This is a genomic window from Shewanella sp. 38A_GOM-205m (assembly GCF_000518445.1).
Classification (GTDB): Bacteria; Pseudomonadota; Gammaproteobacteria; order Enterobacterales; family Shewanellaceae; genus Shewanella; species Shewanella algae.
Map to the genome: position 1 here is coordinate 1 of NZ_JADP01000030.1, position 57,671 is coordinate 57,671.

At 50.9% G+C, this 57,671-nt stretch carries 57 protein-coding genes (1 of these 57 running past the window's edge); 36 read left to right on the forward strand and 21 right to left on the reverse strand.

Annotated elements, in window-relative coordinates; genetic code table 11:
- Positions 1-432 precede the first annotated feature (432 nt).
- Positions 433-984, forward strand: coding sequence for a gamma carbonic anhydrase family protein (locus N512_RS0115485; RefSeq protein ID WP_028780915.1), 552 nt, complete (start codon positions 433-435; stop codon positions 982-984).
- Here N512_RS0115485 and N512_RS0115490 read toward each other — a convergent pair.
- Positions 981-1,244: a DUF1488 domain-containing protein gene (locus N512_RS0115490; RefSeq protein ID WP_028780916.1), complete on the reverse strand. Its 264-nt coding sequence runs from the start codon at positions 1,242-1,244 to the stop codon at positions 981-983. The genes N512_RS0115485 and N512_RS0115490 overlap by 4 nt on opposite strands.
- Positions 1,241-2,062, reverse strand: coding sequence for a shikimate dehydrogenase (aroE, locus tag N512_RS0115495; RefSeq protein ID WP_028780917.1), 822 nt, complete (start codon positions 2,060-2,062; stop codon positions 1,241-1,243). Before aroE ends, N512_RS0115490 begins: the two co-directional genes overlap by 4 nt.
- Before the next feature lie 125 nt (positions 2,063-2,187).
- Between aroE and N512_RS0115500 the strand changes: the two genes are divergently transcribed.
- A complete protein-coding gene (locus tag N512_RS0115500; RefSeq protein ID WP_025011814.1) occupies positions 2,188-2,619 on the forward strand; it encodes a group II truncated hemoglobin in 432 nt (143 codons plus the stop codon).
- 33 nt (positions 2,620-2,652) lie between these two features.
- On the opposite strand, the gene hemF is transcribed toward N512_RS0115500, so the two are convergent.
- The 3 genes from hemF to N512_RS0115515 form a co-directional block, all read right to left on the reverse strand.
- Positions 2,653-3,567, reverse strand: coding sequence for an oxygen-dependent coproporphyrinogen oxidase (gene hemF / locus N512_RS0115505; RefSeq protein ID WP_028780918.1), 915 nt, complete (start codon positions 3,565-3,567; stop codon positions 2,653-2,655).
- 25 nt (positions 3,568-3,592) lie between these two features.
- Complete coding sequence (locus N512_RS0115510) at positions 3,593-4,156, reverse strand: L-threonylcarbamoyladenylate synthase (protein ID WP_028780919.1); 564 nt, start codon at positions 4,154-4,156, stop codon at positions 3,593-3,595.
- A gap of 82 nt (positions 4,157-4,238) precedes the next feature.
- On the reverse strand, positions 4,239-4,802 hold the full coding sequence (locus N512_RS0115515; protein WP_025889805.1) for a DNA topoisomerase family protein: 564 nt from the start codon (positions 4,800-4,802) through the stop codon (positions 4,239-4,241).
- 162 nt (positions 4,803-4,964) lie between these two features.
- Here N512_RS0115515 and N512_RS0115520 point away from each other — a divergent pair, with 162 nt between their 5' ends.
- Positions 4,965-6,722 (forward strand): collagenase, encoded by a 1,758-nt coding sequence (locus N512_RS0115520; RefSeq protein ID WP_028780920.1) that lies wholly within the window; start codon positions 4,965-4,967, stop codon positions 6,720-6,722.
- 205 nt (positions 6,723-6,927) lie between these two features.
- Here the strand turns inward: N512_RS0115520 and N512_RS0115525 are convergent, their stop codons facing one another.
- From N512_RS0115525 to N512_RS0115535, 3 genes are all read right to left on the reverse strand, one after another.
- Complete coding sequence (locus N512_RS0115525) at positions 6,928-7,404, reverse strand: DUF494 family protein (RefSeq protein WP_025889803.1); 477 nt, start codon at positions 7,402-7,404, stop codon at positions 6,928-6,930.
- A gap of 2 nt (positions 7,405-7,406) precedes the next feature.
- Entirely contained in the window at positions 7,407-8,423 is a 1,017-nt protein-coding gene (gene dprA / locus N512_RS0115530) for a DNA-processing protein DprA (RefSeq protein ID WP_028780921.1), read from the reverse strand.
- An 83-nt stretch (positions 8,424-8,506) separates the two neighbouring features.
- On the reverse strand, positions 8,507-9,607 hold the full coding sequence (locus N512_RS0115535; protein WP_025889800.1) for a LysM peptidoglycan-binding domain-containing protein: 1,101 nt from the start codon (positions 9,605-9,607) through the stop codon (positions 8,507-8,509).
- 126 nt (positions 9,608-9,733) lie between these two features.
- Here N512_RS0115535 and def point away from each other — a divergent pair, with 126 nt between their 5' ends.
- The 5 genes from def to N512_RS0115560 are packed head-to-tail and all read left to right on the forward strand — an operon-like array spanning position 9,734 to position 15,391.
- A complete protein-coding gene (gene def, locus N512_RS0115540; protein ID WP_025011820.1) occupies positions 9,734-10,243 on the forward strand; it encodes a peptide deformylase in 510 nt (169 codons plus the stop codon).
- Between the two features lie 27 nt (positions 10,244-10,270).
- Complete coding sequence (fmt, locus tag N512_RS0115545) at positions 10,271-11,224, forward strand: methionyl-tRNA formyltransferase (RefSeq protein ID WP_028780922.1); 954 nt, start codon at positions 10,271-10,273, stop codon at positions 11,222-11,224.
- Positions 11,221-12,519 (forward strand): 16S rRNA (cytosine(967)-C(5))-methyltransferase RsmB, encoded by a 1,299-nt coding sequence (rsmB, locus tag N512_RS0115550; protein ID WP_037475262.1) that lies wholly within the window; start codon positions 11,221-11,223, stop codon positions 12,517-12,519. Before fmt ends, rsmB begins: the two co-directional genes overlap by 4 nt.
- 9 nt (positions 12,520-12,528) lie before the next feature.
- A complete protein-coding gene (gene trkA / locus N512_RS0115555) occupies positions 12,529-13,938 on the forward strand; it encodes a Trk system potassium transporter TrkA (RefSeq protein WP_025011823.1) in 1,410 nt (469 codons plus the stop codon).
- Positions 13,939-13,948: 10 nt separating this feature from the next.
- Positions 13,949-15,391, forward strand: coding sequence for a TrkH family potassium uptake protein (locus N512_RS0115560; RefSeq protein WP_028780924.1), 1,443 nt, complete (start codon positions 13,949-13,951; stop codon positions 15,389-15,391).
- Positions 15,392-15,397: 6 nt separating this feature from the next.
- Here the strand turns inward: N512_RS0115560 and speG are convergent, their stop codons facing one another.
- Both speG and hemG (N512_RS0115570) read right to left on the reverse strand, forming a co-directional pair.
- The gene (gene speG, locus N512_RS0115565; protein WP_025889793.1) at positions 15,398-15,931 is read right to left on the reverse strand and encodes a spermidine N1-acetyltransferase; all 534 of its coding nucleotides are present in this window, start codon (positions 15,929-15,931) and stop codon (positions 15,398-15,400) included.
- Positions 15,932-16,079: 148 nt separating this feature from the next.
- On the reverse strand, positions 16,080-16,619 hold the full coding sequence (gene hemG, locus N512_RS0115570; protein WP_028780926.1) for a menaquinone-dependent protoporphyrinogen IX dehydrogenase: 540 nt from the start codon (positions 16,617-16,619) through the stop codon (positions 16,080-16,082).
- 228 nt (positions 16,620-16,847) lie between these two features.
- Between hemG (N512_RS0115570) and N512_RS0115575 the strand changes: the two genes are divergently transcribed.
- Positions 16,848-17,153 (forward strand): ArsR/SmtB family transcription factor, encoded by a 306-nt coding sequence (locus N512_RS0115575; RefSeq protein ID WP_025011827.1) that lies wholly within the window; start codon positions 16,848-16,850, stop codon positions 17,151-17,153.
- Positions 17,154-17,434: 281 nt separating this feature from the next.
- Here the strand turns inward: N512_RS0115575 and hemG (N512_RS0115580) are convergent, their stop codons facing one another.
- The 4 genes from hemG (N512_RS0115580) to pepQ form a co-directional block, all read right to left on the reverse strand.
- Entirely contained in the window at positions 17,435-17,962 is a 528-nt protein-coding gene (gene hemG / locus N512_RS0115580; RefSeq protein ID WP_028780927.1) for a menaquinone-dependent protoporphyrinogen IX dehydrogenase, read from the reverse strand.
- Positions 17,962-19,419 (reverse strand): TrkH family potassium uptake protein, encoded by a 1,458-nt coding sequence (locus N512_RS0115585; RefSeq protein WP_025011829.1) that lies wholly within the window; start codon positions 19,417-19,419, stop codon positions 17,962-17,964. Before N512_RS0115585 ends, hemG (N512_RS0115580) begins: the two co-directional genes overlap by 1 nt.
- 64 nt (positions 19,420-19,483) lie before the next feature.
- The gene (locus N512_RS0115590; protein ID WP_028780928.1) at positions 19,484-20,098 is read right to left on the reverse strand and encodes a YigZ family protein; all 615 of its coding nucleotides are present in this window, start codon (positions 20,096-20,098) and stop codon (positions 19,484-19,486) included.
- Positions 20,091-21,413 (reverse strand): Xaa-Pro dipeptidase, encoded by a 1,323-nt coding sequence (gene pepQ / locus N512_RS0115595; RefSeq protein WP_028780929.1) that lies wholly within the window; start codon positions 21,411-21,413, stop codon positions 20,091-20,093. Before pepQ ends, N512_RS0115590 begins: the two co-directional genes overlap by 8 nt.
- Before the next feature lie 236 nt (positions 21,414-21,649).
- Between pepQ and fadB the strand changes: the two genes are divergently transcribed.
- The 6 genes from fadB (at position 21,650) to N512_RS0115625 (ending at position 30,455) form a co-directional block, all read left to right on the forward strand.
- Positions 21,650-23,800 carry a fatty acid oxidation complex subunit alpha FadB gene (gene fadB / locus N512_RS0115600; RefSeq protein WP_028780930.1) on the forward strand — a complete coding sequence of 717 codons (2,151 nt, stop codon included), beginning with the start codon at positions 21,650-21,652 and terminating at the stop codon, positions 23,798-23,800.
- 21 nt (positions 23,801-23,821) lie between these two features.
- Positions 23,822-24,985 carry an acetyl-CoA C-acyltransferase FadA gene (gene fadA, locus N512_RS0115605; protein ID WP_028780931.1) on the forward strand — a complete coding sequence of 388 codons (1,164 nt, stop codon included), beginning with the start codon at positions 23,822-23,824 and terminating at the stop codon, positions 24,983-24,985.
- A 199-nt stretch (positions 24,986-25,184) separates the two neighbouring features.
- Positions 25,185-26,312, forward strand: coding sequence for a diguanylate cyclase domain-containing protein (locus tag N512_RS0115610; protein WP_028780932.1), 1,128 nt, complete (start codon positions 25,185-25,187; stop codon positions 26,310-26,312).
- 122 nt (positions 26,313-26,434) lie between these two features.
- The gene (gene tusA, locus N512_RS0115615) at positions 26,435-26,680 is read left to right on the forward strand and encodes a sulfurtransferase TusA (RefSeq protein WP_025011832.1); all 246 of its coding nucleotides are present in this window, start codon (positions 26,435-26,437) and stop codon (positions 26,678-26,680) included.
- A gap of 27 nt (positions 26,681-26,707) precedes the next feature.
- Positions 26,708-27,178 (forward strand): MOSC domain-containing protein, encoded by a 471-nt coding sequence (locus N512_RS0115620; protein WP_025011833.1) that lies wholly within the window; start codon positions 26,708-26,710, stop codon positions 27,176-27,178.
- Between the two features lie 100 nt (positions 27,179-27,278).
- Positions 27,279-30,455 carry an amidohydrolase family protein gene (locus N512_RS0115625; RefSeq protein WP_028780933.1) on the forward strand — a complete coding sequence of 1,059 codons (3,177 nt, stop codon included), beginning with the start codon at positions 27,279-27,281 and terminating at the stop codon, positions 30,453-30,455.
- A gap of 402 nt (positions 30,456-30,857) precedes the next feature.
- Here the strand turns inward: N512_RS0115625 and N512_RS0115635 are convergent, their stop codons facing one another.
- Entirely contained in the window at positions 30,858-31,421 is a 564-nt protein-coding gene (locus N512_RS0115635) for a DNA-3-methyladenine glycosylase I (protein WP_028780935.1), read from the reverse strand.
- Positions 31,422-31,530: 109 nt separating this feature from the next.
- On the opposite strand from N512_RS0115635, the gene glyQ reads away from it, so the two are divergent.
- Both glyQ and glyS read left to right on the forward strand, forming a co-directional pair.
- The gene (gene glyQ / locus N512_RS0115640; protein ID WP_028780936.1) at positions 31,531-32,436 is read left to right on the forward strand and encodes a glycine--tRNA ligase subunit alpha; all 906 of its coding nucleotides are present in this window, start codon (positions 31,531-31,533) and stop codon (positions 32,434-32,436) included.
- Positions 32,437-32,447: 11 nt separating this feature from the next.
- The gene (gene glyS / locus N512_RS0115645; protein WP_028780937.1) at positions 32,448-34,517 is read left to right on the forward strand and encodes a glycine--tRNA ligase subunit beta; all 2,070 of its coding nucleotides are present in this window, start codon (positions 32,448-32,450) and stop codon (positions 34,515-34,517) included.
- Positions 34,518-34,571: 54 nt separating this feature from the next.
- On the opposite strand, the gene N512_RS0115650 is transcribed toward glyS, so the two are convergent.
- From N512_RS0115650 to dnaA, 5 genes are all read right to left on the reverse strand, one after another.
- The gene (locus tag N512_RS0115650; protein WP_037475266.1) at positions 34,572-35,618 is read right to left on the reverse strand and encodes an HDOD domain-containing protein; all 1,047 of its coding nucleotides are present in this window, start codon (positions 35,616-35,618) and stop codon (positions 34,572-34,574) included.
- A gap of 130 nt (positions 35,619-35,748) precedes the next feature.
- A complete protein-coding gene (gyrB, locus tag N512_RS0115655; protein ID WP_028780939.1) occupies positions 35,749-38,166 on the reverse strand; it encodes a DNA topoisomerase (ATP-hydrolyzing) subunit B in 2,418 nt (805 codons plus the stop codon).
- 16 nt (positions 38,167-38,182) lie between these two features.
- Positions 38,183-39,265 (reverse strand): DNA replication/repair protein RecF, encoded by a 1,083-nt coding sequence (gene recF, locus N512_RS0115660; protein WP_028780940.1) that lies wholly within the window; start codon positions 39,263-39,265, stop codon positions 38,183-38,185.
- 19 nt (positions 39,266-39,284) lie between these two features.
- Positions 39,285-40,385 carry a DNA polymerase III subunit beta gene (gene dnaN, locus N512_RS0115665; protein ID WP_028780941.1) on the reverse strand — a complete coding sequence of 367 codons (1,101 nt, stop codon included), beginning with the start codon at positions 40,383-40,385 and terminating at the stop codon, positions 39,285-39,287.
- Between the two features lie 15 nt (positions 40,386-40,400).
- Positions 40,401-41,789, reverse strand: coding sequence for a chromosomal replication initiator protein DnaA (dnaA, locus tag N512_RS0115670; protein ID WP_028780942.1), 1,389 nt, complete (start codon positions 41,787-41,789; stop codon positions 40,401-40,403).
- Between the two features lie 440 nt (positions 41,790-42,229).
- Here dnaA and rpmH point away from each other — a divergent pair, with 440 nt between their 5' ends.
- The 9 genes from rpmH to N512_RS23830 all read left to right on the forward strand — a co-directional run bounded on the left by rpmH (position 42,230) and on the right by N512_RS23830 (position 48,825).
- The gene (rpmH, locus tag N512_RS24145) at positions 42,230-42,367 is read left to right on the forward strand and encodes a 50S ribosomal protein L34 (protein ID WP_011758135.1); all 138 of its coding nucleotides are present in this window, start codon (positions 42,230-42,232) and stop codon (positions 42,365-42,367) included.
- An 18-nt stretch (positions 42,368-42,385) separates the two neighbouring features.
- A complete protein-coding gene (rnpA, locus tag N512_RS0115675; RefSeq protein WP_025889662.1) occupies positions 42,386-42,742 on the forward strand; it encodes a ribonuclease P protein component in 357 nt (118 codons plus the stop codon).
- Entirely contained in the window at positions 42,709-42,963 is a 255-nt protein-coding gene (gene yidD / locus N512_RS24150) for a membrane protein insertion efficiency factor YidD (protein ID WP_081737191.1), read from the forward strand. The genes rnpA and yidD overlap by 34 nt, the downstream gene beginning before the upstream one ends.
- A gap of 3 nt (positions 42,964-42,966) precedes the next feature.
- The gene (gene yidC / locus N512_RS0115680; protein ID WP_028780943.1) at positions 42,967-44,592 is read left to right on the forward strand and encodes a membrane protein insertase YidC; all 1,626 of its coding nucleotides are present in this window, start codon (positions 42,967-42,969) and stop codon (positions 44,590-44,592) included.
- 59 nt (positions 44,593-44,651) lie between these two features.
- Positions 44,652-46,034, forward strand: a complete 1,383-nt coding sequence (mnmE, locus tag N512_RS0115685; RefSeq protein ID WP_231473603.1) for a tRNA uridine-5-carboxymethylaminomethyl(34) synthesis GTPase MnmE — start codon at positions 44,652-44,654, stop codon at positions 46,032-46,034.
- A gap of 326 nt (positions 46,035-46,360) precedes the next feature.
- The gene (locus N512_RS24845) at positions 46,361-46,426 is read left to right on the forward strand and encodes a hypothetical protein (protein ID WP_371873404.1); all 66 of its coding nucleotides are present in this window, start codon (positions 46,361-46,363) and stop codon (positions 46,424-46,426) included.
- 475 nt (positions 46,427-46,901) lie between these two features.
- A complete protein-coding gene (locus N512_RS0115690) occupies positions 46,902-47,402 on the forward strand; it encodes a hypothetical protein (protein WP_197021463.1) in 501 nt (166 codons plus the stop codon).
- Positions 47,403-47,484: 82 nt separating this feature from the next.
- Positions 47,485-48,228 (forward strand): zeta toxin family protein, encoded by a 744-nt coding sequence (locus tag N512_RS23825; protein WP_028780946.1) that lies wholly within the window; start codon positions 47,485-47,487, stop codon positions 48,226-48,228.
- Positions 48,229-48,261: 33 nt separating this feature from the next.
- Positions 48,262-48,825 (forward strand): ATP-binding cassette domain-containing protein, encoded by a 564-nt coding sequence (locus N512_RS23830; protein ID WP_197021464.1) that lies wholly within the window; start codon positions 48,262-48,264, stop codon positions 48,823-48,825.
- A gap of 171 nt (positions 48,826-48,996) precedes the next feature.
- On the opposite strand, the gene N512_RS0115705 is transcribed toward N512_RS23830, so the two are convergent.
- Complete coding sequence (locus tag N512_RS0115705; protein ID WP_037475269.1) at positions 48,997-49,848, reverse strand: endonuclease/exonuclease/phosphatase family protein; 852 nt, start codon at positions 49,846-49,848, stop codon at positions 48,997-48,999.
- Positions 49,849-49,996: 148 nt separating this feature from the next.
- On the opposite strand from N512_RS0115705, the gene mioC reads away from it, so the two are divergent.
- The 10 genes from mioC to atpH all read left to right on the forward strand — a co-directional run.
- Positions 49,997-50,437 carry an FMN-binding protein MioC gene (gene mioC / locus N512_RS0115710; RefSeq protein ID WP_028780948.1) on the forward strand — a complete coding sequence of 147 codons (441 nt, stop codon included), beginning with the start codon at positions 49,997-49,999 and terminating at the stop codon, positions 50,435-50,437.
- A gap of 450 nt (positions 50,438-50,887) precedes the next feature.
- Positions 50,888-52,777: a tRNA uridine-5-carboxymethylaminomethyl(34) synthesis enzyme MnmG gene (mnmG, locus tag N512_RS0115715; protein WP_028780949.1), complete on the forward strand. Its 1,890-nt coding sequence runs from the start codon at positions 50,888-50,890 to the stop codon at positions 52,775-52,777.
- Between the two features lie 100 nt (positions 52,778-52,877).
- Complete coding sequence (gene rsmG, locus N512_RS0115720) at positions 52,878-53,501, forward strand: 16S rRNA (guanine(527)-N(7))-methyltransferase RsmG (RefSeq protein WP_028780950.1); 624 nt, start codon at positions 52,878-52,880, stop codon at positions 53,499-53,501.
- Positions 53,502-53,587: 86 nt separating this feature from the next.
- Positions 53,588-54,376 (forward strand): ParA family protein, encoded by a 789-nt coding sequence (locus N512_RS0115725; protein ID WP_025889676.1) that lies wholly within the window; start codon positions 53,588-53,590, stop codon positions 54,374-54,376.
- 10 nt (positions 54,377-54,386) lie between these two features.
- The gene (locus N512_RS0115730; RefSeq protein WP_025889677.1) at positions 54,387-55,268 is read left to right on the forward strand and encodes a ParB/RepB/Spo0J family partition protein; all 882 of its coding nucleotides are present in this window, start codon (positions 54,387-54,389) and stop codon (positions 55,266-55,268) included.
- Between the two features lie 225 nt (positions 55,269-55,493).
- The gene (locus N512_RS0115735; protein ID WP_028780951.1) at positions 55,494-55,877 is read left to right on the forward strand and encodes an ATP synthase subunit I; all 384 of its coding nucleotides are present in this window, start codon (positions 55,494-55,496) and stop codon (positions 55,875-55,877) included.
- Positions 55,878-55,889: 12 nt separating this feature from the next.
- A complete protein-coding gene (atpB, locus tag N512_RS0115740; RefSeq protein WP_025011728.1) occupies positions 55,890-56,684 on the forward strand; it encodes a F0F1 ATP synthase subunit A in 795 nt (264 codons plus the stop codon).
- Positions 56,685-56,749: 65 nt separating this feature from the next.
- Positions 56,750-57,001: a F0F1 ATP synthase subunit C gene (atpE, locus tag N512_RS0115745; RefSeq protein WP_025011729.1), complete on the forward strand. Its 252-nt coding sequence runs from the start codon at positions 56,750-56,752 to the stop codon at positions 56,999-57,001.
- Between the two features lie 37 nt (positions 57,002-57,038).
- Entirely contained in the window at positions 57,039-57,509 is a 471-nt protein-coding gene (gene atpF, locus N512_RS0115750; RefSeq protein ID WP_028780952.1) for a F0F1 ATP synthase subunit B, read from the forward strand.
- A gap of 15 nt (positions 57,510-57,524) precedes the next feature.
- Positions 57,525-57,671: the beginning of a F0F1 ATP synthase subunit delta gene (gene atpH / locus N512_RS0115755; protein WP_025011730.1), read on the forward strand. 387 nt of this gene lie beyond the right edge of the window; 147 of the gene's 534 nt are visible here — the first part of the coding sequence; it begins with the start codon at positions 57,525-57,527; its stop codon lies beyond the right edge, outside the window.

The window sequence follows — 57,671 nt, forward strand, 5'->3', positions numbered from 1 at the left end:
GGTTCTGCTCAATGAATTCTGTTCGTATGAACACTCTTCATCGAGTTAAATCGTTTTGTCGATTTCTCAATGCCTGTGAGTGTCCACACAGATTTGCTTGTTTATCTTGTTAAAGAGCAATCCCTTAGGCGCTGTGGCCATCGGGTCAGGGCTGCGTATTCTACGCTTTCCTGCTGCGGCGTCAAGAGGTATTTACCATCTTTTTTCGCCTGTCGTTGAAAGGACTCAAAAGCCTCTTTTCTTCGACCCTGTCACGTCTTTCGCGTTGCCGCTGTGCCGTGTCAGTGGGAGCGCATTATAGGGAGCCAAATCTTTTGTGCAAGGGCTTTTTATAAGAAAACTGCTGTTTTTGGCTCATTTGCCGAGAATTTGTCCTGACCTGCCACTTTTTAATCTTTATAATGGCGAAAACCATTCATATAAGGACTTTTTATGGCCAATTCTCTCAGATCTTACCAAGGTACCAAGCCAAAGTTGGCCGAAGGCGTCTATGTTGATGAAGCTGCGGTTCTGGTAGGTGACATCTTTTTGGATGAGGACGCCAGCGTTTGGCCTATGGTGGCTGCCCGGGGTGACGTCAATCATATTCACATAGGCAAACGCAGTAGTGTTCAGGATGGCACTGTCCTGCATGTTACCCGTAAGTCGGTGGCCAATCCCGAGGGACACCCGCTGCTCATCGGCGATGATGTCACCATAGGGCACAAAGCTATGCTTCATGGTTGCAAGGTAGGTAATCGTGTATTGGTTGGCATGGGAGCCATTATTTTAGATGGCGTCATCATCGAAGACGATGTGATTTTGGGTGCTGGTTCGTTGGTGCCTCCCGGCAAGGTGCTAAAGAGTGGCTTTCTCTATATAGGCAGCCCGGCCAAGCAGGCTCGCCCCTTGACCGAAGCCGAACGCCAATTTCTGCCACAATCGGCAGACAACTATGTCCGCCTTAAAGATGAGTACCTGGCAGAGAAAAGTAGTACTGACTAAGGTAACTCTATCTCACCGGCCCCATTGAAGCACTCCTGCTCAATCAGCGCCTCGGCTTCATCTTCGAAGTCGAAGCGCCACTGTTCAAACAGGCTCAGGATCTCTTGTTCTTCGAGAAAAACCTTGCCACTTAGTTGCTGCATACGTTGTAAACCAACATAGCAAGGAATACTGACCCCTTGCTGCTGGGCCATAAACATGAGCCTGTTTGATTCGGCTTGCCACTGACACAAGTCGCTGAAGATGATCCCCTGATTCATGAGGCCTCTCCTTTCAATTCTTGCCGCAGACTCTCGAGTACAGGCTCAACTTTGGGCATGACACCTCGCCATAAATAGAAACTTCTAGCCGCCTGCCCCACCAACATTCCTAAGCCATCCAGGGTTTTTGCCGCCCCTTGCTCGGCAGCCCAGCGATTGAACGCGGTTGTATGTGCCGAATACATCATGTCGTAGCAATAGCTATGATTGGCAACCACGGTTACGGGAATATCCGGCAGCTCACCATGCAAACTGGCTGAGGTGGAATTGATAATGAGATCATAACCCTCATAGAGTTCATTTCGCTTCAACGCCTGCAATTGCTGTGGCGCAATAGCCGCCAACACTTCGGCCTTACTGTATGTTCTGTTGTAGATATCAATATGGCCGACACCGGCCGCCAGCAGAGAAAGCAGACAACCTCTGGCAGCCCCACCAGCGCCGAGCAGCAAGACCTTTTTATCTTGCAGCGTCAGGTAACGACTGAGATCGGCCACCAAGCCGTAGCCATCGGTATTGTCGCCCCGAATTCTGCCATCATCCAGTTTAATCAGGGTATTCACTGCGGCGGCGGTTTCGGCTTCCTGGCTCAACTCATCACAGAGTTGAAAGGCTTGTTCCTTGAAAGGCACAGTGACATTGGCGCCCATCCCCCCTGCAGCAAAAAAAGCCGTGACACTGCCGCTGAAGTCATCAATTGGTGCCAAAATCGCTTGATAGCTTAGGGGTTGCCCGGTCTGAGCGGCAAAAGCTGCATGGATAGCCGGTGATTTACTGTGATGAATGGGATTGCCAAAGACGGCATAGCTGTCGGTCATCTGTGCTCCAGAGCAATGGAAGATATATCAGTCTACTCAGCGGCCCAAGGCCAGGCAAGACTCCCGACCTATGGGGCTTTCAGTGTATACTGACGCCAAAATCGACAACAAGATTCAACACGAAAATGAACTGGCTAAAGAAAATTATCAATCGCAAACCCGAGGCCGAGCGGGACCCCACCCAGTCCAACGCCTATGATCTGATTGGTGGCGATGAGACGATACGCGCCATAGCCAAGAGCTTTTATCAGCAAATGCAAACGCGGCCGGATACTCAGGAACTCCTGTCCATACATCAGGCTCCGCTGGCACAATCGGAACAGAAACTATATGAATTTCTCAGCGGTTGGTTGGGAGGGCCTCAGCTGTATCAAGCCAAATATGGCCACCCGGCGCTGAGAGCCAGACACATGCCGTTTGCCGTTGATGAAAGAATGCGCGATCAGTGGCTGTTATGCATGAGGGCCTCGCTGGAGGCCAATCTGAAGGATCCTGAACACAGGAAGGTGATTTTCAATGCTATCGCTCAGTTAGCTGACCATATGCGTAACCAATAAGCCAAAGAAAGGCTTATTGGTTACGCTCACTAACTATTCGGTGAGCCAATCCCTGGGGTGCAAAAAGTCACTGTATAGCTTGGCTTCGGCAGAGCGGGCTTCAGGTTCATAGGCGTATTGCCAGCGAACCAAGGGCGGCATCGACATGAGTATTGACTCGGTTCGGCCGCCGGTTTGCAGCCCAAACAGCGTTCCTCTGTCATAGACCAGGTTGAACTCTACATAGCGACCTCGGCGATACAGTTGGAACTCGCGCTCACGCTCGCCATATTCGGTATCCTTACGCCGCTCAACAATGGGGGCATAGGCGGGTAAGAAGCCTTTCCCGACAGCTTGCATGAAAGCAAAGCAGTGCTCAAAGCCACCTTCATTGAGGTCATCGAAGAAAAGGCCGCCGACACCGCGGGTTTCGTTTCTGTGTGGCAGGAAGAAATACTCATCGCACCATTTTTTGTACTCGGGATAAACCGCTTCGCCGAAGGGCTCACAAATCGCTTTGGCTTGCTGATGCCATTCGCGCACATCCTCGAGGAAAGGGTAATAGGGGGTCAGGTCGAAGCCACCACCAAACCACCAGACGGGATCGGCACCTTCTTTACGGGCGATAAAGAAGCGCACATTGGCATGGGTGGTTGGGATATAGGGATTAAGCGGGTGGATAACCAGTGAAACCCCCATAGCTTCAAAGCTTCGTCCGGCCAGCTCAGGCCTGTGTGCCGTAGCCGAGGCCGGCATGGCTGCGCCTTCTACATGGGAGAAGTTCACCCCGGCCTGTTCAAACACACCTCCGCCGTTAAGTACCTTACTGATCCCGCCACCGCCCTCGGCCCGTTTCCAGGAATCGGTAGCAAACTCAGCTTTGCCGTCCAGTCGTTCCAGTCTTTCACAAATCTGTTGTTGCAGTTGCATCAAGAATGCTTTTACCTGGTGGGAATCAGGTGCCGTCATGCTCGCTCCTTCTTGCTTGGAATTATTAGCCATTACGCAGGATCTGGCCGCTGCGAATATCTATGATGGTGGAAGGCTGGCGCTGCTGCCCCAACTCCCCTTCGATAAGGGCATCTATCTGCCCGGCAAAAGTTGTTTCAATATCATTCACAGTCAGTGCCGGCGGCTCACCCGCCAAATTGGCACTGGTGGATACCAGCGGCTTACCCAAGGTATCACACAACTCCCTGACAACCGGATGGGCCGACACCCTGACAGCTATAGAGTCAAAATGGCCACAAAGCAGTTGGCTCATTCCCTGACGCACCGGCATGACAAAGGTAAAAGGTCCGGGCCATTTGGCAAAAGCCTGCTGCAGTTGCTCATCACTCAGTTGAGACTCGTCCAGATAGGGTTGCAACTGCCGATAGTCACTGGCGACCATGATAAGCCCCTTGTGCCAGGGGCGCAGTTTGATGTCGAGAATTCGGGAAACGGCGGCTTCATTATCGGGATCGCATCCCAAACCATAAACAGCTTCGGTGGGATACGCTATGACCCCTCCATCCAGAAGCAGTTGCTTACTCCTGGCGGCGAGCAAGTGCAGCATTGAGAGTACCTTTTATAGAGACAAAGACGGCTGAGCGCCCTCGGCGACAGCGGAGGTGATTATAGTCACATATTGAGCCGGATCACAGAGTTCGCTTGTACTTACATTCCTTACGGGGACATTCCAGTCTGTCGCCTGCAGCGCCCTTACGTTCTACCAGAATACCGAAACCGCATTCAGGACAAGCCTCTGCCCGAGGAGGAAAATTCACCAGAAACTTGCACTTGGGGTAGTTGCTGCAAGCATAGAAGCTCTTGCCGAACTTGCTGGTCCTATGCTCAAGCACTCCGCTATTACACTGAGGACAAGGCACTTTTTCAGCCTCTTCCTGTTGATCGTGTCGCTCGATATGAGTGCATTGTGGATACTGGGTACAACCAATAAAAATACCAAAGCGCCCCGACTTGACCGCTAACTCGTGGCCACACTGGGGACACTCGGAGCCTGGAATAGGCTGAGAGTCGATGGATTCGTGCTGCACCAAAGGCCGGGTGTAATCGCACGCTGGATAATTATTACAGCCAATGAAGCCACCATGCTTACTGTGGCGCACGGAGAGCTCACTGCCGCACTTGGGACAAAGTTCATATTCTTTTTCGAGCGCGTGCGCCCGAGCATTGAACAACTGCTGGTCTATCTTGGCCACGACACATCTCGCTGTTAAAAGAGTTAGGCGAACATTTTACCAGCGCCACACGGATAAAGGGAGCCTGCAACTGGAGTCATCAAACAGCAAAGACAAATGGGGCTGGGATCTCAGCGCGGATAAAGATATATTGTATCCAAAATAACAAAAAGGACGTTCTCTATGCCTCTGCTCACAACTCCAGGAAAATCTCTCGCTTCCATACTGATGACGCTAATGATCAGCGCCTGCGCCGGCCACACACAGACCACAAATCTGTCCCCCGCCATAGCGACAGCTTCCCATGAACAATTACTGCAACACTCGGATGCCCTCTATAACCCAGTGCAATTGCAGCATGTGCTCGCGTCACTACAAAACACAACTGATATGACGCAGTGGCAGCAAGGGCTGTTCTATTTGAGGGGATACAGTTATTTCGGTCCCTTCGATAAATTGACCGACACAGATTTTCAGGCCATAGCCGACGCGTTGGCAAGGTTGCCGCAACAGGCAAACTTTTCTATGGATGAGCAGTTTGCCGTAACCCTCTATCTCTATTTCACCAGCGACGAGCAAGCCGGAAAACTTGCACCACTACTGCCGAGGCTCGCCCGCCAGCTGTCTCGATTGGGTAAACAAACTGCCAGTGAAGCCAGAGACTATGCATTATGGGAGACAATTCGAGCCTATGGATTTCTACTTAATCAGAGCCGACAGCGGCTAAATGGCCAGTTGAATAAGCTGCTGTTGCAACAGCGCCTCGACGCAGATCTTTTGGGTTTTGTAGCTGGCGACAGATCACCATGGGAGCGGGAAAACGCATATTGGGCCCTGGCCATGTATCGCCTGGCACTGACCCCCAGCAAAGGCAAACAAGCTGACGATGCCCCGACTCCAGAACAACTGGCTCTGGATACACAGCTCGAAGTCCTGGCACTCAAAGATATTGCCATCAGAGGTGATGCGGGTAAAGACAGCTACACCTTGGGATACCATGTAAACCACTTTGGTGGTCAACTGAGTTGCCAAGAGAAGACTCAGCTTTGCCGCATACCGGACTTACTCTCTGTACTACCGCAAAGACATGAATGTTCAGAGTCTCTATTTATCGTCGCCCAGGATCTCAGCACCGCTGAATTTACCGAGAGCTGCCAGCGACTAACGTCCCAGGAAAGCCATTTCCACTCTTTGCTCAAAACAGAGCAACAACCTACAACCAACGATCACAACCAGGCGCTGCAAGTTGTAGCTTTCAAAAACTGGAGCCAGTACAACGCCTATGGGCAGTTGCTGTTTGATATAGGTACAGACAACGGCGGCATGTATATAGAAGGTACACCACAGCAACCTGGCAACCAAGCCAGCTTCTTTGCCTTTCGCCAATTCTGGATCGCTCCCGAGTTCGCCATTTGGAACCTGAACCATGAGTACGTCCACTATCTGGACGGACGTTTCGTCAAATATGGTGGCTTTGGCCATTTTCCAGGCAAAATGGTGTGGTGGGCCGAAGGCTTGGCGGAATATATCTCCAAGGGAGAAACTAATCCTAAGGCTATTGATTTGGCCACTGAAACCCTGGAACAGAAAAAGGCTTTGGACTTGGCGAGTATTTTTGCCACCGAGTACCAGGACGGCCAAGATCGTACTTACCGCTGGAGCTACTTGGCTATCCGCTTCCTGGCAGAGCAAGAACCTCAGGCGCTCGTTCGCCTGAGCCAAGCCCTGAAAATGGATTATTTTGCCGGTTATGAGCAGGAATTGACGGCCTTAACATCAAAGGAGCCAGCTTTCCAGCAATGGCTGCAACAACTGGCCCAAACAGCCAAAAACAATGACGCGGATACTGCCCCATCAATACGCAAGCTCAATAGGTACAGCTATCGTGACTACCTGCAGCCGGCACACTTGAGCAGCAGCGGCCGTCATCAACACTACTGACAATGTCGTAATCGGATGCTTGATTCAGATAAGAAAGAGTTTGGGAAGGTGCCGGCAAGTCTGGCGCCTGTATTGCCAAAACATAAGAATATGAACAAAAACCGGCTTAGTTGCGGAATGGTAGAAATAAAAAGGGTCGCTTAATGAAAGCCAAACCGGGCAGCTAAATCCGGAAATTAAGCTGCTGCGGCATAGCTAAAACAGATCAGGAGTGTAATCGACCTTCTTCGGGTTGCTCGAAGATAAGATCTTCCATCTGCTCATAGGCAGACTCATTACCGGGAGCATTGAACAATACCATCAGAATCACCCACTTGAGGTCTTCCAACACCATGGCTGGCTCGTCCAATTCCATCACCCTATCGATAACCATCTCCCGGGTTTGCACATTCAGCACCCGAATCTGCTCCAGGAACAACAGGAAACCACGGCACTCGACGTCCAGTTTCTCCATTTCATCTTTGGTGTAGATGCGGAAGGAATGTTGAGTATGCCCTCTAAGGTAGGGAGTATCACTCTCCTGCAGTTCGGCCAACCGCTCAAGCCAGGAAAGCGCCTTGATGATTTCGGACTGATGGAAACCGGCACGGGTGAGTTCTTTGGTCAACTCATCTTCGTCGACCAACATTTCAACTTCACTATGAACATAGTTTTCAAACAGATACATGAGGATATCAAACATGGCTATTTCCTCTTAAGTCTAACGTAACCACCGGGTACTGCGGCAACCCAACCTTGCAACTCAAGTTCAAGCAATTGTTCCAACACCAGATCCAACGTTATTCCACTATGCTCAACCACAACATCCAAAGGTGTGGTCTCATAATCTACACTAGCTAACAGCGTTTTAAATGGCAACTCAGAGTTATCACTTGGTTTTATATGGTGACTCTTGTGCAAGTCTTCAAGGTGGCAGCTACATAAAGGCGCCAACTCTTCCACTATATCGGCCACAGACTCCACAAGTTTTGCCCCATTGCGAATTAAATCGTGGCATCCCTGGTGTTCATCGCCCATAACGGAACCCGGAACCGCAAAGACTTCTCTGCCTTGTTCTGCCGCCAAACGAGCGCTGATCAGTGAACCACTGCGCCGACGAGCTTCTACCACCAAGGTTCCCATTGCAAGGCCGCTGATTATACGGTTTCGTTTGGGGAAATTCCCGGAAAATACACCGACAGAAGGCCAAAGTTCACTAATAACAGCGCCATGTACTTGAATATCATCATAAAGGGCTCTATGCCTTCGAGGGTAAATTTCGTCAATTCCGGTTCCCAGTACTGCGATAGTCTTGCCGGTTGACGATAAGGCTCCCCGGTGAGCAGCGCCATCTATGCCGGCAGCCATACCACTGCATACGCTGATGTTCAAGGCATCCAGTTCGGCGCCCCACTGCCAGGCGAGCGACAAACCGGCGCGGCTGGCATCGCGGCTGCCGACCATGGCCAGCGCGGGTTGCAGCAGGGTTTCAACCTGTCCTTTGACGAACAAAATCGGAGGAAAATCTGGGATATGTTTCAACAATGGCGGGTAAAAGGGATCGTCGGGGCAGATTAGATATCTGCCCTCTGCACCCTGCTGCCATTGCAAGGCTTGGTCAACTTTTTCAGGAGCCAACTCCAAGCGTTGGAGCTGTGTCTGGTTTATTGGCAAAGACTGGGGTTCATGTTCCAGCCTCTGTCTCAACTCAGTCACATCCATGTGCAAGAGCAATTGTCTTATCCGGAGGGGTCCCAGTCCAGATACCGCAGCGACAACCAGCCAATCAACCAGACTATTATGCGTCATTCACCTTTCAGTAATATGTCAGGCTTGACCAAAAGGTCATCAACCCTGACAGGGCTCTCGTTCACCATGATGAGCCCGAGAGCTGTCTTGTCGAATACCTTGAACACCATTACCTGACCGCGATAGAGGTCGGGCAGTTTGACGGCATTGTCTGAGCCCATCTTGGCCATCAGGTTGTCGTAAGCAGAGCGTTCGGTCGGCGGCACCGGGATACCATCGCCGTTGATCACCACTTCGGCACCGTCTTTGTAGATAGAGAACACATCGCCGGGCTCTACGCCTTCACGGCTGCCCCGATCCAGATAAAACACATCCAGTTTCCCCATGGCGCGAATTTTACGTTCAGATGCCAACACCTTGGCGCCCTCGGTATCGCTGGCCTTGGGAATAAAGTAGGCAGACAACAAGGAGTCGTCTTCTATCGCCAACACTCTGAAACCGGCTTTGGTTTCGCGGAAATTATTGAGCAGCTTCACCTTGGAAACCTCACCCGACTCCACCACTCGGCCGCTGGCACTGAGGATCACTTCCTGCCCCAGCAACTCACCGGTTTCCTTATTGGTAAATTCGCGCCCGGGCTGATACATCCCGACCTTATCGCCTTGTGGCAGATTGGCCTGGATATAGATGATGTCGTCCATCACATGGTGACGGGAATCTCTTTCTCCCCCCAGCACCATAGGTTGTTCCTTGAACCACTCTGGGTCGACCACCCGGTTCTGCACCAGGTAGGGTTGAATCAAGGCCAAATCGACCGCGGGAATGGCACCGCCTTTGGGTTGAACCCTTCCGGCCGGGCTCTTGCGAACATGAGGTTTATTGACCAGCCTGGGTTCACCGTCGATAAACACCAGTGTTAATCGATCACCGGGATAAATAAGGTGTGGATTGGCTATCTGGGGATTGGCGCCCCAGAGTTTGGGCCAACGCCATGGGTCTTTGAGGAACAATGCCGATATATCCCAAAGGGTATCGCCTTTCTTGACCACATAAGTATCAGGATGACCGGGTTTTAATGTCAGGGTATCAGCTGCAACGAAGGCGCAATTAAATGTCAGTAACGCGAGTAAAATTAACCGTTTCATGGGGGCTTCCATGTTGTCTGGCTCATTAGTGAGAGCTTTTGCTGTTATTGATAGCCGCTAAGGATTAAAATTAACGCAATAGCACAAGTCAGTATAACCAACTGGCACGGATTTGACAGACTTGTTAAGAGTTTATCTATGGCCCTGTTAAAAGTATTACGATTCCCAGACGAGAGATTACGCACGATTGCCCAGCCCGTGACAGAATTTGATTCTGCACTGCAGACGCAAATCGATAATATGTTCGAGACCATGTACGAAGAAAAGGGTATTGGTCTGGCTGCAACTCAAGTCGATTTTCATAAACAATTGATTGTGATGGACTTGCAGGACGATGTCGAACGTCCAAAAGTCTTTATCAACCCCCAAATTATCAGCGCAAGTGGCGACTTCTGTAATGAAGAGGGTTGTCTGTCTGTACCCGGTATTTATGCCAAGGTGGATAGAGCCGAATTTATTACCGTGACGGCGCTCGACCGTGATGGCAATGAATTTACTATTGAAGCAGACGGTTTATTTGCCATCTGTATTCAGCACGAGATGGATCATCTAAAGGGCAAGCTTTTCGTTGATTATCTGTCACCACTGAAACGTCAGCGGATCAGACAAAAGCTGGAAAAAGCGGCACGTCAAGAAGCTAAAGCCTGAATTAATCCCGAATAATTAGGATCTATTTTGAAACCACTGAAGATCATTTTTGCCGGTACTCCGGACTTTGCAGCGCGCCACCTGCAGGCGCTGCTGGACTCAGAGCATCAAGTCATTGCCGTCTATACCCGAGTGGACAAGCCCGCCGGACGAGGCCACAAGCTAACCCCAAGCCCTGTCAAGGCGCTGGCGTTGGAACACGATATTCCCGTCTATCAACCCAAGTCGCTGCGCCACGAAGAAACCCAGCAGGAGCTGGCAGCTCTTGGAGCCGATATCATGGTGGTGGTCGCCTATGGCCTGATCCTGCCATTGGCAGTGTTGCAGGCTCCCCGCCTGGGATGCATCAATGTTCACGGCTCTATTCTGCCGCGCTGGCGCGGTGCGGCGCCTATCCAAAGAGCATTGTGGGCCGGGGACAAAGAAACCGGGGTCACCATAATGCAGATGGATGTCGGTTTGGATACCGGAGACATGCTGCTCAAGACCTCGCTGCCGATAGCCGATGACGACACTTCAGCAACCCTGTATGAAAAACTGGCCCAACAGGGACCTGTGGCACTAATCCAAGCTCTGCAAGGTCTGGCCGAAGGCAAACTCACCGCCGAGCCGCAGGATGAATCACTGGCCAACTACGCCGAAAAGCTCAGTAAAGAGGAAGCCCGTATCGACTGGCATAAGGCTGCCCGTAATCTGTGGCAGGAGATCCGCGCCTTTAACCCATGGCCGGTGAGCCACTTTGAATGCCAGGGACAAAATATCAAGGTCTGGCAGGCCGAAGTGGAAGAGTCAGCCGAGCAGTTTGAGCCGGGCACAGTGGTGCGCGCCGACAAGCGAGGATTAGCCATTGCCACTGCCGATGGCTTACTAGTGTTGAAAAAGGCGCAACTGCCAGGGAAAAAACCGCTGGATATCGCCGATATTCTCAACGCCAGGGGCGAATGGTTCCAGCCCGGTAAGAATTTGGCTCAAGCATCATGAGGCAGAATCTCAGAGCCCTTGCCGCCAAGGCCATCTTTCAGGTACTGGAACGGGGCATGTCCCTCTCGGTTGCCCTGCCCGAACAACAGCAGCAGCTTCACAGCGGCAAAGACAAGGCGCTTTTGGCCGAACTTTGCTACGGCGTAATGCGCACCCTGCCACAACTGGACAAGAGAGTCAGCGACTGCCTCAGTAAACAGTTCAAAGGGAAACAGCGTATCGTCCACCAGCTGCTTCTTGTGGGTTGTTACCAATTGTATTTCACCCGGATACCGGCCCATGCAGCCATTTCGGAAACTGCCGAAGCCTGTCGTCAGCTGAAGTTTGAAAACCTGGTCAAGGTAGTCAACGGCGTTTTACGCAATATCCAGCGAGACAATAGTCCACTGGCCACAGATAACCCTGTGCTGGAACACAATACGCCCAACTGGATCCTCAAGGCGCTCGGTGCTGCCTATCCGGAAAACTGGCAGCAGGTGGTGCAGCAGAGTCACCAGCGACCGCCCCTGTGGCTGCGCAACAACCGTTTATCCCAAAGTCGTGAGCAATATCTGCAACTCTTGACTGACGCCGAAATTGTCGCCACTCCAGGTCAGGGGGAAGACAGTATATTGCTCGAGCAAGCCTGCGATGTCACCACTCTGCCCGGCTTTAGCGAAGGCTCAGTGTCTGTGCAGGATGGTGCTGCTCAATGGGCCGCCGCCCTGCTGGCACCTCAAGCGGGCGAAACCATTCTCGATGCCTGCGCCGCTCCGGGAGGCAAGAGTTGCCATCTGCTGGAGCTGTGTCCGGACATAGAACTGGTGGCGGTCGACAACGACAACAAACGGCTGCAGAGAGTTGCCGAGAACCTGCAAAGGTTGCAACTGAATGCCAAGTTGGTGCACGGCGATGCCGCAAATATTGCTTCGTGGTGGCAGGGTGGCAAGTTTGATCGCATATTACTGGATGCCCCCTGCTCGGCTACCGGCGTTATTCGGCGCCATCCGGATATCATGTGGCTGCGTAAGCCACAGGATATTGAGGAGTTGGCCAAGGTGCAGCAACAGATATTGGATCACTGCTGGCAGTGGTTGAAGCCAGGCGGTGTACTGTTATACGCCACCTGCTCTATCCTGCCACAGGAAAACCGCGATCAAGTTGTCGCCTTCCTGGAGCGTACGCCGGATGCCCGGCTGGAAGCTATCACTCAGGCAGACCAGCCAGATGCGATAGGCTGGCAAATCTTGCCCGGACAGGACAATATGGACGGGTTTTATTACGCGCGAATCGTTAAGTCGAAACTTCAGGGATAAGACGAGGCCATGAAAATAATCATCTTGGGCGCAGGTCAGGTCGGTGGCACCCTTGCAGAAAACCTGGTGGGTGAAAACAACGATATCACCATAGTCGACAGTGACAGAAATCGCCTTAGGGCACTGCAAGACAAATATGACTTGCGGGTGGTTGTCGGTCACGGAGCCCACCCCGGCGTCTTGAAAGAAGCCGGCGCCGAAGATGCCGATATGCTGATCGCTGTAACCAACAGCGACGAATGCAACATGGCCGCCTGTCAAATTGCCTATACCCTGTTTGGCACACCAACCAAGATAGCCCGTATTCGCTCAGAGCAGTACTTGGGGATGCAGGATAAGCTGTTTATCGACAGTGAAACCAAGAGTAATGAGCCTCGAACACGGGGTGGTTTCATCATAGATGAGCTGATTGCCCCCGAGCAGTTAGTAACCGCTTACATACAACGCCTGGTAGATTATCCAGGGGCTTTACAGGTTCTGGAGTTCGCTGAAGGAAAGCTGAGCCTGGTGGCTGTTCGCGCCTATTATGGCGGCCCATTGGTGGGCAACGCGCTGGCTGCGTTGCGCGAACACATGCCGAATATTGATACCCGGGTAGCGGCAATTTTCCGTCAGGGACGGCCGATTATGCCCAGGGGAACCACTATCATAGAAGCCGATGATGAAGTGTTCTTTGTCGCCGACAGTCGCCATGTGCGGGCAGTAATGAGTGAGATGCAGAAGCTGGATAACAGTTACCGCAATATCATGATCGCCGGTGGCGGTAACATAGGTTTGGGACTGGCCAAGAAGCTACAGCGTAATCACTCGGTCAAGTTGATAGAACATCGTCAGGACAGAGCCGAGGCGCTGTCGGAAAAGCTGGAAAATACTACGGTATTCTGCGGTGATGCTTCCGATCAGGAACTCCTGATGGAAGAGCACATAGATCAAACCGATGTGTTTATCGCCGTCACCAACGACGACGAGGCCAATATCATGTCGGCACTGTTGGCCAAACGTATGGGTGCCAAGAAAGTGATGGTGCTTATTCAGCGTGAAGCCTATGTCGATATTGTTCAGGAAGCCAATATAGATATCGCCATTTCGCCGCAGCAAGCCACCATCTCGGCCTTGCTGACCCATATCCGCCAGGGGGATATCTGCAACGTATATTCACTGCGCCGAGGCGCTGCCGAGGCGATTGAAGCCATCGCCCACGGTGATTCCAGTACCAGCAAAGTCGTGGGTAAACAGATAGGCGAGATCAAGCTGCCACCAGGCACCACCATAGGCGCCATAGTCCGCGACGATGAAGTCTTGATGGCCCACGATAAGACAGTTATCGAACAGGGAGACCATGTCATTCTCTTCCTGGTGAACAAGAAGTTTATCGGCGAAGTGGAAAAACTGTTCCAGCCGAGTGCTTTCTTCTTCTAAGGCTCTGGCCATGCTGAATTTTCGCCCGCTACTATTCATCCTAGGCCTGTTTTTGTCCATGCTGACGGCCTTTATGTTTATTCCACTCTTCTTCGCCCTGTTTTACGGCGAAGAAACAGTGGCAGCCTTCATGGCATCGGCGCTGGTCACAGGTACTGTCTCCAGTATCTGTATGCACAGGGGCCAAGGGCAGCAGCTTAATCTGAATATCCGCGACATGTTCCTGCTGACCAGTCTCACCTGGTTTATTGTCAGCTTGTTCGCCGCCATGCCCTTTACCCTGTATCACGGTATTGGCTATACCGATGCCTTCTTTGAAACCATGTCGGGGATCACCACCACAGGCTCCACTGTACTATCCGGGCTGGACAGCATGGATCACAGCATTCTTGTCTGGCGTTCGCTGTTACAGTGGCTCGGTGGCATAGGCTTTATTGTGATGGCAGTGGCCATTCTGCCGTTTCTCAACGTAGGGGGGATGCGGCTGTTCAGAACCGAATCCTCAGATTGGTCCGAAAAGGCCATCCCCCGCACCCAGAGCCTGGCCAAATACCTGTTTCTGGTGTATCTGGGGCTGACAGTATGCTGCGGTTTGGCTTATCACTTGGCGGGGATGAACTGGTTTCAAGCGCTCAACCATGCCATGACCACACTCTCCACTGGGGGCTACTCGACTTCGGACAGTTCTATGGCAGCCTTTCCCAAGGCGGCGCACTGGGTCGGCGTGGTATTTATGGCGGCCGGTGGCCTGCCGCTGCTGATGTTTGTTCAGAGTCTGCAGCAACGTAGTATCAAGGTCTGGAATGATGCACAAGTGAAAGGCTTTATTCTTTTTCTGCTGCTGGTGTCTTTCTCTCTGGCTTATTGGCTCTACAGTTCGCGTGAAATAGCCTTTATTGACGCCCTGCGGCTCTCGAGTTTCAACGTGGTTTCCGTGGTCACTACCACAGGCTATGGCCTGACCGACTATGGCAGTTGGGGGGCGCTGGCAAATATCGCTTTTCTGTTCCTGATGTTTGTCGGCAGCTGTTCAGGTTCAACCTCCGGCGGCATCAAGATATTCCGCTTCCAGATCGCCGGCGCCATCATGCGCGAACAGTTGAAGCAGCAGTTTCATCCCAACGGCATTTTCCGCGAACGCTACAACAACCGACCTATCAATGAAGAGATTGTGCGCTCCTTGGTGACCTTCGCACTGCTGTTTATGTTGGTTATCGTGATGCTGACGCTGGTGTTGGTGCTTTGTGGTCTTGACCCTGTCACCAGCCTGTCCGGCGCAGTCACGGCAGTGACCAACGTCGGCCCAGGGCTTGGCCCTGTTATCGGCCCAGCAGGCAACTTTTCCAGCCTGCCGGACTTGGCCAAATGGGCACTGTCGATAGGCATGTTACTGGGCCGCTTGGAGATCCTGACTGTCGCCGTCTTGTTCCATCCCAGCTTCTGGAAATACTGATATTATCTATGGGTGAATTTTATTCAGCTGTAGATAATCGGCCTGCAGGACATACATGCGTTTGACATCCGAGTATTGGCCGTTGATAAAGATCTCCTGCACCAGATGGCCTTCCTCTTTAAAGCCGCACTTCTGATAGAGTTGTAACGCCTTGTCATTCTCCAAGGCCACATGCAGATAAACCTTGTATAGGTTCAGTATGGTAAAGGCATAGTTTAGCGCCTTGTTAACCATGGCCCTGGCGTAGCCTCGCCCCTGAAACTCAGGCGCTATGATTATCTGAAACTCGGCATTGCGATGAATGTCATTGATCTCCACCAGCTCAACCAGACCTATGGTCTGCTGCTGAGCATTTTCTGCGATAAAGCGCCGCTCTGTCTTATCGTGGATATGCTTGTTGTAGAGCTCTTCAAGCTCATCGAACGATTCATAGGGCTCTTCAAACCAGTAAGCCATAATGATGCGGTTGTTATTCAGCTGATGAATAAACCTCAGGTCTGTTCTTTCCAGCGCCCGTAGGCGAATCTCACCGTCATTCATGACACCTCCTAAAATCGTGCCAATAAAGCCAGCCATATTAAGCGGACAACAGGCACACAGATAGTGAAAGTTAATTTACCTTGCCGCCCTTTTCCACGCACACAAAAAAGCGCAGTACCTGGACTGCGCTTTGAAAACATTGCCTCTATCAGGAAGCCAAGTCACTCAGGTACTCGGCATAGTGCTTTACGTCTTCCCAGTCCGTGTAGTCGATAACCGTCTTGGGATCGGTTGGCCCCCCCGTCATCTTCATGATCAGCCGGATCATAAAGCTGTCCAGCCAGCCCCAAGAGGGGTAATCCACCTTACCGGCGATAATCTTCACATCCTTGGGCTTCCAATCCGACAGGGTTATGAACTTCTGCAGATACTTGTTGTTTTCCGGGATCCGTTTCTCCGGCTTGCGAGCCACCACATTGACGGAAAAGAAACTGAGTCCTTTCGCTGTCAGCACCCGTTGGTGTTTGCTGCAAAAAGCGAACACACTCTTGTCGTAGGTACCATAAAGCACACAAGCACCGAGGACCACGGCATCATATTTTTGCCAGTCGATGTTTTCCGCCTCAGCCGCAGCCAAATCCATGCTGTCACACTCATGGCCCAACTGCTGTAGCCTTTCGGCAATACAGCGACTGATCTTGGCAGTGTGGCCACCACGGGAGAAGTAGAGCACAAGAATGGATTTCATAAGTTCGCCTATTGAGTGTCTGTAACTTAAATTGTGTGGCTTATCGCCCGGATTGAACAAGTTGAAAGATCACATAATCGGCTTCAACCCGTGAGAATATTGCCGCAAATTGCGCTGTATCGGTATTTTTCAGGCTAGAATTGCGATCCAGATAAAAGACTGATGATTGTGCTCATCTCCCCATTCAATTAGAATAACCTAATCAAAAGGCGAAGAGGTTCCAAGCTGATGCAAAAAGATATTGATGTCGCAGCCATGCTTTCCAATGCGGAAAACGCTGCCAAATGGCTCAAGGCCATCGCCAACCCTTACCGCCTGATGATCCTCTGCCTTCTGCTGGATCAAGAGTTGAGCGTCACTCAGCTGAATGAAACCGTGCCCCTGAGCCAGTCCGCTCTGTCACAACATCTGGCGGTACTGCGCGCCGAAGATCTGGTGGCGACCCGCAAGAGTTCGCAGGTTGTTTACTACTCGCTCAAGAACCAGCAGGTCACAGAGGTCATCTCTATCCTGCACCGCAAGTACTGCGCTTAGGGAAGGTGCGAACAAGTCCCATGTGTGCTCTGCGTCGGCTTACGGGCCTGGATGCAAGGCGTGGTTCGCAGCAAATGGCCCTAGTCCTTTGCAAGAAGCACAACACAGCAGGCAGGCCTGTAAGCCACGCCCTTAGGGGCTTTCACAGCAACCGGCTTTCTGCGTTATCCAACCTCGACAGGCCCCGGCATGCCTTCAGTCAGATACCTCGAACGCCAATTGCTGTGCAAGCCACTCTCTACAAAAGAGAAGACCACGAGGACTTATTCGCACCTTCCTTATTAAAGCTCGGCAAACTCGGCAGCAAATGCCTTCACCCGCTGCCAATCGGTGAATTCATAAGTACCGCTGGTATCTGTTGGCCCCTTGGTTATCCACATAATCAGCCGAATCATGCTACGGTCAAATAAACCGTAGTTGGGATAAGCTATCTTGCCGGCAAACACGCCTTGCAACTGCGGCTGCCACAGGGATAACTGCAAGAACTTCTGCATATAAGGGTTGGTTTCCGGCGTATTCTTTTCCGGCTTGCGGGCCACAACATTCACGGTAAAGAAGGCGTTCTTCTTGGCGTTCAGCAGCGCATGATGGTTATTGACGAAACGATACAGCTCAGGCCTATGCTTACCATAACGTATGCTGGCACCCACCAAGATTTTATCGAATGTCGGTAACGTATCAGTTTCCACCTCAGCCAGCGATACCATAGAGACTATCTCACCCGCTTGGCTCAATTCATCGGCCATGGTCTGGCATATTGCCTTGGTCTGGCCATCAACGGTCGAGTAAATAATCAGAGTCTTGCTCATCAGTTCTTCCAGAAAGTCGGGGTAAACAATACCAATAAGGTAAAGATTTCCAAGCGCCCAAACAACATGGCAACCACAAGCACGTATTTGGCACCGTCACCTATGCTGGCGTAGTTGCTGGCAACTTCGCCAAGGCCTGGCCCCAGGTTGTTGAGGCAAGCTGCGGTGGCGCTGAAGGCCGTAATCGCATCCATCCCCATGGCCATCAGAACCAGCATACAGATGACAAACACCAGAGCATAGGCGGAGAAGAAGCCCCAAACAGCGTCTATCACCCTATCCGGCAACGCCTTGGAACCGATACGAATGGAGAACATGGCCCTGGGATGAATTAGACGCTTAAGCTCGCGCGAGCCCTGCAGTAACAGTAGCACCACGCGGATAACCTTGATCCCGCCGGCAGTAGAACCACCGCTGCCGCCGATAAAGCTGGAAAACATCAACAAAATAGGCAGAAACAGCGGCCAAACATGGAAGCTCTCGGTACCAAAACCGGCAGTGGTGGAAATGGATACCGCCTGAAACAGCGCATGATCCAGAGTTTGTTCCGGTGAGTCGTAGATACCCGAATGATACAAGGTGGCGAAACAGATAGCGGTCAGCAGTAACTGAATACCGATAAGCGCCTTGAATTCGGCATCACGAAAGTAAACCTTGAAGTTGATCCCCCGGCGGGAAAACGCCGCAAAGTGCAGGCTGAAGTTCACGGCCGCAATCAGTAGAAATACCACACAAATTAAATTGATGGTCGGGCTTTGAAAGTAGCCCATGCTGGCATCATGGGTGGAGAAGCCGCCGATGGCGATAGTAGAAAATGAATGGCTGATGGCATCGAAGGCACTCATACCGGCGAGCCAGTAAGCGCCGGCACAGGCCAGGGTCAACATCAGATAGATATACCAGAGCGTCTTGGCCGTTTCGGCAATCCTGGGGGTCATCTTGGAATCTTTTACGGGCCCGGGGATCTCGGCCCGGTAAAGCTGCATCCCCCCAATCCCCAACACAGGCAGAATAGCTACCGCCAACACAATGATCCCCATGCCACCAAGCCATTGCAGCAAGTGACGATAAAAGAGTATCGCCTTTGGCAGGTTATCCAGGCCGACAATCACAGTGGCCCCTGTGGTTGTCAGTGCCGAAAAAGATTCAAAAATACTGTCGGCCAGCGACAAGTCCGGCTGTTTCGATAGCAAAAAGGGCAAGGTACCTATGGCACCAAGTACGGTCCAGAACAGCACAACAATCAAAAAACCCTCTCGGGTCTTGAGTTCTGCCTTATGGTGGCGATTGGGATACCAGAGCCAGAAACCGATAAATAGACTGATAAAGAAGGCCTTGATAAAGGCTGTACCACCGCCGTCTTCATAGATAAGGGCCACCAATGCCGGAGGCAGCATAGTGATGGAGAAGAGCCCTATCAGTAACCCGGTAATACGGGTAATTGTTCGGTAATGCATGCCGTTTTTCAATCAGTCCATTGGCCAATAAAACCCAGCATTGTCGCACAAGTTATCAGAGTGTTCACTGTGAAAAATCTATCTTTAACTGGCCTTGGCTCATGGGAGCCAGCTCCTTATTGATGCTTCCGGTAACAGATAAGGGCACGGCCAGTGTCAGCCGAATCTGCTCTGAAAACTCCCGCCCCTCTATCAACACATCGAGCCTTTGCAACAGATGTTCGACATCGGCCAATTGGTCGTAACGGCAAACCAGACTGCCTTTTTCCCTGAGCATTTTGGTCTTGGTCGCCAGCCTGGGCAACATCTGCTTGAGCCCACTACTGTAGGCACGAACCAGCCCACCCACACCCAACTTGGTACCGCCATAGTAACGCACGACAACCGCGCCAATCTCGCCTATGCCAGCCCCCTGCAATACCGCCAACATGGGGCGACCGGCACTACCGCCTGGCTCGCCATCATCACTCGAACCCATGGCCGACTGCCCCATGGGTGCACCACAAATAAATGCCTGGCAATAATGACTGGCACCAGGATAACGCTGCTTTATCTGTTGTAGTTGCTGTTTAAACTCTTCCGGCGAATGACAGGGAAATACCAGAGAGATAAAGCGGCTGTGCTTTATCTCCTCTTCATATTCCTGTTCTTCGGCCGCAATGGGATAACTTTCAATCAATGAGACCAGACTCTCGAGTCATGTTTTCGTTGCCATGGGCGTGGATTATGACATTGTCTTCGATACGGATCCCACCAAACGGGCGCAAACTGGCGACCAGGTCCCAATCCACCAACGCCTTGCGGCCATCTTGTTTGAGTGGCGCCAACAGGCTGTCGATGAAGTAGAGCCCGGGTTCTATGGTTACTACATGCCCGGGCGCCATAGTCCTGGTGCAGCGCAGAAACGGGTGCTCTTCAGGAGGGGCCACATGTGTGCCGCGTTCGTCATTGAAGAAACCACCTACATCATGCACCTGCAATCCCAACATATGCCCCAGCCCATGAGGGAAGAACGCCCGGGTAATGCCCTGCTCCAGCAGCGTCTCTTGTGAGCCTTTGGCCAGACCGACTTCAAGTAACAGAGTCGCCAGCTGTTGATGAGCCAGCAGATGCAGCTCGGTATAACGTTTGCCGGGTCGCAAGTGCTCAATCAGTTGAAGCTGCAGTAGATTCATCGCCTGGATAAGCTCATGGAACCTATTTTTTTCAAAAGCATAGGTACGGCTGATATCGGCGGCATAGCCGTGGAAAGAAGCACCTGCATCGATCAGAAAAGACAACCTCTGCTGTGGGCTTTCATGCTCCAACGCAGTGTAATGCAAAATAGCCGCATTTTGGTTGAGGGCTATGATGTTGCCATAAGGAACCTGATTCTCCCCTTGTGCTATGGCACTTAGATATTGCTGCTGGATTTCAAACTCACTGGCACCACTGTAGAAGGCGTTCTTGGCCGCGCGATGGCCCTTGACCGCAATGCGGTTAGCCTGACGCATACATTCCAACTCGTAATCTGTCTTACAGGCACGATAAAAGTGCATGTAACTCATTACGGCTTCGGGATTACAGTTGTTAAACCCGAGCACAGAAGCCACTTCCAAGTGTTCACCTATATAGGCCCAGCGACCTTCGGCCACAGGCAGAAGGTCCGCCACCTTATCGGCCTTGGTCAAAATACGGATATCGAAGCTGTCACACCAGAAGCTTTGCGGCAGATCTGTCACCTTATGCCAGAAGTCTTCGGGACGGTAGAAGATCAGTACAGGCTTGTCACGACCATTGACCAGCAGCCAACAGTGAGGTGTTTCCAGTAAAGGCACCCAGGCCTTGAAATGGGGATTCACCTTGAAGGGGTAATCGATATCGTCCAGAAACTGCCTGTGGGGTTGACCCGAATGAATTGCCAATCCAGACAGTCCCTCACGGGCACAAATCTCGGCAACCCTTTGATTAAGAGTGTTTATATGTGATTGATAATGCTGAGCCAGTTGCATAATAAGCCGTTCCTGTTATCTGAAATCAAGGTTCCCCTTGCTATTGGAAGCTGTTCACAGTTACAACAAAAGCCAATGTGCAGTGTATCACAAAGCTGAAATTTGCAGCTAACCGGCAAGCAATTAAACGATCGTTTAAATTGGGTGTTGTATTTTTCCTTTTTTCGAAGCACACTGAGCAACAACTGGTCAAATGATGGCCTGAGCTGCCCTACTCCTAAGCAATAAGGATGCAAGCAATGATCTACCAAAATTCGATGATTCAGGTTGAGTTACTCGAGAATAATATCGCCCGCCTTTGCTTCAATGCCGAAGGATCGGTAAACAAATTCGACCGCGCCACCCTGACTTCTCTGGATGAGGCACTGGACGCCATCAAAGCAGAATCCAGCGTTAAGGCACTTCTGCTGACATCGGCCAAAGATGCCTTTATTGTCGGTGCCGACATCACTGAGTTCCTTGGGTTGTTCGCCCAGGAAGATGAAGTACTCTTGTCATGGTTGCAGCAAGCCAATGCGGTATTCAACAAGCTGGAAGACATGCCTTTCCCAACTGCTTCTGCTATCAATGGTTTTGCCCTGGGCGGTGGTTGCGAAACCATTTTGGCCACAGACTTCCGCATTGCCGACACCAGTGCCCGAATCGGCCTGCCGGAAACCAAGCTGGGGATCATCCCGGGATTCGGTGGCACAGTGCGCCTACCCAGAGTGATAGGTGCAGACAATGCACTGGAGTGGATCACCACAGGCAAAGACCAACGCCCGGAAGACGCTCTCAAAGTCGGCGCTGTAGACGCAGTAGTGGCTCCAGAGCAGCTCCAGGCCGCAGCACTACAGATGCTACAGGACTCGCTGGCTGGCAAACTTGACTGGCAGAGCCGCCGTCAACGTAAACAGTCGCCACTGACACTGCCCAAGCTGGAAGCCATGATGTCGTTCACCACAGCCAAGGGCATGGTGTTTTCCGTTGCCGGCAAGCACTATCCGGCACCAATGGCGGCGGTTAACGTTGTGGAAAAGGCAGCCGGTCTGGGGCGCGAAGAAGCCTTATTGGTAGAACATCAAGCCTTTATTCAACTGGCCAAAACAGATGTGGCCAAGGCGCTGATCGGCATCTTCCTCAATGACCAACTGGTCAAAGGCAAAGCCAAGAAGGCCGCCAAACAAGCCAAGAACATTGAACAAGCCGCGGTATTAGGCGCAGGCATTATGGGCGGCGGTATCGCCTACCAAAGTGCCAGCAAGGGTACGCCGATTGTGATGAAGGACATAGCGCAGAAGGCGCTGGATCTCGGCCTTAACGAAGCGGCCAAGCTACTGACGGCCCAGGTAGAGCGTGGTCGCTCCACCCCGGCCAAGATGGCCAAAGTGCTCAACAACATCACCCCATCGCTCGACTACAACGCCGTCAAAGACGCCAATATAGTAGTAGAAGCGGTAGTAGAACATCCCAAGGTTAAGGCGACTGTGCTGGCCGAAGTCGAGCAGCAGCTAGCTGCCGATGCCATCATAGCGTCCAACACCTCAACCATCTCGATTAACCTGCTTGCCAAGAGTCTGAAAGACCCTTCCCGCTTCTGCGGTATGCACTTCTTCAACCCCGTGCACAAGATGCCACTGGTGGAAGTGATCCGTGGCGAACACAGCTCGGAAGAAACCATCTCCTCTGTAGTGGCCTATGCCAGCAAGATGGGTAAGACGCCTATAGTGGTCAACGACTGCCCCGGCTTCTTCGTTAACCGGGTACTCTTCCCCTATTTCGCCGGTTTTAACGGCCTGCTGGCCGATGGTGCAGACTTTATCGCCGTCGACAAGGTGATGGAGAAACAGTTTGGTTGGCCTATGGGCCCGGCTTATCTGCTGGATGTAGTCGGTTTGGATACAGGCCATCACGCCCAGGCCGTCATGGCCGAAGGCTTCCCGGACCGTATGGGCAAAACAGGCAAAGACGCCATAGATATCATGTTTGGCCATGAACGCCTGGGGCAGAAAAACGGTAAAGGTTTCTACCAGTATTCTGTGGATAAGCGTGGTAAGCCGAAGAAAGACAAGGATCCTGTCAGCTACGAATTACTGCAGGCCGAATTCGGTGAACTCAAAGAGTTCAGTAGCGATGAAATCATCGCCCGCACCATGATCCCCATGATTATAGAAACCGTACGTTGCCTGGAAGAAGGCATAGTCGCCACCCCGGCCGAAGCCGACATGGGTCTGGTATATGGTCTTGGCTTCCCACCATTCAGAGGCGGTGTGTTCCGCTATCTGGATACCATGGGCGTTGCCAACTTTGTCGCCCTGGCTGACAAATACGCCCACTTGGGGGGACTCTACCAGGTGACCGATGGCATGCGTGAACTGGCAGCCAACAACGGTTCTTACTATCAGGCCTAATTTGCGGAAAGGATTTTAACCATGAAACAAGCAGTTATCGTAGATTGCATTCGTACACCCATGGGCCGTTCCAAGGCCGGTGTTTTTAGAAATGTTCGTGCAGAGACACTCTCTGCCGAGTTGATGAAAGCCCTGCTGGTACGTAATCCCCAGTTGGATCCCGGCACCATAGAAGACGTTATCTGGGGCTGTGTGCAGCAGACTCTGGAGCAAGGTTTCAATATCGCCCGTAATGCCTCTCTGCTCGCGGGTATCCCCAAGCAGGTTGGCGCAGTTACCGTAAACCGTCTCTGTGGCTCCTCCATGGAAGCTATTCACCAGGCTGCAAGGGCCATCATGACTGGCATGGGTGATACCTTCATCATTGGTGGTGTTGAACATATGGGTCATGTTCCCATGAGTCATGGGGTCGACTTCCACCCTGGCCTGGCAACCCGGGTTGCCAAAGCAGCCGGTATGATGGGACTGACGGCGGAAATGCTCGGTCGCATGCACGGTATCAGCCGTGAAATGCAGGATGAGTTTGCCGTTCGCTCGCACAAACGTGCGCATGCAGCCACAGTTGAAGGCCGTTTTGCCAGAGAGATCCAGGCTATCGAAGGCCATGATGCCAATGGTGCCTTGATCAAAATTGATTATGACGAAGTGATCCGCCCTGAAACCAGTATGGAATCACTGGCGGGCCTGCGTCCCGTGTTTGACCCAGCCAACGGCACTGTTACCGCTGGTACCTCTTCGGCCCTGTCCGATGGCGCATCTGCCATGCTGGTGATGGAAGAAGAGAAAGCCAAGGCGCTGGGACTGCCTATCAGAGCTCGTATCAAGTCGATGGCGGTTGCCGGTTGTGACCCATCAATCATGGGCTATGGCCCGGTTCCAGCTACACAAAAAGCACTGACTCGCGCAGGTCTCAGCATAGCGGATATCGATCTGGTTGAGCTGAATGAAGCCTTTGCCGCGCAGTCTCTGCCTTGCGTGAAAGATCTAGGTCTTATGGAGTTGGTCGATGAAAAGGTTAACCTCAATGGTGGTGCCATCGCTTTGGGTCACCCTCTGGGTTGCTCGGGAACCCGTATCTCCACCACTTTGATCAATCTGATGGAGAGTAAAGACGCGACTTTGGGTCTGGCAACCATGTGTATTGGTCTCGGCCAAGGTATTGCCACTGTATTTGAGCGTGTCTGAGTAAATATCGCCAAGGCTGAGGGCGTATAAAAACAGCCCCTTTCAAGCGAACTCAAACGAAAACCGCTGTCTGGTCAGTTAAAGCCAAGCAGCGGTTTTTTATTGCCGTCAAATACTCAAGATTCCCCCTCCTGATAGTTTGCTCTTAGTCCATTCTTCATCTTTACTTTCAGTAACTAATAACGGTGAAGAGAACATCATGCTCCAGACTGAACAGACACTGTTCGAGCAGATGCGGATCACTGAGCTGGAAATTGACTTCCGCAAATCCCTTTTTAATCTCGGCAGTCAGGACATCAAGGCTCTGCTTTCCTGCAAACCCATTATCGAACACAACATAGACAGGGTCGTAGACAGCTTTTATCAGTTACAGACCAGTGTTTCCGAAATAGCCCTTCTAATTGGCGACTCAGACACTCTCGCTCGGTTGCGTACGGCACAAAGAAGGTATGTTATTGATTTATTTAGTGGTGTTTATGACCTTGAGTATGTTAACAACCGTCTGCGTATCGGTTTGGTACATAAACGTATCGGTGTGGAACCCAAACTCTACTTGTCGGCGGTTCATACTCTAAAGTCGCTGCTCTACGAAGTATTGGCTACATCCATGACTAAGGAGCAAGAGTTTCAGGAAGTGAGAGTCGCCCTGGACAAGTTAATGTTGTTTGATGTGACCCTGGTATTCGATACCTACATTCGCAGCCTGGTTTCCGAAATAGAGAATGCCAAGTACAAGGCGGAGCAATACGCCCTCAGCATGGAGACCAAGGTAAAGCAGAGAACACAACAGTTGGAAGAGCTTTCGCGAACCGATCCCCTAACGGGGCTACTGAACGTGCGCCATCTGCAAGAAATAGCCACCAGAATCCTCCGAGCGGCACAAAGGAGAGCCGAGCCAGTCTCCGCCATCTATATGGATATAGATGATTTCAAGAACTTCAATGACACCCAAGGCCATAGACTAGGGGATGAAGTTCTCTGCACTGTCGCCAATGCGATAAAAAATACAGCCAGATTGGAGGACTGCTGCTTCCGTTATGGCGGAGATGAGTTCTGTATCATACTGCCCAACTGCCGCGAAGATCAGGCCAGAGAAATATTTATCGACCGACTCAGGCAGTATCTACAACAATCAATCAAAGAGGTTTCTCTTAGTGTCGGCATTGCCGAAACCGGTCCCTATGAATATATGGAGCCCATGGCATTAATCCATCTGGCCGACGAGCGCATGTATGCCTATAAGCGTTCCCGCAAGCAGAATTCTACTGCAGAAACCGGCGGGGATCCGGAGGCCGAAGATACAGTTAAGAGCGCAGAGTTGGATTAAGCACAAAACTATGTTCCACGTGGAACAATGCGGTAGAGCACAAAAAATAGCTGCCAACTTGGTTTGACCGCTGCCTTGGAGTAATATTAGCCACTTCTGTTGTTCTCGTTGTAAGAGGTTATATGAGTCAGGTCTTCGCCAGTGCCCAACATCAACTGGATGCTTTAGGTTTGAGGTGTCCGGAACCTGTCATGATGGTTCGTAAAAAAGTCCGTCATATGGCCGAAGGAGAAACGCTACTCATCATCGCCGATGATCCGGCTACCACCAGAGATATTCCCAGCTTTTGCCAGTTTATGGACCACACCTTGGTGGCCAGTCAAACGGATAACCTGCCTTATCAATATTTGATTAAGAAGGGCCTCTAATTAACTCACTCCATCAGGAAGGAACCTATGATTACCCTGCTCGCTATCGCCCATAAAAAGCAAAGAAACGCCCCGATGGATTTATTGCCTTATGCCGAAGTCAGTTTGGCTCAAGGTGTAGAGGGCGACGTTTTCGGTAAACCGGGAAAGCGTCAGGTGACGCTGTTGTCTCAACAACAGTGGCAACAAGCCTGTGCTCAATTGCAGACAGAGCTTCCCTGGACGAGCCGCAGAGCCAACTTGCTGCTGGATGGTCTGGAGTTTGCACCTGAGTTGGTGGGTAAATACCTGAAGATTGGTGAGCAACTGGTACTTGAACTTACCGGAGAAACTGACCCCTGCGGCAAAATGGAGCGAGCATACCCAGGGTTGGAAGCAGCATTAACTCCTGCTTGGCGTGGTGGCTGTACCGCCAAAGTGATCAATCCGGGGAAAATCAGGCCTCAGGACCCGGTTCAGTTACTCGATAGCTGGCCAAATCGCAACTTAGACTTATAAAACATGGAAAACCAATTGATACAGTATTGAGGTTTTACTGTTAACAAATTTGTGAGATAACAGACAGTCGGTAACCGATAACTAAAATAAGGCCGCTGTCATGTTGAGACCTAAACTAACCCCTCTGTACACAACTGTTTCATTGCTCTTTTCAGCTTCGGCATTCAGTGACGATCAAGCCCCCAAGTGGGACGTCAATGCCCCGCTGAATGCTCCTCTTGAACAAGCCAAAATTCAGGTATCTGAAGGTACCTGGATGAATCTGAGCCTGAGCCCGGATGGCAAATATCTGGTTTTTGATCTGCTGGGTGACATCTACCGAATTCCCGCTCAGGGCGGCGAAGCCAGACCTCTGGCACAAGGCATAGCCTGGCAGATGCAACCCGTCTACAGCCCAGATGGCAAATACATTGCCTTTACGTCGGATCAAGATGGCGGCGACAACATCTGGATAATGAATGCTGACGGCAGTAATCCGCGTCCGGTAACCAATGAAACATTCCGCCTGCTCAACAGCCCGGCCTGGAGTCCAGACTCCCAGTATCTGGTGGCGCGAAAGCACTTCACAGCCAGTCGCAGTCTAGGAGCCGGGGAAGTCTGGCTTTATCATATTGCCGGTGGCGAAGGAGTTAAACTCACCGAGCGGCCAAATGATCAGAAAGACTTGGGTGAACCCGCCTATTCCCCTGACGGCCGATATATCTACTTCAGCCAAGATGTCACCCCAGGCAAGACCTTTCACTACTCCAAAGACTCGGTCAAAGGCATATACAAGATAAAGCGCTACGATACCCAAACCGGGGATATCGAAGTGCTTATCGAAGGCACAGGTGGTGCTATCAGGCCTACTCCGAGCCCAGATGGTAAACAGTTGGCCTATATCAAACGCGACGGTTTTCAGTCAACCTTATACCTGTTGGATCTGGCTTCCGGTAAAGAGCAAAAGCTCTATGGCAACCTTGACAGAGACATGCAGGAAACCTGGGCGATACACGGTGTCTATCCCACTATGGCCTGGAGTCCAGATAGTGCAGAGATCTATTTCTGGGCAAAAGGCAAAATCCACAAACTCGAATTGGCTTCCAAGCAAACGGCAGAGATCCCATTCAATGTCACCACAGAGCTTGCTGTGCAACCGGTGGTGCGCTTTAAGCAGGATATAGATCAGCAACAACTGGATGTCAAAATGCTGCGCATGGCTCAGGTGTCGCCAGATGGAACCAAAGTCATCTACGAAGCTCTGGGAAAAATCTGGATAAAACAGCTGCCGGACGGCAAACCGAAACGCCTGACCCGTTTGGATGAACAGTTGGAAGAGTTATTCCCTCAATGGTCCCGTGACGGTAAACGAGTGGTGTTTACCACATGGAATGATCAGCAACAAGGCAGCGTTAGAACCATCAGTGCCCGAGGAGGAAAAACCACAACACTTACCCAAGAGCCAGGGAAATATATCGAGCCCACCTTCTCTCCCGATGGCAAACAGGTGGTGTTTCGTAAAATTGCGGGTGGCTATATTACCCCCAAAACCTGGAGTCAGGATCCCGGGCTCTACTTGGTTGACAGCAATGGTAAAGGACTAAAGAAACTCTCAGCTCAGGGCTTCCAACCACAGTTTGGTGCCGACAATGACAGAGTCTACTTTATGGAGAGTGGTGAAACGCCGCAGCTAGCCTCGATATCACTTACTGGTTTCGATAAGCGGGTACACTACACCAGCAAACACGCCACAGAATTCAGAGTATCCCCCGATGGTAAACAGCTCGCGTTTGCCGAGCGTTTCCGGGTTTGGGTCACCCCATTCGCCAAGCATGGTGAAACCGTTGATATCGGGCCTAAGGCGACTAATTTACCGGTAACACAACTCAGTACCCGCGCCGGTGAGAGTATCAGTTGGAGCGCCAACAGCGATCAACTCTATTGGACCCTTGGCCCAGAGCTCTATCAAGTGAGCCTGGATAACGACTATCAAGAGAAGAATGCTAAGGACAAGATCCAAATTACTGAGATTGGTTTTCAGACAGAGATGGATGTTCCACGTGGAACAATCGCTTTCGTCGGCGGAAAGATCATCACAATGGAGAATGATAGGGTCATAGATAAGGGTGTGGTGTTGGTGAAAGATAACCATATCCAAGCCGTGGGTGAAGCCGGCATGGCTATTCCGGATGATGCCATGCTAGTGGATATCTCAAGTAAGACACTGATGCCGGGTCTGTTTGACGCCCATGCCCATGGCGCTCAAGGAGAAAACGAAATCATCCCCCAGCAGAACTGGCAGCTATATGCCGGCTTGGCCTTGGGAGTTACCAGCATCCATGATCCCTCCAATGACACTACAGAAATTTTTGCTGCCAGCGAGCAACAAAAAGCCGGAAAGATTGTTGGCCCGCGGATCTTCTCTACCGGCACCATACTCTATGGTGCCAACTTACCTGGCTACACCAGCCACATAGACTCATTGGATGATGCCAAATTCCATCTCGAACGACTTAAAAAAGTCGGCGCTTTCAGCGTCAAGAGCTATAACCAACCCAGACGCAATCAGCGTCAACAAGTCATAGCCGCAGCCAGAGAACTGGAGATGATGGTGGTTCCTGAGGGAGGAAGCCTGCTGCAGCATAATCTCACCATGATTGCCGATGGCCACACCACAGTGGAACATTCACTGCCGGCTGCAGCAATCTACAACGATATTAAGCAGTTCTGGAGCCAAACCCAAGTGGGTTACACCCCCACTCTGGTAGTGGCCTATGGCGGCATTTCGGGTGAAAACTATTGGTACGACAAGACTGATGTCTGGGCTCATCCACGATTGTCAAAATATGTTCCAGCCGATCTGTTGCGGGCTCGCTCCATGAGAAGGCCTACCGCACCGGATGAACATTACAACCACTTCAATGTGGCCAGAGTCGCCAATGAGGTGAATCAATTGGGGATTCATCCCAACATTGGTGCCCATGGTCAGCGCGAAGGCTTGGCTGCTCATTGGGAGATGTGGATGTTTGCCCAGGGCGGTATGAGCAATATGGAAGTGCTGAAGACGGCAACGCTTTATCCCGCCAAGACCTTCGCTATGGACCATCAGCTTGGTTCGATAACGCCGGGCAAATTAGCCGACCTTATTGTTATCGACGGTAACCCACTGGAGGATATTAGGGTCACAGACAGGGTCACTCATACTATGGTCAATGGCAAACTCTATGATGCCGAAACCATGAATCAACTCAATGGTGATAAGAAGCAGCGTCAGCCCTTCTTCTTTGAAGAGATTTAAAAAAGATTACGCCCGACGTAAATACGGAAGGATGTTCCACGTGGAACATCCTTTTATTTTATAAGCAGTAGCAGTGCCAAAGATAACAGTAGGTAACTCACAAGCGCCGGCAACAGGAAACGGATGAGTGTAGGTGTGATGGCTTGTTTGCCAAAGCTGAGTCGCAGTAAAGTATCACCCACCCGAACGGCCCACAAGTTCACCAGCGCCAGAGTTGGCAATGTAAATAGCGCTCCAATAAACACACTTGCACCATCACTAAGCGTCAATAATCGACCCAAAGCAAATGCGATAAACATCCAGAATAGCATGCACAATGGCAGATAGATTATCGTCGCAAAGGGCCCAGGCCCCGGACCAGAACTGAACAGTAGCAGCAAAAAACGGCGACGCCGGGAAAATTTAATCATGGGGATAACAACAGCAATCCAACAGATGATCGTTGACCATGCCTACAGCCTGCATAAAGGCATAGCAAATCGTCGGGCCACAGAAGTTAAACCCCAGTTTTTTCAGCGCCTTGGACATAGCCTCCGACTCGGGTGTTTGAGCTGGAACCTGAGTCAGGGTTTCAAAGCGATTCATTTTGGGTATCCCGCCGACAAAACCCCAAAGAAATTCTGAAAAATCATTACCTTGTTCCACAAATGCCAGATATGCCTTGGCGTTTCGAACTATGGAATTCACCTTGGCTCGATTGCGCACTATCCCTGGGTCTTGTAGCAATTCCTCTATCTTGGCTTGGTCGAACCCGGCAATGACTCGGGGATCAAACCCGGCAAAGGCGCGTTCATAGTTGGCCTGCTTTTTGAGAATGGTCAGCCAAGATAAACCAGCCTGCTGACCATCGAGACAGAGCTTGGCAAACAGTTCTTTGGCATCGTAAACCGGCCTTCCCCATACCTTGTCGTGATATTCCTGATAGAGAGGATCATCAGTCACCCAGCCACAACGAACTATATCCATTACTCAAAATCCCTTAAATCGTTAAATCCGATAAAAAATAACCTACATAAGCCTATATCGACAAGGTATAATCGAAACCATTTTCTATTAATAGCTGACAGCAGTAGATATGACGACGAAACACGACGTGAAGACATTCCAGGGTTTTATCTTAACCCTGCAAGAATACTGGGCGCAGCAAGGTTGCGCCATAGTTCAACCCCTGGACATGGAGGTCGGTGCCGGCACCTTCCATCCACAAACCTTTTTGCGTTCATTGGGCCCAGAGCCGATGAGCAGCGCGTATGTCCAACCATCGCGCCGCCCTACCGACGGCCGCTATGGTGAAAACCCCAACCGTCTTCAGCACTACTATCAGTTTCAGGTCGTATTGAAACCTTCACCGGATAATATTCAGGAGCTGTACCTGGGCTCACTGCAGGCCCTGGGTGTAGACCCAAGTATCCATGATATCCGTTTCGTTGAAGACAACTGGGAATCACCTACCCTGGGTGCTTGGGGCCTGGGCTGGGAAGTTTGGCTCAACGGTATGGAAGTCAGCCAGTTCACCTATTTCCAACAGGTTGGTGGCCTCGAATGTAGCCCGGTAACCGGCGAAATCACCTATGGTCTAGAACGTCTTGCCATGTATATTCAGGGCGTAGACAGCGTCTATGATCTGGTGTGGACCGACGGCCCAATGGGAAGGATCACCTATGGTGACGTGTTCCACCAAAACGAAGTGGAGCAGTCAACCTACAACTTTGAACATGCCGATGTCGACTTCCTGTTCGGTCTGTTCGATCAGTGCGAAAAGACCTGTCAGCACCTGCTTTCACTGGAAAAACCTCTGCCTCTGCCCGCTTATGAGCAAGTCATGAAGGCCTCACACGCCTTCAACCTGCTCGATGCCCGTCACGCTATCTCTGTGACCGAGCGTCAGCGCTACATCCTGCGGGTGCGCACCATGGCCAAGGCGGTAGCCGAAGCTTATTACCAGGCGCGTGAAGCCCTGGGCTTCCCAATGTGCAAGTGAGGTAGAAACTAATGAATTTTGACAACTTACTCATAGAGATAGGTACCGAAGAGCTGCCACCAAAAGCCCTGCGCACTCTGGCAGAGTCTTTTGTAAACAACTTCAGTGAAGAGCTGGACAAGGCCGAACTCAGCTATAGCAAGGCACACTGGTATGCCGCTCCGCGCCGTTTAGCGCTCTACGTAGAGCAACTGGCCCTGGCACAACAGGATAAAGTGGTTGAGAAAAGAGGCCCAGCGGTCAGTTCAGCCTTTGATGCCGAAGGCAAGCCAACCAAGGCCGCTGAAGGCTGGGCCCGCGGCAATGGTATCAGCGTTGCCGAAGCCGAGCGTCTGGTGACAGACAAGGGGGAATGGCTGCTGCACCGCGCCAAGGTTGAAGGTGTGACCACTGAAAGCCTGATCCCGGCCATGGCCCAGCGCGCCCTGGACAAGCTGCCTATCCCCAAGCCTATGCGCTGGGGCAGCAACAAGACTCAATTTATTCGCCCCGTGCATACAGTTACCATGTTGTTGGGTGACAAGCTGGTTGCCGGTGAGCTGTTGGGTATCACCTCGGCACGTACCATTCGTGGTCACCGCTTTATGGGCGAAGCCAGCTTCGAGCTGGATCATGCCGACAACTACCTCAGCAGCTTGAAAGAGCGCGGCAAGGTGATTGCCGACTATCAGGCCAGAATGGATATCATCAAGACAGACGCCGAAAAAGCCGCTGCCGAGTTGGGTGGCCGTGCCGATATCGCCGACGAACTGCTTGAAGAAGTCGCCTCCTTGGTTGAATGGCCTGTGGTACTGACAGCGGCTTTCGAAGAGAAGTTTTTGCAGGTGCCCGCCGAGGCTCTGGTCTACACAATGAAAGGCGATCAGAAATACTTCCCGGTATTTGATGGCAACAATAAGCTGATGCCCAACTTCATCTTTGTGACCAATATTGAGTCCAAAGATCCGGCGCAAATCATAGCCGGGAATGAGAAAGTTGTCCGCCCTCGCCTGGCTGATGCCGAATTCTTCTTTAACACAGATAAAAAGCAATCACTCGAGTCCCGCATTGCCAGCCTGGAAACCGTGGTATTCCAGAAGCAATTGGGCACCCTTAAAGACAGAGTGGAGCGTATCTCCTGTGTGGCCGAAGCCATTGCGACCAAAATCGATGCCAACCAAGCCGATGCCAAGCGGGCCGGTCTGTTGTCCAAGGCCGATTTGATGACCAATATGGTTATGGAATTTACCGACACCCAAGGCACCATGGGCATGCATTACGCACGCCTCGAAGGGGAAACCGAAGCCGTTGCACTGGCATTGGAAGAACAGTATAAGCCCAAGTTCTCCGGTGATACTGTACCTACAGCGCCGGTATCCTGCGCCGTTGCACTGGCAGAGAAGCTGGATACCCTGACCGGGATATTCGGTATCGGCCAGGCTCCTAAAGGCGCTGCCGACCCCTTTGCCTTGCGCCGCGCGGCCATAGGTGTACTGCGGATCATTGTTGAGAACAAACTGCCACTGGATCTGTTCGAACTGATTGGCTGCGCCATCAAGGCTCACGGCAGCAACCTCAGCAATCAGCACTGCGCCGAAGAGGTGCTGGAATTTCTGATGGGCCGTTTCCGTGCCTGGTATCAGGATAAAGGCATCAGTACCGATGTGATTCTGGCGGTTCTGGCCCGTCGGCCGACTCGTCCGGCCGACTTTGACAGCCGTATCCAGGCCGTCAGCCATTTCCGCAGCCTGGAGCAAGCCGCCTCTCTGGCCGCAGCCAACAAGCGGGTTTCCAATATTCTCGCCAAGGTTGAAGGTGAATTACCAAGCGAAGTCGATACTGCCCTGCTGCAGGAAGATGCCGAGAAGGCCCTGAATCAAGTTCTGAGCTCACTTCAGCCACAACTTGAGCCCTTGTTTGCCAAAGGGGAATATCAACAGGGATTGACCCTGTTATCGACGCTGAAAGAGCCGGTAGATACCTTCTTTGAAGATGTGATGGTAATGGCCGACGATGAGGCGCTGCGCTGCAATCGTCTGGCACTGCTGAATCAGCTGCGGAATCAGTTCCTGCGAGTGGCCGATATATCACTGTTGCAGTGATGGCAGTTGCAGTGATGCCAAACAGCTAAAAAACGCGCCTTTCGGCGCGTTTTTTCATTTTATTTCAAGCAGTTTCTGATGCCACTGTTCAAACATTTCCCGGCTGATATTGGCTTCCTTCAACAAGGCATCCAGCAATTCCGGGGGCAACTTATCCTCTTCCACCAGCATAGAGCATTCACTGATCAGATTGGCTTGCCAAATCAGCTGGCTTAAACGATTTTCAGGCTTGGCACCGACATTGGCCAGAGGTTGCAGTACAATCTCAAATGCCTTGGGTAACTGCCAGCAACTCACCAGCAGGCGACTCAATGACAAAGAGCGCGCCGTCATCACCTGGCGGAACAGCCAGGACTTGGGCTGCTCGCCGGGGTCGGCCTGATTGAAAGCATCGAGCAACAGCTTGAAGATGGCTATCTTGCCAACATCGTGCAGCAGGCCCACCATAAAAGCAGTATCCGGTTCTTCGGTTTCCAGTTCTCCGGCCAGGAAAGCCACCTGTAGTGAATGGCGCCACAAATGGGCCCCAAAACGGCGAAAGTAGATGGGTTTGATATCTATCATCTCTTTCATCATGCAGGTAGTCACTATCCGTCTTAGTCTGTTGCTGCCCAGTTGAACCAGAGCCTGCTGGAGACTGGTTATCTGCCGCTCGCTGCGGCGAAAAGCCGCCGAGTTACAGATGCGGATCACCTCGGCACTCAATACGGGATCTTGCTGAATCAGTACCACTATATCCTGACTATCAAATTCTGGATCGCTGAGTTTGTTGTCCAACTCCAGTATTCGACCAGGGATCTGCAGTACAGAATCGGCAATCTGCTGCGGTGAGGCCAGTGCCTGCTCAATGTCGCTCATGACTCGCTTTTCGAGTTTATTGGCAACGCCACCGCTATTCTGGCTGCTGACGGAGAACAGTAAACTGTAAAACAGTGCAGTAGCATCGACGGCAGCCACCAGCTCGTCAGCCTCAGTCTCCCGCGAGCGGCTCAATGCTTGCTGCTCATGCTGGATATTGGGCGGGGCTTCGTTGAAGCTTTTTGGTCGCTCTACTTCAACGTTTTCCCTGACATTAAACAGTTTCCTGAAGATTCCTATCACTTGATTTCCTGCGCAATTATTCCACCCCAGATGGTTCAGTATAATCGCTATTTCCTAAAGTTAACGCGGTAAACACCCAATAAAAAAGGAAGGCCTGAGGCCTTCCTTTTAAAGATAACAAGCTGTTTGATTAAACGTCGAGGTTAGCCACGTTGAGGGCGTTGGCTTCGATAAAGTCGCGTCTTGGCTCAACCTGATCGCCCATCAGAGTGGTAAACAGCTGATCGGCCGCTATCGCATCTTCAATGGTGACCTGCAACATGCGGCGGCTCTCGGGATCCATGGTGGTTTCCCATAGCTGCTCTGGGTTCATTTCACCCAGTCCTTTATAGCGCTGGATATAGAGACCGCGCTTGGACTCAGCAATCAGCCAGTCAAGAGCTTCAACAAAACTGCTGACCTCTTTGACCCGCTCACCGCGTTTAACATAGCCGCCGTCTTCAATCAGATCACAGATCTGCTCACCCAGCTTGGCGATACGCTCATAATCGCTGGAATGGAAGAAGTCATAACCAAACAGATAATGGGTATCTATACCGTGTTTGCGCACAATGAGCTGCGGCAGATACACCTTACGCTCTGGATCCAGCACAGTTTCCATCTTGTAGATAACGCCGCCATTCTCTTCATCTTCAAGATCCTGCAGCAGGCCTTTGCACCAAGTGGTCATAGCGGCCTCATCGGCCAGCATTTCGGCTGTCACCCGTGGACGATACAGCATGCGGTTGGTCACATTGGTTGGGTAACGCTTTTCCAAGCGCTCAATGATGGCTTCCACTTCGCGATACTGATTAACCAGACGCTCCAGGCCTTCACCAGACATGGCCGGTGCATCCTTGGATGGATAGATGCAGCCGCCATCAAGAGCCTGAGTGGTCAAGTATTCAGTCAATGCCGGCTCATCTTTCAGATACTGCTCCTGCTTGCCTTTTTTCACTTTGAACAAAGGAGGCTGGGCAATATAAACAAAGCCACGCTCAATCAGCTCAGGCATCTGACGGAAGAAGAAGGTCAACAGCAGCGTACGAATGTGCGAGCCGTCGACGTCAGCATCCGTCATGATGATGATGTAGTGGTAACGGGTTTTTTCCGGATCATATTCATCACGGCCGATACCGCAGCCAAGGGCAGTGATAAGAGTCGCCACTTCCTGAGAAGACAGCATCTTGTCGAAGCGAGCCTTCTCTACGTTAAGAATTTTACCCTTGAGTGGCAAAATAGCCTGGTTCTTTCTGTTTCGGCCCTGTTTGGCACTACCGCCGGCCGAATCACCCTCCACTATGTAGATTTCAGAAAGACCAGGGTCTTTTTCCTGACAGTCCGCCAATTTACCCGGTAAACCACCCAAATCCAGGGCACCTTTACGACGGGTCATCTCGCGGGCTTTACGGGCCGCTTCACGGGCGCGGGCAGCGTCGATAATCTTGCCAACAATCATCTTGGCATCGGCTGGGTTTTCCAGCAGATAGTCATTCAGCTTCTCACCCATGGTCTGTTCCACGGCGCCTTTGACCTCACTGGAAACCAGCTTGTCTTTGGTCTGGGAGCTGAACTTGGGATCCGGAACCTTCACAGAAACCACTGCGGTCAGGCCTTCACGGGCATCATCACCTGTGGCGTTGGTCTTGCCCTTCTTGTTAAAGCCCTCATTCTCCATGTAGTTGTTCAGGTTACGGGTCAATGCCGCCCGGAAACCTGCCAGGTGAGTACCACCATCACGCTGGGGAATGTTGTTGGTAAAACAGAAAATGCTTTCCTGGAAACCGTCGTTCCACTGCATGGCCACTTCAACAGTGATGCCATCTTCCCGCTCTTGGGAGAAGTGGAATACATCCTTATTCACCGGAGTCTTGTTACGGTTCAGGTACTCTACGAAGGCCTTGATACCGCCCTCATAGTGGAAAAACTCATCTTTGTTGTCGCGCTCGTCAATAAGACGGATACCCACGCCTGAGTTCAGGAATGAAAGCTCGCGAATACGTTTGGCCAGCAGCTCATAATGAAACTCAGTATCAGTAAAGGTTTCATGGCTGGGCCAGAAACGAATTTCAGTACCTGTCTTGGTTGCTTCACCGATTTCCTTGATAGGCTCTTGCGGCTCACCGTGCTTGTAGAACTGCTCATAAACCTTGCCATCGCGGCGAATGGTCAACTGCAGCTTTTCCGACAGGGCGTTAACCACTGACACACCCACACCGTGCAAACCACCGGAAACTTTATAGGAGTTGTCGTCGAACTTACCGCCGGCGTGCAGCACTGTCATAATAACCTGGGCAGCCGATACCCCTTCTTCAGGGTGAATGGCGACCGGAATACCACGACCATCATCTTTGACAGATACAGAGCCATCAACATGGATGGTGATCACTATGTCACTGCAGTGGCCCGCCAAAGCTTCATCGATAGAGTTATCGACGACTTCGAATACCATGTGATGCAGACCCGTGCCATCGTCGGTATCACCAATATACATCCCAGGTCTTTTACGTACCGCATCAAGGCCCTTAAGGACCTTGATACTCGAAGAATCGTAACTGTTCTCTGACATATTATTCTCTCATCGGTTATTCAATGACCGTTACCCGCCCCTGTTCCACCTGAAAAATCCGGCTTGGGGGCGTGCTTAATGAATCTGATATTGCTGCCGGGTCAATCGCAGTGACAAACACTTGCGCCCCGGTTTCGCTCAACTGCCGCAGCAATAACTTCCTGTGTTTCGCATCCAACTCCGACGGCAGATCGTCGACCAGATAGATACTATTCTTATCTATTTGTTGTTTAAGCAGCTTTCCTTGTGCTATTCGCAGTGCACACACCAATAACTTCAGCTGACCACGGGACAAAGCATCCTGAGCGGGTAGATTACCCACTCTGAGTCTCAAGTCGGCTTTATGGGGGCCACTGACGGTGTGCCCCATGGATAGATCCCGGGAATAAGACGCCTGTAACAGGGTCGAAAACTCAGTTTTACTATCCCAACCACGGGTAAAGGAAACCTTGATATCAACCTGTGGTAAAAACTCCCCGATTATACCCTTAAGTAGCTCATTTAACGAGTCTACATATGCCTTTCGTATCTCGGTGACCAACTCGGTATAACGGATAAAATCCCGGTCCCAGTATGCGATTTGCTGGTAGGCAGCGCCATCCTTAAGTAATTGATTACGTTGCTTGAGGATCCGCCTTACATTGACCCAGGCCTGATAAAACTGAGGATCGCAATGAAACGCGCCCCAATCGATAAACTGACGCCTGGCCTTGGGGCCTTCAAACAACAGCGAAAAGCTCTCTGGGGTTATTACCTGAATAGGCAGGGTGTCGGCCAGCACAGACAGGCGCTTTATCTTCTCGCCATCGATTCTGACCTCGGTTTCGCCGCTGCGAAACCGCCGTAGCCCTAGCTTACTGTCACCGGAGGGCAGGCTCAAATTGGCAAACAGGGTCAACTGATCCTGTTGGTTATTGATCACCCTCTGAGACAGATGACTGCGAAACGAGCGCCCCATCCCAAGAAAGTAAATCGCCTCCAGGACACTGGTTTTGCCACTGCCATTTTGGCCGTAAATAAGATTCAGCCCAGTGCCGGGGAGCAGTTGGGCTGAATCGATATTACGAAAAGCTTGGATATTGAGACGAGTTAGACTCATTTATGGCCCAAAGTCGCCCCTAGAGGCGCATCGGCATCACCACGTACATGGAGTCTTCCTCGACGTGGTTTTCAATCAAGGCACTGGAGTTACCGTCACTGAGGGTGATCCTCACTTCATCGGCCTTGAGACCATTGAGCACATCCAGCAGATAAGAGACGTTGAAGCCGATTTCGAGCGGCTGACCGGCGTAATCCACATCGATGATCTCTTCGGCTTCTTCCTGCTCCGGGTTATTGGCGGTGATCTTGAGCAGCGCATTTTCCAGCTGCACCCTGACACCACGGAATTTCTCATTGGACAGGATAGATGCCCGCAATAGTGCTTGCTTAAGCTGATTGCGACTGGCCAGCACTATCTTGTCGCCGCCTTTGGGCAATACCCGGCGATAATCCGGGAAGCGGCCATCCACCAGCTTACTGGTGAACACAGCGCTGGCTGTAGTAGCACGAATGGCGTTATCACCAATGGCAATATGGATATCCTGATCTTCACTGTCCAGCAGACGAGCCAGCTCCATCACCCCTTTACGAGGCACGATCACCTGATTTTCCGGCAAAGAGGCTGCTATTTCTCTGTGACTCAGAGCCAAGCGGTGGCCGTCTGTTGCAATGGCGCGCAGCACATTACCCTCGGTTTCCAGCAGCAAACCGTTGAGATAGTAACGCACATCCTGGTTGGCCATGGAAAACTGAGTGGCATCTATCAGTGACTTGAGTGTGCCCTGCTTGAGGCTAAATTCGATGGCGGGCTGGAAACTCTCGACATTGGGGTATTCTTCCGCCGGTAGCGTCGCCAACGAGAAACGGCTGCGACCGCTGCGAAGCAGCCACTTGTTTTCCTGCTGTTCGATTTTGATTTCGCTCTGCTCAGGCAGTGACTTGACGATATCAAGCAGTTTCTTGGCCGGCACTGTGGTGCGACCTTCCTGCACTTCGCCACTGACCTCGGCACTGCCGACCAATTCCACCTCAAGATCTGTACCCGTCATCTTGAGTGAGTGATTACTTACTTCCACCAGGAGGTTTGCCAAAATGGGCAAGTTATGGCGTCTTTCCACCGCGCCACTGACCAACTGGAGCGGCTTTAATAGGGCATCCCTATCGATCGAAAATTTCATGGTCCTGTTCCCTGATTAAGAAGATAAGGTTCTAATCAAGTTGGCATAATCTTCTTTAATGTCGTGACTCTCTTCCCGCAGCTGCGCAATCTTGCGGCAGGCATGCAGCACAGTTGTATGGTCACGACCACCAAAAGCATCACCTATCTCAGGTAAGCTCTGATTGGTTAATTCTTTAGATAACGCCATGGCCATCTGCCTCGGTCTCGCCACACTGCGGGAACGGCGCTTGGACAGCATATCGGCCATCTTGATCTTGTAGTATTCAGCCACTGTTTTCTGAATGTTGTCTATAGTGACTAATTTTTCCTGCAGAGCCAAGAGGTCACGCAAGGCTTCGCGCACAAAATCAATGGTTATTGGCCGACCGGTAAAGTTGGCATTGGCGATAACCCGGTTCAATGCCCCTTCCAGTTCACGCACGTTGGAGCGTAAGCGCTTGGCGATGAAGAAGGCCACTTCATCCGGCAAGTTGATCCCACTCTCCTGCGCCTTGCGCATCAAAATGGCGACCCGGGTTTCCAGCTCAGGCGGCTCGATGGCCACGGTAAGACCCCAGCCAAAGCGCGACTTGAGCCGATCTTCCACACCGTCGATCTCTTTCGGATAACGATCCGATGTCAAAATGATCTGGTGATTGCCTTCAAGCAAGGCATTAAAGGTGTGGAAAAACTCTTCCTGGGATCTGTCTTTATTGGCAAAAAACTGAATGTCATCAATAAACAGGGCATCAACACTGCGATAGTAACGCTTGAAGTCTTCGATGGCATTGTTTTGCAACGCCTTGACCATGTCCTGCACAAAACGCTCTGAGTGCATATAGACCACTTTGGCATTGGGATTATTCTTGATAATGCCGTTGCCTACGGCGTGCAGCAGGTGAGTCTTACCCAGACCGGTACCGCCATACAAAAACAGAGGGTTATAGGCACCACCCGGGTTTTCTGCCACCTGCAATGCGGCCGCCTTACCCAGTTGGTTGGACTTACCTTCAACAAAGTTGTCGAATTGGTAAGTGGGGTTAATATTGCTGCGATAGCTGTGGTTTACGGCCGGTTCAGCGGCAGTATTAAAGGTCGCACCTTTACCGGCCGCACTCTTGGGAGCACTGACAGAGGCCTTGGTCGCAGTTGGGGTCTGAACCTGGGGCTTGGCCGACGGACGACTACCTATATCAAACCTGAGTTTTGGCGCATCATTGCCCAAATGCTCAGTAAAAAACTGATTGATAATGTTGAGATATTTATCCCGAACCCAATCAAGCACGAACCGGTTTGGTGCATAGAGCACCAGGGTATCCCCATCCATTTCGGCCTGTAACGGTCTGATCCACATACTGAATTGTTGAGCAGAAAGCTCATCTTGCAGTCGTCCGATACATTGTTGCCAAAGTGAAACCGCCACTTACTTATCCCCAAAAGATCGCCTCGAAAGGAGGGTATTCTATAGTGAGATCTGAATAATCGCTATCCTTTAAGTGTAATTATCCCCAGCCGGATCCCAATCATCAGATCCACCGGATCCGGATCGATCCACCAAGATCCACTATTTGGTGAAGCGGTTAAAATCCCGCTTTATAAAGCGATCCACCCTGATCTATAATCAGCGACCGCCGATCTGCCAAGAGATCAATGGATCCACAAGATGTAGTGTCCGTACACAGAGTTATCCACATCCTGTGGTGAACTCTGCTCTACAGATCGCGAAAATGCCGAGATAAATTACCTTGAGAAGGGCTGCGCGTGTTGACTGCTCTGACTAAAGTGATTACAATTCGGCCTCTTTTTTGCCCTTACCTCGTACGAGAGATAAGGTAAATTCACTAACAAAGACGGATTGCCATCATGAGTAAACGTACTTTTCAACCTAGCAACCTGAAGCGCAAGCGTTCTCACGGCTTCCGCGCTCGTATGGCTACAGCGAACGGCCGTAAGGTACTGGCTCGTCGCCGTGCCAAAGGTCGCGCTCGTCTGTCTGCTTAATTGCGAGTAGACAACTAGGTGACTCGTTACACCTTTACGCGGGAGTTACGCTTGCTAACTCCCGCGCAATTCAAAACTGTATTTACCAACCCCATTAAAGCCTCCTCAGCTGAAATAACCCTGCTTGCTGTACCCAATGAGATGCAACATCCGCGTCTTGGACTTACTGTGGCCAAACGCCATGTAAAGAGAGCCAATCAACGCAATCGCATCAAGCGGGTGATCCGAGATAGCTTCCGCCTTAATCAACATGATTTACCTCCACTGGACATAGTGGTGCTGGTTCGCGGCGGTGTGCTGGATATGGATAATGAACAGCTCAGAAAGCTGGTAGAAAAGTTATGGCGCAAACTCAGTCGCCGTTTCAATGGCTGATAATCAAGGCTATCAGAGCCTATCAACTCCTTATCAGCCCACTGCTGGGGCCTCGCTGTCGCTTTAATCCAACCTGCTCTCACTACGCCATAGAAGCTGTGCGAGTGCACGGAACGATTAAAGGGAGTTGGTTTGCAATCAAACGCATATTAAAATGTCACCCTTTACATCCGGGCGGCAGTGATCCCGTCCCCCCTAAAAATGACAGGTGTAATAAATAGGCTATGGAATCTCAACGCAATTTACTGCTTATCGGCCTGCTGTTTGTCAGCTTCTTGCTGTGGCAACAGTGGCAAACCGATAAAGCACCCAAACCCGCTGTAACTGAAAATACAGTTGCCACTTCCGTTCAAGAGACAACTCACAGCGCTGACGTTCCGGTTGCCAAATCAGGCATGCCAGGAGAAACGGCCGTGGCGTCCAAAGATCTTATCAGGGTCACCACAGATCAACTGGATGTGCTGATCAACCCTGTCGGTGGTGACATAGTGCATGCTGCTCTGGTTTCTCACAAACTGGAACTGAACAAAGATGAGCCGTTTGTCCTGTTGGAACAGAAACCCGGTTTTGTTTACATAGCCCAGAGTGGCCTGATGGGCACCGGCGGTACTGACAGTGTCAATAGCCGTGCTACCTATTCTGCCAGTGCCAAGGAATTCACCCTTGCCGATGGCCAGGATACACTGTCAGTTCCTTTGAGTTACACCGCAGCAAACGGCGCCAAGTACACCAAGATCTACACCTTCCACAAAGGCCAGTTTGCCGTGGGAGTTGAATACAAAATTGACAACACCACTTCTGAGCCGCTGCAGGTTCAGATGTACGGTCAGATTAAACAGACCATCAAACCTTCAGACAGCAGCATGATGATGCCAACTTATCGTGGTGCCGCCTTCTCAACTGCCGATATCCGCTACGAGAAGTACAAGTTTGACGATATCCAGGAAAAGGATCTGGAGAAGGAAACCAAAGGTGGCTGGGCCGCCATGCTGCAACACTACTTTGTGTCAGCCTGGGTTCCACCAAAGAATGAAACCAACACCATATTCACCAGAGAGAGCTCAGGAACCGCCAACATTGGCTACCTGGGTGAGACAAAGACAGTAGCCCCGGGCACTGAAATGACCCTGAGCGCCGACTTCTACGTAGGTCCAAAGGATCAAGCCGCCCTGTCCGAGCTGTCTGACACCCTTAACCTGGTTGTGGATTATGGCTTCCTCTGGTGGCTGGCAGTGCCTATCTACAAGCTGCTGATGTTCTTCCAGTCAATAGTGGGTAACTGGGGCTTGGCCATCATACTGATCACCCTGACGGTGCGCGGTATTCTGTTCCCGCTGACCAAGGCGCAATACACCTCCATGGCCAAGATGCGTAACCTGCAACCAAAACTGCAGGAGCTGAAGGACAAATTCGGTGATGATCGCCAGAAGATGGGCCAGGCTATGATGGAGTTGTACAAGAAGGAAAAAGTGAACCCCATGGGTGGCTGTCTGCCTATCTTGCTGCAAATGCCTATCTTTATTGCCCTTTACTGGGTACTGATGGAAGGTGTGGAACTGCGTCATGCGCCGTTCATGCTGTGGATTGACGATCTGTCGGTACAGGATCCTTACTACATTCTGCCGCTGCTGATGGGTGTTTCCATGTTCCTGATGCAAAAAATGCAGCCAATGGCACCAACCATGGATCCTATGCAGCAGAAGATGATGCAATGGATGCCGGTAATCTTTACCGTATTCTTCCTCTGGTTCCCATCCGGTCTGGTACTCTACTGGTTGGTGGGTAACATAGTTGCCATTATCCAGCAGAAGATTATCTATGCCGGCCTGGAGAAAAAAGGCTTAAAATAAGCCGATTTTGGGTCAAATGATCAAGGGCGGCCTAAGGGTCGCCTTTTGCTTTTATAAATATGTTTTCAAGGGTTAATGCAGTGACAACAGATACTATCGTGGCACAGGCCACCGCTCCAGGCCGCGGTGGTGTAGGCATAGTCAGAGTCTCGGGGCCCAAGGCCCAAGCCGTTGCACAGGCATTACTGGGCCACCAGCCCAAGCCAAGATATGCCGATTACTGTGATTTCAAGGGAAGTCAGGGAGAAGTGTTGGATCAGGGGATCGCCCTGTTTTTCAAAGGCCCGAATTCTTTTACCGGTGAAGACGTACTGGAACTTCAGGGCCATGGTGGTCAAATCGTCATGGACATGCTGATTAAGCGTGTCCTGGAAGTCGAGGGGATCCGCTTGGCACGCCCTGGTGAGTTCAGCGAACAGGCCTTTATGAATGACAAGCTGGATCTGACCCAGGCAGAAGCGATTGCCGATCTTATCGATGCCACCAGTGAACAGGCCGCCAAGAGCGCACTGCAATCACTCCAAGGCGAGTTTTCCCGCGAAGTGCATGAGTTGGTGGAACAGGTTACCAATCTGCGTCTCTATGTCGAGGCCGCCATCGACTTTCCCGATGAAGAGGTAGACTTCCTCTCCGACGGTAAGATTGCCAATGCCCTTTATCGCATCATAGATAAACTGGACTTGGTACAGGCCAGTGCCAAACAGGGCGCCATCATCCGCGAAGGGATGAAAGTAGTGATAGCCGGCCGCCCCAACGCCGGTAAGTCCAGTCTGCTCAACGCCCTGGCGGGAAAAGAGTCGGCGATTGTCACCGAAATAGCCGGCACCACAAGGGATGTATTGCGGGAGCATATCCACTTGGATGGCATGCCACTGCATGTCATAGACACAGCCGGCCTGCGTGACACCACTGACACAGTGGAACAGATAGGGATAGAAAGAGCCTGGGCCGAAATCGCCACCGCCGACAGAGTGCTGTTTATGGTCGATGGCACAGAAACCCAAGCCATTGATCCCCATGAAATCTGGCCGGACTTTATTGATCGTCTGCCGGAAAACCTCGGCGTCACTGTGGTGCGTAATAAGGCGGATCTGACCGGTGAGTCACTGAGCCCCTGCGAAGAGAAAGGCTATGACGTCTTTAGGATCTCAGCCAAAACCGGGCTCGGGGTCGATGCGCTGAAACAGCACCTCAAGAACCTGATGGGCTATCAGAGTAACCTGGAAGGCGGTTTTATCGCCCGTCGCCGTCACCTGGAAGCCCTGGAAGTCGCCGGTGAACATCTGCAGCAGGGCAAAGTACAGCTGGAAGTCTATCAGGCAGGTGAGCTGTTAGCCGAAGAACTGCGCATGACTCAACAGGCTCTGGCCGAGATCACAGGCCAATTTACCTCAGACGATTTACTGGGAAGAATTTTTTCCAGTTTCTGTATCGGGAAGTAAAGTGGGCAAATAACGGAAAACAACAGCAAACGATAGCAGATAACCCACTGATTTTATTAGTTCGTCATTTTCCGTTTGTTGCCAAATCTAGTCCCCAGTTGGGCCCATGACATGCTACTCGCACTGATTGGGGCCCAAGTGGAGTCTATCACAACGCCCCCAAACACCTACCCAGCGCCAACACAATAAAGAACATATGCTTCTCGCCGAAACCATTAAGAGTAAACGACTGGTTGAGTGGCAATCTCAGAAGCATAGATTTGAGAATCGAACCAAGCGTTCAGCTAGCTTCATTGATTACTTTCACCTAAATCGCCAAACTGAAAATTTCACCGAACACAGTGAAAATACATCTCCTACATATTTACCAAAAAATAACCTTAAATAATTGATTAATCTGATGTCATCATACTAATGAATTAATCCTTCAGGGTGTTATGCCTAAGTAATATTTATTCTCAGGGGCAATTGAGTCATCGAAGGATTGATCTAATAATAACCGCTAAATGACTATCAATTGCTTCAAGGGGTTGAAGCTATATACCACGAAAATTTCACGGTCACGGTACGACTTGGTATAGCTCTAATTGCCATTGCAGCCAAGTCAACAAACCGTGAGGCAGAGCGCTGCCAAGGCTGGTGGCTTGAATGCTTACAACGAGACGGCTTCAAAGGCCAGTGCTCGTAAGTAACCAGCACAAGTAAAGATAAAGGCCATAGTTATAAATGGCCTATTCCTGTTTCTGGATAAATAACTTAGTTCTTCAGGGAGGTAGAATGTCATTTCACTTGATGCCATCGATTTCAAATTCAACTTGCGCCAGCGTTACACTCTGTATGTTCCTTATAGGAACTCCCTCCATTTTGATGGCAAACGAGAGTGGCGAACCAGCGCAATTGCTGATGGACAGGTTCCCCAAGCCCCATGAGATTGAACTGGCGCGCCAAGGTGTGGCCGAAACCAATATTGATAAGGCTTGGGAACGAGCTTGCCCCTACCGTGAATTAAGTGGCACTGCTGAGGCTGAGGACGAGTATTTCTTTCGCTGCCAACGTTGGGACGACTGTGTGTCTGCGGGTGGTTCGGCCAGCATCTACAGCGAGGCGTTCTTCCAGAATCATCAACGACAACCTAAAGATCAGGTACCTTGGGAGTCTTACAGGGATGGCAGCATATTTCTTCTCGAGCCATCCGATTTCGAAAGAGTCACAGGTTACTTGAGACAGTATGCCCTGAAATCTGCAGAGGAAAATTGGCGCTTGTTTGAGGAACGGGATGCAGCCGCGGCAAGTGACTTGGTGGAGAAGAAATTCTGGCAATGGTGCTCTGCCGAACCTTTGACTTTGTGGAAGGCAGAATATCAGTAGCAGACGTACCTACATCCAAACAACAAATTTAATTTGAATAGAGACATCTGGCCTGTCAGGTGGTGAGTCTCAGCGGATCAAGATGATCCGCCATCTTGGCAGTAGTCTCAGCGATATTGCATATATCTTTGATGAACCCAGCGTCGGGCTGCATGCCCGCGATGTCCGTCAACTCGCCAATTTACTCACTCGCCTGCGGAATAAGGGAAATAGAGTCCTCATAGTTGAACATGACCCAGATGTAATTGCCATTGCCGATCATGTTATCGATATGGGCCCTGGGGCCGGAGAAGCGGGTGGTCAGGTAGTTTATCAAGGCCCTTTTATAGGGCTCAAACAAGCAGATACCATGACAGGCCAAGGCTTGCGCCGAAAAAGTTCTCCAAGAGTATCACAGCGTAAAAACTCAGGTTGGCTCAAGCTTGAGCATCAGTCTATGTTCAATGTTCATGATCTGTCGGTCGATATTCCCCTCGGGGTCGTAACTGTGGTTGCCGGTGTCGCAGGCTCGGGGAAATCGACGTTAGCCAGTAGGATATTGCCCCGCCTTTATGCAGACGTGGTGGTGATTGATCAAGACGAACTTCGCGCATCCTCCCGTTCAACCCCTGCCAGCTATCTCGGTATCCTGGATGATATCCGTCGCCATTTCGCCAGGCAGAGTGGCAAAGCTGTCGGCCTATTCAGGAACAATGCAGCCGGGGCTTGCCCTGCATGTAAAGGACGAGGTGTTGTACGCACAGATCTTGCGTTTCTTGAAACTATTGAGTCTATGTGTGAAACCTGCCAAGGTTCGGGATACAGTGGGGAAGCCAGCACCATTTGAGTCGCTGGAAAATCTATCGTTCAGATAATGAACATGCGCCCGCAAGAGGTTCTGCAGGTATTCAAGCACCAGACGAAAATAGTAAATGCACTGACACGCCTGATTCAGGTAGGACTCGGCTACATACAGATAGGTCAGCGGCTGTCCACTTTATCCGGAGGTGAAAGGCAGAGACTCAAACTGGCAACAGAACTGGAACGAAGCGGAGGCATTTATGTCTTTGATGAACCCACCTCCGGTCTGCATATGGCCGATGTCGATCGCCTGCTCGAGCTGTTTACCTTACTAGCAGATCAAGGAAAAACTGTGATAATCGTCGAGCATAATCTTGAGATGATAGCCAATGCCGACCACGTAATAGAAATGGGCCCGGGAGCCGGAAAACATGGCGGAAAGATAATCTATCAGGGCCCTCCGTTAGGAATGCTGACTTCCGCTACTTCGGTCACAGGCCCTTTTTTGGAGGAACAGATGTCAGGGAAACATGAGTTAATTAGGGAAGGTGCGAATAAGTCCTCGCGGTACTCTGGCTTACACAGCAATTGGCGTTCAAGGCATCTGACTGAAGGCATGCCGGGGCCTGTCGAAGTCGGATAACGCAGAGAGCAGGTTGCTGTGTAAGCCCCGAAGGGCGTGGCTTACAGGCCTGCCTGCTGTGTTGTGCTTCTTACAAAGGACTAAGGCCATTTGCTGCGAACCACGCCTTGCATCCATGCCCGTAAGCTGACGCAGAGAACACATGGGACTTGTTCGCACCTTCCTTATGGCCTAGCGCTCGGCAATCACAAAGCTGGCGACCATAGGATTGTGATCCGACACATCTGTTTCCGGCACATACAGCTCTTTGGGTTTCAATCCTCGATAAAAGAGATGATCCAAAGGATACCCCAGAACTCTTACCCTGTTATCCTCGCCAAAATGAGCCTCATTCAATCCCAAAGAGGAAGCAAAGGCGGCCAGCAGCATACTGCGTTCCTCACTCCAGGTATTGAAATCACCCGCCAGAATAATAGGCCCCACTACTCTTTCCTCAGCCAGGGCTTCAGTCAAAGACTTAAGTTGCTGCCGATATTCTTCGATACCGACACTGAAGTTAATTCCATGGACATTGACCACAGTCAATAATGAGCCATCAGACAAAGGATATTCGGCAACCAAGGCCGTCTTGGGCAACCGCAACCAGGGCTCAAGAGTACGGTAGCCACAACTGCTCAAGGGAGCGCTGCGTGACAGATTCATCACTCCGGCCGGGGTATCCAATACACTGAAAGCGTTGGCGAAACGCCAAAACCACTGCGCAGCATTCAAATAAAGGTACATGCCGGGATCCAGACTGGCTTCCTGCAGCAACACCAACTGCCTGCCTGTTGTAAAATCATCGAGACGAGAACGCCACAGGCCGTTTTGCTGCTTCTGAATATTCCAGATCAACACGCCAAACTCACCATTCTTATCCAGCGCCTTTGCCGTTGGCGTTTGGATACAGGCCGCGCCGGTATTGGAATCAACCCTGTCAGATTGCAGTTGAACATTTGCCGGTACGGTAAACAACCAATGCCATCCCCCAAGTATCACCAGCAAAGAAAGCAACGGGAAGATCAGCAACCACTTCAGTTTCATATCAGCCTCAAGCGCAGAAAGAGCCTACAACAGGATCAATGCAATAGTGCTCAAACTCAGGTTACCCAAGGCTGTCTGTCACCGCAAATTGGATTAATATGGGCCGATTAAATCAAGGCGCCAAGCGCTACATACAGAGAGGATTATCATGGCGAAAGTCGAAGTATTAGTTGGAACCACCTTGGGAGGAGCCGAATATGTCGCCGAAGAACTCATCAATAAGCTTGAACAAAACGGCCACCAGACAAGCCTGTACTTAACCCCACAGTTGGGGCAACTGGATCCCAAAGCCCTTTGGTTGATCGTTTCCTCCACCCATGGGGCCGGCGATCTTCCGGACAATTTGCAGCCCTTCTATCAGGAATTACTCCAGTCAAACCAAAACCTGCAGGACTGTCGGTATGCTTTATGTGCGATCGGCGACTCGAGTTACGACACTTTCTGCCAAGGCCCGGAAAAGCTGCTACAGCAACTGAGCGCCAAGGGAGCCAAGCCCTATGTGGATAAGATCCAGATCGATGTTCAGTACGATCCCGTACCGGAAGATCCAGCATTGGCATGGCTCGACGACTGGCTGCCCGAGTTATAAAATGCTTTTCAACCTGAATAAAGCATCAAGTACTCACAATTTAGATCTAACTTACCCACAGATTAAGTCTAAAAAATATAACTCTGTGGATAATACTTTATTTTGATCTGATCAATCTTTGTATGAATCAGATCCTCGATACGGCCCAGATCCGCCTTGTGGATAAGATCGCGATCTATCCCCAGCTTTAATGGAGATAGATCGCCAACAGATCACAGGATCATTTTTACTTAAACTGTTGTTTTAAATAAACAATAAACCTTACCCACAGCGAAGTGCGATCCTAATAGTAAACACAATAAGAAGATCTATATAAAGATCTTAAGATCTATAAGCCTGATCCCCTGCGATCCAAGAGCACAAAATAGAGCATTCACCTGCATCATTACAGATGCTAAAATGATCGGCTGATATTCCTTTTTCATCCCTTACCCAGCCAAAGGTAAATCTATGCGTTTTCATGAACGGTTTGATGTAATTGTTGTAGGTGGTGGTCATGCCGGAACTGAAGCCGCATTGGCTGCTGCCAGAATGGGTGTCAATACCCTACTCCTGACCCACAATATTGACACTTTGGGTCAGATGTCCTGTAACCCGGCTATAGGGGGTATAGGTAAAGGGCACTTGGTTAAAGAGATAGATGCCTTGGGTGGCGCCATGGCAACAGCAACTGACTATGCCGGGATCCAATTCAGAACCCTGAATTCAAGTAAGGGTCCAGCGGTAAGAGCTACCAGAGCCCAAGCGGATCGCGCCTTGTATCGGCAAAAGATCCAACAGATATTACAAAACCAACCTAACTTAAGGATCTTTCAACAGGCTGTTGACGATCTGGTTGTTGAAAACAACAGAGTCATAGGGGTTGTCACCCAAATGGGGCTGGCTTTTGAAGCACCTGCAGTGGTGTTGACTGCCGGCACTTTCCTCGGTGGCAAGATCCACATAGGTCTTGAAAACTACAGTGGTGGTCGTGCCGGTGATCCTCCGGCGATCGCCCTGGCCCACAGACTCAGGGAGTTGCCTATTCGGGTTGGCCGCCTTAAGACAGGTACGCCACCGCGTATCGATGCCCGCAGCGTCGACTTCCAACAGATGACTGAACAGCAGGGGGATAACCCTCTTCCCGTGATGTCTTTTATCGGAGATGTGAGTCAGCATCCACAGCAAATTTCTTGCTATATCACTCATACCAATGAGAAAACCCATGAAATCATTCGTGGTGGCTTGGATCGAAGCCCCATGTATTCAGGGGTTATCGAAGGTATAGGTCCGAGATACTGTCCATCGATTGAAGACAAGATCCATCGCTTTGCCGACAAGAGTTCTCACCAGATCTTTATTGAACCCGAGGGGCTCAATACCAATGAGTTATACCCCAATGGTATCTCCACCAGTTTGCCATTCGATGTACAAATTGCCTTGGTCCGTTCGATCAAGGGGATGGAAAATGCCGAGATCATGCGTCCTGGCTATGCCATCGAATATGATTACTTTGATCCTCGATATCTGAAAAATTCGCTGGAAACCAAAACTATAGATGGGCTGTTCTTTGCCGGTCAGATCAACGGCACCACAGGTTATGAAGAGGCCGGGGCTCAAGGTTTGCTGGCCGGCATGAATGCAGCTTTGCAGGTACAAGGCAAAGACGCCTGGGCACCTAGACGTGATCAGGCTTATCTTGGCGTGTTGGTGGACGACCTCTCGACTCTGGGCACCAAAGAGCCCTATCGCATGTTCACCAGCCGCGCCGAATACCGCTTGTTGCTGCGCGAAGATAATGCCGATCTGCGCCTGACCGAGAAAGGTCGTGAGTTGGGCTTGGTTGACGATCAACGCTGGGCCAAGTTTTCTGCCAAGGTTGAGGCGATTGAATCTGAGCTGCAACGCCTGCGCAGTCAATGGATCCATGTGAATTCACCTCTGGTTGAAGCGCTGAATCCGCATCTCAATACGCCAATATCTCGCGAAGCCTCGTTTGAAGAGCTGTTGCGTCGTCCTGAGTTGGATTATGACAAGCTTATGGGGATCGAAGGCTTTGGACCGGGTCTTGGGGATCGTCAAGCCGCTGAACAGGTGCAGATCCAGGTTAAATATGCCGGTTATATTCAGCGCCAGCAGGAAGAGATCGCCAAAGCGCAGCGCAACGAAAATACCGGTCTGCCGCTGGAGCTCGATTACAACGAAGTGCCGGGCTTGTCCAATGAAGTGATCGCCAAACTCAATGCCCATAAACCGGAAACCATAGGCCAGGCTTCCAGGATCTCGGGGGTAACTCCGGCAGCCATCTCCATTTTGCTGGTGCATCTGAAAAAACGGGGATTACTGCGCCGCTCGGCCTGATACCGTGAACTATTCCAGAGCCGGGGAAGCAGTGGATGCTTCCCTTGGCCGTTTTGGGGCCGCATAATAGCCCCGCAGTATTTTTCTGGGGAGAATACCCGTGCTTGCAGCGCAGTTAAAAACATATCTGGCAGAGACTGGCCTCAATGTATCGGATGAACAGCAGCAACAACTGCTCGGTTTTGTTGCCATGCTCAACAAATGGAACAAGGCCTATAACCTGACTTCGGTGCGCGATCCTGAGCAGATGCTTATCCGGCATATCATGGATAGCCTGGTCGTCTCCCCTCATCTCAAGGGGCAGCGTTTTATTGATGTGGGTACTGGCCCTGGGTTACCCGGTATTCCGCTGGCGATTTTGAATCCGGATAAAGAATTTGTGCTGCTCGATAGCCTGGGCAAGCGGGTCCGTTTTCAAAAGCAGGTTCAGATTGAACTCAAATTAAAAAATATACAGTCGGTTGAGAGCCGGGTGGAAGCCTTTCAGGATCCACAAGGGTTTGATGGGGTGCTCAGCCGCGCATTTGCCTCAGTGGCAGACATGTTAAGCTGGTGTCAGCATTTGCCGGCGCAAAATGGGGTATTCTATGCCCTTAAAGGGCAGTTGAACCCTGATGAGTTGACCGGGATCCCTGAGGGATACAGCATCAGGGAATCCATCGAACTCAAGGTTCCTAAATTGGATGAACAGAGACATCTGCTGATCATAGCTCCCCAGGTTTGAATGCCTTGCAATTGGCTGGCGTATCAAGCAACTTGATGCAAACGGAACCGGGCATCAATAACAAAATTGACAGACAAGGTGACAGTGTGGCGAGAATTATTGCCGTAGCCAACCAGAAAGGTGGCGTTGGAAAAACAACAACTTGTGTTAATTTGGCAGCCTCTTTGGCGGCAACCAAGCGGCGGGTGCTATTGATCGATCTGGATCCCCAGGGCAATGCCACCATGGGGAGTGGTGTCGACAAGTACGAAGTTGAAAACACCGCCTACGAGTTGCTGGTGGAAGAAAAGAGTTTTGACGAAGTCGTTGTGCGTAACACAGCCGGGAAATACGATCTCGTTGCCGCCAACGGTGATGTGACTGCCGCCGAAATCAAATTGATGGAGTTCTTTGCCAGAGAGATTCGCCTGCGCAATGCCTTGGCAAAAGTACAGGATGAGTACGACTTCATCTTTATCGACTGCCCTCCTTCGCTGAATATGTTGACAGTAAACGCCATGTCGGCGGCCGACTCAGTACTGGTTCCCATGCAGTGTGAGTACTATGCCCTGGAAGGCTTGACCGCCCTGATGGATACTATTTCCAAGCTGGCGGCCATGGTCAATCCCAAACTCGGGATCGAGGGGATACTGAGAACCATGTACGATCCCCGAAACCGTCTGGCCAACGATGTTTCCGATCAGCTGAAACAGCATTTCGGTGACAAGGTTTACCGCACTGTTATCCCAAGAAATATTCGCTTGGCCGAGGCGCCGAGTTTTGGCGCACCGGCGATGTACTATGACAAGAGCAGCGCCGGCGCCAAGGCTTATTTGGCTTTAGCCGGCGAAATTATTCGCCGCTCCGAACAGAACCAGCAAGCGAAACAGGCATAAAGGAATGAGCATGACACCGAAAAAACGGGGTCTGGGCAAGGGCCTGGACGCACTTTTGAGTACCAGCCATGCGGCGAGCAAGAAGCGCGATGATGCCGAGCAATCCAAGGTTGATGCCGGCGAAACCCTGCTTACCCTGGATGTGGATCTGCTGCAGCCCGGCAAGTATCAACCCCGTAAAGACATGTCGCCCGAGGCTCTGGAAGAGCTGGCCGAATCCATCAAGGCTCAGGGAGTCATTCAGCCCATAGTGGTGCGTAAGATCAGCGATGACAAATACGAAATCATCGCCGGTGAACGTCGCTGGCGCGCGGCGCAAATTGCCAAGCTGGACAAGGTGCCCTGCATAGTCAAACAGGTTGCCGATGAGGCTGCCGTGGCTATTGCCCTGATTGAAAATATTCAGCGGGAAGACCTCAATGCCATGGAAGAGGCCATTGCGCTTAACCGCTTGATCGAAGAATTTGATCTCACTCACCAACAAATAGCTGATGCTGTGGGAAAATCCCGGGCTACCGTTTCGAACCTGCTGCGGCTCAATGGTCTGAATGAACCGGTAAAGCGGTTGTTGGAGTATGGTGATATCGAAATGGGTCATGCCCGAGCCTTGCTGGCCTTGCAAGGTGAAGAGCAAACTTCTGTTGCCCGATTGGTGGTGGCGAAGGAATTGACCGTTCGTGAAACCGAACGATTGGTAAATAAGGTCTTAAATCCTGCCAAAGAGGCCGAAAAGCCTGTAAAAGATACCGATGTTGCCCGTCTGGAGAGTCAGTTAATTGAGAGGTTAGGCGCAAAAGTTTCCATTTCCCACGGTAGTAAGGGAAAGGGAAAAATTGTAATTAACTATCAAAATCTGGCTGAATTAGACGGTATTCTTGCCAAAATCCATTAAAAAAACGTGGTTAACGCTTTTTAGTGTAAATTTGTGACGTTTGTTAATATTGCATTTATACGAATTTGGGTCTGTATCACGTTAAAAGGTGAGGTTTTTACTTATCTCAAAGTTGCAAAGAAGACTTGAAAAGGTATACTTTCGCAAGCTTTTTGTACCTCGACTCCATACGGATATTTGTAGTCCGGTCATCGAAACAAAAAGTAGTAATGCGGAGAAGAATGATTGAGTAAGGTTTTAGCGCGTCGTGGCCGTTGGTCAGCCTATAAGTTGGTGATGATGCAGGCGGCGATAGCTGGGGGTGCTTCAATTATCTTTTTCGCCGTGTGGGGAGCCCAGTTTGGCTATTCTGCTCTGGCAGGAACTGCCATAGCTGTGCTCCCTAATTTTGTATTCGCGACCCTGGCTTTTTCCCATATGGGAGCAAGCGCTGCCGGTAAAGTTCTCAAAGGCTTTTACTGGGGGGAAGCGGTAAAGTTGCTGTTAACAATAGCATTGTTTTCGCTGGTATTTATCAATTTAAAGGTCGCATTTATGCCCCTTTTTGTTTGCTATGTACTGGCGTTGGTAGTGCATTGGGCAGCTCCTTTGTACTTCAAGCAAAGTTAAGTGGGATGAATCATGGCTGCATCTGGTGAAGCATTAACACCGCAGGGCTATATCCAGCATCACCTTACCAACCTTACCGTTGGTGAAGGTTTCTGGACATGGCACGTTGATTCATTGCTCTTTTCGGTTGGTCTTGGCGTGCTGTTTCTGTGGTTGTTCCGCAGCGTTGGCAAAAAGGCAACTTCTGGCGTTCCCGGTAAGCTTCAATGCTTTATCGAAATGATCGTCGAGTTTGTCGACAACAGCGTTAAAGATACATTCCATGGTCGCAATGCCTTGATAGCACCTCTTGCTCTGACTATTTTCATGTGGGTATTCATGATGAACCTCATGGATATGGTGCCCGTTGACTGGGTACCACATGCGGCCTCTTTGGCTGGTGTGCCTTATCTGAAAATAGTACCGACTACTGACCTTAACATCACTTTCAGCCTCGCGTTGGGCGTGTTTGTGCTGATTATTTACTACAGCATCAAGGTCAAAGGTGTGTCAGGTTTTGCGAAAGAACTGACGCTACAGCCCTTCAACCATTGGGCAATGATACCCGTCAACTTCCTGCTCGAAATAGTTACCTTGATAGCTAAGCCCATTTCATTGGGGCTACGTCTTTTTGGTAACTTGTATGCAGGTGAGTTGATCTTCATCCTTATTGCGCTGATGTATGGTGCCAACTTGGCGATTGCCGCTCTGGGTGTGACTCTGCAACTGGGCTGGCTGATCTTCCATATTCTGGTTATCACGCTGCAAGCGTTTATTTTCATGATGCTGACTATCGTTTACCTAAGCATGGCTCATGAAGATCATTAAGGACTGCTGAAGAAATTTTTTAACTAAATCATCAACTAACATAGATTTAGATACTGGAGATACAGATGGAAACGATTCTGGGCTTTACTGCAATTGCTGTTGCTCTGCTCATTGGTTTGGGTGCACTGGGTACCGCTATCGGTTTCGGCCTTTTGGGTGGTAAGTTCCTGGAAGGCGCTGCGCGTCAACCAGAAATGGCTCCTATGCTGCAAGTTAAGATGTTCATCGTAGCGGGTCTGCTCGACGCCGTAACCATGATCGGTGTAGGTATTGCACTTTACATGCTGTTTACTAACCCACTGGGTGCAATGCTGTAATAAACGCTTCTGTCTTAACTCTAAATAGGAGGCTGTTGTGAATATCAACGCTACCCTAATCGGTCAGACGGTCGCCTTTATTATCTTCGTGTGGTTCTGCATGAAGTTTGTATGGCCCCCTTTGATGAATGCCATCGAAGCGCGCCAGAAAAGGATTGCTGATGGTCTTGCTGACGCTGACCGTGCAGCAAAAGACCTGGAGTTGGCTCAAGCGAAAGCGACTGACCAACTGAAAGACGCCAAGGCTACAGCCAACGAAATCATTGAGTCTGCCAACAAGCGCAAGGCTCAGATTATTGACGAAGCCAAAGCTGAAGCAGACGCTGAGCGTGCGAAAATCATTGCTCAGGGTAAAGCAGAAATTGAAGCTGAACGTAATCGCGTGAAAGAGGAACTGCGTAAGCAGGTTGCTACTCTTGCCATCACTGGTGCAGAGAAGATCCTCGAGCGTTCGATTGATGAAGCCGCCCAAAGCGACATAGTTAATAAACTAGTTGCTGAAATTTGATAAGGGAGTTGAGTTATGGCTGAGTTAACCACCATTGCTCGCCCTTACGCTAAGGCAGCTTTTGACTTTGCTGTTGAACATCAAGCAGTAGAAAACTGGGCAGAAATGCTCGATTTCGCGGCAATGGTGAGTGAAAACGAATCCATGAAGCCACTGCTGGCT

Bases quoted from the DNA above. Each gene is read 5' to 3' on its own strand.
- N512_RS0115485 (WP_028780915.1), top strand. From the start codon at position 433: ATGGCCAATTCTCTCAGATCTTACCAAGGTACCAAGCCAAAGTTGGCC.
- N512_RS0115490 (WP_028780916.1), bottom strand. From the start codon at position 1,244: ATGAATCAGGGGATCATCTTCAGCGACTTGTGTCAGTGGCAAGCCGAA.
- aroE (WP_028780917.1), bottom strand. From the start codon at position 2,062: ATGACCGACAGCTATGCCGTCTTTGGCAATCCCATTCATCACAGTAAA.
- N512_RS0115500 (WP_025011814.1), top strand. From the start codon at position 2,188: ATGAACTGGCTAAAGAAAATTATCAATCGCAAACCCGAGGCCGAGCGG.
- hemF (WP_028780918.1), bottom strand. From the start codon at position 3,567: ATGACGGCACCTGATTCCCACCAGGTAAAAGCATTCTTGATGCAACTG.
- N512_RS0115510 (WP_028780919.1), bottom strand. From the start codon at position 4,156: ATGCTGCACTTGCTCGCCGCCAGGAGTAAGCAACTGCTTCTGGATGGA.
- N512_RS0115520 (WP_028780920.1), top strand. From the start codon at position 4,965: ATGCCTCTGCTCACAACTCCAGGAAAATCTCTCGCTTCCATACTGATG.
- N512_RS0115525 (WP_025889803.1), bottom strand. From the start codon at position 7,404: ATGTTTGATATCCTCATGTATCTGTTTGAAAACTATGTTCATAGTGAA.
- dprA (WP_028780921.1), bottom strand. From the start codon at position 8,423: ATGGATGTGACTGAGTTGAGACAGAGGCTGGAACATGAACCCCAGTCT.
- N512_RS0115535 (WP_025889800.1), bottom strand. From the start codon at position 9,607: ATGGAAGCCCCCATGAAACGGTTAATTTTACTCGCGTTACTGACATTT.
- def (WP_025011820.1), top strand. From the start codon at position 9,734: ATGGCCCTGTTAAAAGTATTACGATTCCCAGACGAGAGATTACGCACG.
- rsmB (WP_037475262.1), top strand. From the start codon at position 11,221: ATGAGGCAGAATCTCAGAGCCCTTGCCGCCAAGGCCATCTTTCAGGTA.
- trkA (WP_025011823.1), top strand. From the start codon at position 12,529: ATGAAAATAATCATCTTGGGCGCAGGTCAGGTCGGTGGCACCCTTGCA.
- N512_RS0115560 (WP_028780924.1), top strand. From the start codon at position 13,949: ATGCTGAATTTTCGCCCGCTACTATTCATCCTAGGCCTGTTTTTGTCC.
- speG (WP_025889793.1), bottom strand. From the start codon at position 15,931: ATGAATGACGGTGAGATTCGCCTACGGGCGCTGGAAAGAACAGACCTG.
- hemG (WP_028780926.1), bottom strand. From the start codon at position 16,619: ATGAAATCCATTCTTGTGCTCTACTTCTCCCGTGGTGGCCACACTGCC.
- N512_RS0115575 (WP_025011827.1), top strand. From the start codon at position 16,848: ATGCAAAAAGATATTGATGTCGCAGCCATGCTTTCCAATGCGGAAAAC.
- hemG (WP_028780927.1), bottom strand. From the start codon at position 17,962: ATGAGCAAGACTCTGATTATTTACTCGACCGTTGATGGCCAGACCAAG.
- N512_RS0115585 (WP_025011829.1), bottom strand. From the start codon at position 19,419: ATGCATTACCGAACAATTACCCGTATTACCGGGTTACTGATAGGGCTC.
- fadB (WP_028780930.1), top strand. From the start codon at position 21,650: ATGATCTACCAAAATTCGATGATTCAGGTTGAGTTACTCGAGAATAAT.
- fadA (WP_028780931.1), top strand. From the start codon at position 23,822: ATGAAACAAGCAGTTATCGTAGATTGCATTCGTACACCCATGGGCCGT.
- N512_RS0115610 (WP_028780932.1), top strand. From the start codon at position 25,185: ATGCTCCAGACTGAACAGACACTGTTCGAGCAGATGCGGATCACTGAG.
- tusA (WP_025011832.1), top strand. From the start codon at position 26,435: ATGAGTCAGGTCTTCGCCAGTGCCCAACATCAACTGGATGCTTTAGGT.
- N512_RS0115620 (WP_025011833.1), top strand. From the start codon at position 26,708: ATGATTACCCTGCTCGCTATCGCCCATAAAAAGCAAAGAAACGCCCCG.
- N512_RS0115625 (WP_028780933.1), top strand. From the start codon at position 27,279: ATGTTGAGACCTAAACTAACCCCTCTGTACACAACTGTTTCATTGCTC.
- N512_RS0115635 (WP_028780935.1), bottom strand. From the start codon at position 31,421: ATGGATATAGTTCGTTGTGGCTGGGTGACTGATGATCCTCTCTATCAG.
- glyQ (WP_028780936.1), top strand. From the start codon at position 31,531: ATGACGACGAAACACGACGTGAAGACATTCCAGGGTTTTATCTTAACC.
- glyS (WP_028780937.1), top strand. From the start codon at position 32,448: ATGAATTTTGACAACTTACTCATAGAGATAGGTACCGAAGAGCTGCCA.
- gyrB (WP_028780939.1), bottom strand. From the start codon at position 38,166: ATGTCAGAGAACAGTTACGATTCTTCGAGTATCAAGGTCCTTAAGGGC.
- recF (WP_028780940.1), bottom strand. From the start codon at position 39,265: ATGAGTCTAACTCGTCTCAATATCCAAGCTTTTCGTAATATCGATTCA.
- dnaN (WP_028780941.1), bottom strand. From the start codon at position 40,385: ATGAAATTTTCGATCGATAGGGATGCCCTATTAAAGCCGCTCCAGTTG.
- rpmH (WP_011758135.1), top strand. From the start codon at position 42,230: ATGAGTAAACGTACTTTTCAACCTAGCAACCTGAAGCGCAAGCGTTCT.
- yidD (WP_081737191.1), top strand. From the start codon at position 42,709: ATGGCGCAAACTCAGTCGCCGTTTCAATGGCTGATAATCAAGGCTATC.
- yidC (WP_028780943.1), top strand. From the start codon at position 42,967: ATGGAATCTCAACGCAATTTACTGCTTATCGGCCTGCTGTTTGTCAGC.
- mnmE (WP_231473603.1), top strand. From the start codon at position 44,652: ATGTTTTCAAGGGTTAATGCAGTGACAACAGATACTATCGTGGCACAG.
- N512_RS0115690 (WP_197021463.1), top strand. From the start codon at position 46,902: ATGGCAAACGAGAGTGGCGAACCAGCGCAATTGCTGATGGACAGGTTC.
- N512_RS23825 (WP_028780946.1), top strand. From the start codon at position 47,485: ATGATCCGCCATCTTGGCAGTAGTCTCAGCGATATTGCATATATCTTT.
- N512_RS23830 (WP_197021464.1), top strand. From the start codon at position 48,262: ATGCGCCCGCAAGAGGTTCTGCAGGTATTCAAGCACCAGACGAAAATA.
- N512_RS0115705 (WP_037475269.1), bottom strand. From the start codon at position 49,848: ATGAAACTGAAGTGGTTGCTGATCTTCCCGTTGCTTTCTTTGCTGGTG.
- mioC (WP_028780948.1), top strand. From the start codon at position 49,997: ATGGCGAAAGTCGAAGTATTAGTTGGAACCACCTTGGGAGGAGCCGAA.
- mnmG (WP_028780949.1), top strand. From the start codon at position 50,888: ATGCGTTTTCATGAACGGTTTGATGTAATTGTTGTAGGTGGTGGTCAT.
- N512_RS0115730 (WP_025889677.1), top strand. From the start codon at position 54,387: ATGACACCGAAAAAACGGGGTCTGGGCAAGGGCCTGGACGCACTTTTG.
- atpB (WP_025011728.1), top strand. From the start codon at position 55,890: ATGGCTGCATCTGGTGAAGCATTAACACCGCAGGGCTATATCCAGCAT.
- atpE (WP_025011729.1), top strand. From the start codon at position 56,750: ATGGAAACGATTCTGGGCTTTACTGCAATTGCTGTTGCTCTGCTCATT.